The sequence below is a fragment of the Arthrobacter sp. TS-15 genome, from assembly GCF_006964045.1.
GTDB lineage: Bacteria > Actinomycetota > Actinomycetes > Actinomycetales > Micrococcaceae > Arthrobacter.
Window position 1 is genome coordinate 1 of record NZ_SDXQ01000054.1, and the last position, 53708, is coordinate 53708.

49 protein-coding genes and 2 pseudogenes are annotated in these 53708 nt (G+C 60.8%); 22 read left to right on the plus strand and 29 right to left on the minus strand.

Features of this window, described 5'->3' with window-relative positions:
- The first annotated feature begins 217 nt into the window (after positions 1-217).
- From EU811_RS20395 to EU811_RS20410, 4 genes are all read left to right on the plus strand, one after another.
- Entirely contained in the window at positions 218-667 is a 450-nt protein-coding gene (locus EU811_RS20395) for a hypothetical protein (RefSeq protein ID WP_142940114.1), read from the plus strand.
- Complete coding sequence (locus EU811_RS20400; RefSeq protein WP_142940115.1) at positions 664-2433, plus strand: TraM recognition domain-containing protein; 1770 nt, start codon at positions 664-666, stop codon at positions 2431-2433. Before EU811_RS20395 ends, EU811_RS20400 begins: the two co-directional genes overlap by 4 nt.
- A 15-nt stretch (positions 2434-2448) precedes the next feature.
- Positions 2449-2871: a DUF4913 domain-containing protein gene (locus EU811_RS20405; protein WP_142940116.1), complete on the plus strand. Its 423-nt coding sequence runs from the start codon at positions 2449-2451 to the stop codon at positions 2869-2871.
- A 204-nt stretch (positions 2872-3075) separates the two neighbouring features.
- Positions 3076-4125, plus strand: coding sequence for a PDDEXK nuclease domain-containing protein (locus EU811_RS20410; protein WP_142940117.1), 1050 nt, complete (start codon positions 3076-3078; stop codon positions 4123-4125).
- An 82-nt stretch (positions 4126-4207) separates the two neighbouring features.
- Here EU811_RS20410 and EU811_RS20415 read toward each other — a convergent pair whose 3' ends face one another.
- From EU811_RS20415 to EU811_RS20425, 3 genes are all read right to left on the minus strand, one after another.
- Positions 4208-4774: a recombinase family protein gene (locus EU811_RS20415; RefSeq protein WP_142940118.1), complete on the minus strand. Its 567-nt coding sequence runs from the start codon at positions 4772-4774 to the stop codon at positions 4208-4210.
- 745 nt (positions 4775-5519) lie between these two features.
- Positions 5520-6911 (minus strand): MFS transporter, encoded by a 1392-nt coding sequence (locus tag EU811_RS20420; RefSeq protein WP_142940119.1) that lies wholly within the window; start codon positions 6909-6911, stop codon positions 5520-5522.
- Between the two features lie 818 nt (positions 6912-7729).
- On the minus strand, positions 7730-8494 hold the full coding sequence (locus tag EU811_RS20425) for an SDR family NAD(P)-dependent oxidoreductase (RefSeq protein WP_142940120.1): 765 nt from the start codon (positions 8492-8494) through the stop codon (positions 7730-7732).
- A 471-nt stretch (positions 8495-8965) separates the two neighbouring features.
- On the opposite strand from EU811_RS20425, the gene EU811_RS20430 reads away from it, so the two are divergent.
- Positions 8966-9922, plus strand: coding sequence for an AraC family transcriptional regulator (locus tag EU811_RS20430; protein ID WP_142940121.1), 957 nt, complete (start codon positions 8966-8968; stop codon positions 9920-9922).
- Between the two features lie 78 nt (positions 9923-10000).
- Here EU811_RS20430 and EU811_RS20435 read toward each other — a convergent pair whose 3' ends face one another.
- From EU811_RS20435 to EU811_RS20450, 4 genes are all read right to left on the minus strand, one after another.
- Entirely contained in the window at positions 10001-10825 is an 825-nt protein-coding gene (locus EU811_RS20435) for an SDR family NAD(P)-dependent oxidoreductase (RefSeq protein ID WP_142940122.1), read from the minus strand.
- A 76-nt stretch (positions 10826-10901) separates the two neighbouring features.
- A complete protein-coding gene (locus tag EU811_RS20440; protein WP_142940123.1) occupies positions 10902-12404 on the minus strand; it encodes an APC family permease in 1503 nt (500 codons plus the stop codon).
- Between the two features lie 240 nt (positions 12405-12644).
- Positions 12645-13856, minus strand: coding sequence for an acyl-CoA dehydrogenase family protein (locus EU811_RS20445; protein ID WP_142940124.1), 1212 nt, complete (start codon positions 13854-13856; stop codon positions 12645-12647).
- A 94-nt stretch (positions 13857-13950) separates the two neighbouring features.
- Positions 13951-14529, minus strand: coding sequence for a flavin reductase family protein (locus tag EU811_RS20450; RefSeq protein ID WP_238703482.1), 579 nt, complete (start codon positions 14527-14529; stop codon positions 13951-13953).
- A gap of 515 nt (positions 14530-15044) precedes the next feature.
- Here EU811_RS20450 and EU811_RS20455 point away from each other — a divergent pair.
- From EU811_RS20455 to EU811_RS20475, 5 genes and pseudogenes are all read left to right on the plus strand, one after another.
- Positions 15045-15872: an alpha/beta fold hydrolase gene (locus EU811_RS20455; protein ID WP_142940125.1), complete on the plus strand. Its 828-nt coding sequence runs from the start codon at positions 15045-15047 to the stop codon at positions 15870-15872.
- Between the two features lie 138 nt (positions 15873-16010).
- Complete coding sequence (locus tag EU811_RS20460) at positions 16011-17228, plus strand: thiolase family protein (protein ID WP_142940126.1); 1218 nt, start codon at positions 16011-16013, stop codon at positions 17226-17228.
- Positions 17229-17231: 3 nt separating this feature from the next.
- Entirely contained in the window at positions 17232-17915 is a 684-nt protein-coding gene (locus EU811_RS20465) for a 3-oxoacid CoA-transferase subunit A (RefSeq protein ID WP_079598053.1), read from the plus strand.
- A gap of 1 nt (position 17916) precedes the next feature.
- Positions 17917-18597: a 3-oxoacid CoA-transferase subunit B gene (locus EU811_RS20470; RefSeq protein WP_142940127.1), complete on the plus strand. Its 681-nt coding sequence runs from the start codon at positions 17917-17919 to the stop codon at positions 18595-18597.
- A 36-nt stretch (positions 18598-18633) separates the two neighbouring features.
- Positions 18634-18858: pseudogene (locus tag EU811_RS20475) on the plus strand (helix-turn-helix domain-containing protein); the annotation flags it as partial.
- Between the two features lie 91 nt (positions 18859-18949).
- Here EU811_RS20475 and EU811_RS24360 read toward each other — a convergent pair.
- Positions 18950-19113: pseudogene (locus EU811_RS24360) on the minus strand (trehalase-like domain-containing protein); the annotation flags it as partial.
- 582 nt (positions 19114-19695) lie between these two features.
- Here EU811_RS24360 and EU811_RS20480 point away from each other — a divergent pair.
- On the plus strand, positions 19696-19911 hold the full coding sequence (locus EU811_RS20480; protein ID WP_142940128.1) for a hypothetical protein: 216 nt from the start codon (positions 19696-19698) through the stop codon (positions 19909-19911).
- 248 nt (positions 19912-20159) lie between these two features.
- Here the strand turns inward: EU811_RS20480 and EU811_RS24365 are convergent, their stop codons facing one another.
- A complete protein-coding gene (locus EU811_RS24365; RefSeq protein ID WP_142940129.1) occupies positions 20160-20414 on the minus strand; it encodes a hypothetical protein in 255 nt (84 codons plus the stop codon).
- 210 nt (positions 20415-20624) lie between these two features.
- On the opposite strand from EU811_RS24365, the gene EU811_RS20490 reads away from it, so the two are divergent.
- Together EU811_RS20490 and EU811_RS20495 are read left to right on the plus strand one after the other, a co-directional pair.
- A complete protein-coding gene (locus EU811_RS20490) occupies positions 20625-21323 on the plus strand; it encodes a maleylpyruvate isomerase family mycothiol-dependent enzyme (RefSeq protein ID WP_142940130.1) in 699 nt (232 codons plus the stop codon).
- 125 nt (positions 21324-21448) lie between these two features.
- Positions 21449-22732 (plus strand): benzoate/H(+) symporter BenE family transporter, encoded by a 1284-nt coding sequence (locus EU811_RS20495; RefSeq protein ID WP_142940131.1) that lies wholly within the window; start codon positions 21449-21451, stop codon positions 22730-22732.
- Positions 22733-23008: 276 nt separating this feature from the next.
- Here EU811_RS20495 and catA read toward each other — a convergent pair whose 3' ends face one another.
- A complete protein-coding gene (gene catA, locus EU811_RS20500; protein ID WP_238703483.1) occupies positions 23009-23893 on the minus strand; it encodes a catechol 1,2-dioxygenase in 885 nt (294 codons plus the stop codon).
- Between the two features lie 325 nt (positions 23894-24218).
- Here catA and benA point away from each other — a divergent pair, with 325 nt between their 5' ends.
- From benA to EU811_RS20525, 5 genes are all read left to right on the plus strand, one after another.
- Positions 24219-25601 (plus strand): benzoate 1,2-dioxygenase large subunit, encoded by a 1383-nt coding sequence (gene benA, locus EU811_RS20505; RefSeq protein WP_142940133.1) that lies wholly within the window; start codon positions 24219-24221, stop codon positions 25599-25601.
- 47 nt (positions 25602-25648) lie between these two features.
- The gene (gene benB, locus EU811_RS20510) at positions 25649-26185 is read left to right on the plus strand and encodes a benzoate 1,2-dioxygenase small subunit (protein ID WP_142940134.1); all 537 of its coding nucleotides are present in this window, start codon (positions 25649-25651) and stop codon (positions 26183-26185) included.
- 141 nt (positions 26186-26326) lie between these two features.
- Positions 26327-27901, plus strand: coding sequence for a benzoate 1,2-dioxygenase electron transfer component BenC (gene benC / locus EU811_RS20515; protein ID WP_142940135.1), 1575 nt, complete (start codon positions 26327-26329; stop codon positions 27899-27901).
- A gap of 29 nt (positions 27902-27930) precedes the next feature.
- Positions 27931-28731 (plus strand): 1,6-dihydroxycyclohexa-2,4-diene-1-carboxylate dehydrogenase, encoded by an 801-nt coding sequence (locus EU811_RS20520; RefSeq protein WP_274595844.1) that lies wholly within the window; start codon positions 27931-27933, stop codon positions 28729-28731.
- A 61-nt stretch (positions 28732-28792) separates the two neighbouring features.
- Positions 28793-31642 (plus strand): AAA family ATPase, encoded by a 2850-nt coding sequence (locus EU811_RS20525; RefSeq protein WP_142940137.1) that lies wholly within the window; start codon positions 28793-28795, stop codon positions 31640-31642.
- Between the two features lie 18 nt (positions 31643-31660).
- Here EU811_RS20525 and catC read toward each other — a convergent pair whose 3' ends face one another.
- The 5 genes from catC to EU811_RS20555 all read right to left on the minus strand — a co-directional run bounded on the left by catC (position 31661) and on the right by EU811_RS20555 (position 36699).
- Positions 31661-31939 (minus strand): muconolactone Delta-isomerase, encoded by a 279-nt coding sequence (gene catC / locus EU811_RS20530; protein ID WP_142940138.1) that lies wholly within the window; start codon positions 31937-31939, stop codon positions 31661-31663.
- A gap of 51 nt (positions 31940-31990) precedes the next feature.
- Positions 31991-33094, minus strand: a complete 1104-nt coding sequence (locus tag EU811_RS20535) for a mandelate racemase/muconate lactonizing enzyme family protein (RefSeq protein ID WP_142940139.1) — start codon at positions 33092-33094, stop codon at positions 31991-31993.
- Positions 33095-33124: 30 nt separating this feature from the next.
- Positions 33125-34027: a LysR substrate-binding domain-containing protein gene (locus EU811_RS20540; RefSeq protein WP_142940140.1), complete on the minus strand. Its 903-nt coding sequence runs from the start codon at positions 34025-34027 to the stop codon at positions 33125-33127.
- 1192 nt (positions 34028-35219) lie between these two features.
- On the minus strand, positions 35220-35594 hold the full coding sequence (locus tag EU811_RS20550; protein WP_142940141.1) for a DoxX family protein: 375 nt from the start codon (positions 35592-35594) through the stop codon (positions 35220-35222).
- A 49-nt stretch (positions 35595-35643) separates the two neighbouring features.
- Positions 35644-36699 carry an LLM class flavin-dependent oxidoreductase gene (locus EU811_RS20555; RefSeq protein ID WP_142940142.1) on the minus strand — a complete coding sequence of 352 codons (1056 nt, stop codon included), beginning with the start codon at positions 36697-36699 and terminating at the stop codon, positions 35644-35646.
- A 96-nt stretch (positions 36700-36795) separates the two neighbouring features.
- On the opposite strand from EU811_RS20555, the gene EU811_RS20560 reads away from it, so the two are divergent.
- Entirely contained in the window at positions 36796-37278 is a 483-nt protein-coding gene (locus tag EU811_RS20560; RefSeq protein ID WP_142940143.1) for a MarR family winged helix-turn-helix transcriptional regulator, read from the plus strand.
- A 140-nt stretch (positions 37279-37418) separates the two neighbouring features.
- On the opposite strand, the gene EU811_RS20565 is transcribed toward EU811_RS20560, so the two are convergent.
- Positions 37419-38270 carry a fumarylacetoacetate hydrolase family protein gene (locus EU811_RS20565; protein WP_142940144.1) on the minus strand — a complete coding sequence of 284 codons (852 nt, stop codon included), beginning with the start codon at positions 38268-38270 and terminating at the stop codon, positions 37419-37421.
- Positions 38271-38403: 133 nt separating this feature from the next.
- Here EU811_RS20565 and EU811_RS20570 point away from each other — a divergent pair, with 133 nt between their 5' ends.
- Positions 38404-38847 (plus strand): nitrilase-related carbon-nitrogen hydrolase, encoded by a 444-nt coding sequence (locus EU811_RS20570; RefSeq protein WP_274595845.1) that lies wholly within the window; start codon positions 38404-38406, stop codon positions 38845-38847.
- A 384-nt stretch (positions 38848-39231) separates the two neighbouring features.
- On the opposite strand, the gene EU811_RS20575 is transcribed toward EU811_RS20570, so the two are convergent.
- The 11 genes from EU811_RS20575 to EU811_RS20620 all read right to left on the minus strand — a co-directional run bounded on the left by EU811_RS20575 (position 39232) and on the right by EU811_RS20620 (position 50099).
- Positions 39232-40203, minus strand: coding sequence for a formylglycine-generating enzyme family protein (locus EU811_RS20575; RefSeq protein ID WP_142940145.1), 972 nt, complete (start codon positions 40201-40203; stop codon positions 39232-39234).
- Positions 40196-42019: an arylsulfatase gene (locus tag EU811_RS20580; protein WP_202979330.1), complete on the minus strand. Its 1824-nt coding sequence runs from the start codon at positions 42017-42019 to the stop codon at positions 40196-40198. The genes EU811_RS20575 and EU811_RS20580 overlap by 8 nt, the downstream gene beginning before the upstream one ends.
- A 53-nt stretch (positions 42020-42072) precedes the next feature.
- Positions 42073-42237, minus strand: a complete 165-nt coding sequence (locus tag EU811_RS23590) for a hypothetical protein (RefSeq protein ID WP_160147670.1) — start codon at positions 42235-42237, stop codon at positions 42073-42075.
- Between the two features lie 25 nt (positions 42238-42262).
- Positions 42263-42472: a hypothetical protein gene (locus EU811_RS20585; protein ID WP_142940146.1), complete on the minus strand. Its 210-nt coding sequence runs from the start codon at positions 42470-42472 to the stop codon at positions 42263-42265.
- A gap of 560 nt (positions 42473-43032) precedes the next feature.
- On the minus strand, positions 43033-43203 hold the full coding sequence (locus EU811_RS23885; RefSeq protein ID WP_187697275.1) for a hypothetical protein: 171 nt from the start codon (positions 43201-43203) through the stop codon (positions 43033-43035).
- A gap of 381 nt (positions 43204-43584) precedes the next feature.
- A complete protein-coding gene (locus EU811_RS20595) occupies positions 43585-45393 on the minus strand; it encodes an FAD-dependent monooxygenase (RefSeq protein WP_142940147.1) in 1809 nt (602 codons plus the stop codon).
- Between the two features lie 95 nt (positions 45394-45488).
- On the minus strand, positions 45489-46511 hold the full coding sequence (gene dmpG, locus EU811_RS20600) for a 4-hydroxy-2-oxovalerate aldolase (protein WP_142940148.1): 1023 nt from the start codon (positions 46509-46511) through the stop codon (positions 45489-45491).
- Positions 46508-47461, minus strand: a complete 954-nt coding sequence (locus EU811_RS20605; RefSeq protein WP_142940149.1) for an acetaldehyde dehydrogenase (acetylating) — start codon at positions 47459-47461, stop codon at positions 46508-46510. Before EU811_RS20605 ends, dmpG begins: the two co-directional genes overlap by 4 nt.
- Positions 47458-48267, minus strand: coding sequence for a 2-keto-4-pentenoate hydratase (locus tag EU811_RS20610; protein WP_142940150.1), 810 nt, complete (start codon positions 48265-48267; stop codon positions 47458-47460). Before EU811_RS20610 ends, EU811_RS20605 begins: the two co-directional genes overlap by 4 nt.
- Positions 48267-49115, minus strand: a complete 849-nt coding sequence (locus EU811_RS20615) for an alpha/beta fold hydrolase (protein WP_142940151.1) — start codon at positions 49113-49115, stop codon at positions 48267-48269. Before EU811_RS20615 ends, EU811_RS20610 begins: the two co-directional genes overlap by 1 nt.
- Positions 49116-49118: 3 nt before the next feature.
- Positions 49119-50099 carry a VOC family protein gene (locus EU811_RS20620; RefSeq protein ID WP_142940152.1) on the minus strand — a complete coding sequence of 327 codons (981 nt, stop codon included), beginning with the start codon at positions 50097-50099 and terminating at the stop codon, positions 49119-49121.
- Between the two features lie 344 nt (positions 50100-50443).
- On the opposite strand from EU811_RS20620, the gene EU811_RS24775 reads away from it, so the two are divergent.
- Both EU811_RS24775 and EU811_RS20630 read left to right on the plus strand, forming a co-directional pair.
- Entirely contained in the window at positions 50444-51223 is a 780-nt protein-coding gene (locus EU811_RS24775) for an IclR family transcriptional regulator (protein WP_142940153.1), read from the plus strand.
- 163 nt (positions 51224-51386) lie between these two features.
- Positions 51387-51767, plus strand: a complete 381-nt coding sequence (locus EU811_RS20630; protein WP_238703486.1) for a DUF6924 domain-containing protein — start codon at positions 51387-51389, stop codon at positions 51765-51767.
- Here EU811_RS20630 and EU811_RS20635 read toward each other — a convergent pair.
- Complete coding sequence (locus EU811_RS20635; RefSeq protein ID WP_142940155.1) at positions 51751-53220, minus strand: Fis family transcriptional regulator; 1470 nt, start codon at positions 53218-53220, stop codon at positions 51751-51753. The genes EU811_RS20630 and EU811_RS20635 overlap by 17 nt on opposite strands.
- Entirely contained in the window at positions 53213-53566 is a 354-nt protein-coding gene (locus EU811_RS20640) for a helix-turn-helix domain-containing protein (protein ID WP_069949793.1), read from the minus strand. The genes EU811_RS20635 and EU811_RS20640 overlap by 8 nt, the downstream gene beginning before the upstream one ends.
- Between the last annotated feature and the right edge of the window lie 142 nt (positions 53567-53708).

Genomic DNA, 53708 nt, shown 5'->3' on the forward strand with positions numbered 1-53708 from the left:
AACCTGAGCGAATAGAGATAACCCCCCAGACCCTGCTGGAACCAGCATCCCCGCTCCTGCCCAGTGAAGGAGGCACCCAATGAACGCGCAAACCCGTACCCTCGCCAAAATCACAGACACGGTGGCATGGACATACGCCTGCCTGTCGATGTCGATGGTGTCCTTGGGTTTCGCTTTCCAGGTTGTCTACACAACCGTCGCTAGTGACGAATAGCAGATGAGCCAAGGATTCCCCGCCGGCTACTACGTCCTGGCAATTACTTCGCTTGCCTTGGTTGGACTAGCCAAGCTGGGAAAACCAACAAACGCACCAAAGATTACTCTTGGGGCTCTGCTCGGTCTCATGGCAATTGTGATCGCGGTGCTCAGCTTCGACTTCCAGTCTCTGGTTCTCACTCCACCTTTCTGGATCACCCTTGTGGGTGGAATCGTCACCTACGTCTCCTTGTTCATCGGATGGCGCAGCGACGCGGCCGAGAAAAGGCTAAGGACAGAAGTCGCGGATCTAGAGGCCGAAGTTCAGATTAAGGCCGAAGTCATCGCGGCCCTTGAAGGGAAGTCCCCAAGCCTAAGGGGAATCGCGGTCCTCCTAGCAGGCGTGATTTCGGTAAATCTGCTCGGAGCCGCAACGAAACGGTTTTACAACCGCGACGGAGGACAGAAGTGAGCGCACCAAACCGTAAAGGGATGGGCATGGGCGAAGCCCTGCTGGTCTGGCTGGCCATTGGCTTCATCGTCATTTTCGGCGGCGGAACCTACGCCGCCCTGCACCTAGGCTCCTGGATGGCGGGCATCGCCGCTCCACCAGCGCACCCCATTGATCTGATCGCCGGCCTCGCCAAAGGCCGCGTGCCATGGCCCACCGAAGCCACCGTCGTAGCCTGCCTCATGGCGGGTGTGGTGCTGGCCTTGACCATTGTTGTACTCGTGGCTTGGCGGAAGGGGGCGTCCAAGCGCGCCCGTGTTGACAAGGCCGCCCGATACCTCGGACGAGGGAAGTCGCTGGCCGCATTCTCGGAAAAAGGAGCGAAAGCAACCGCCGAGCGGCTGGGCGTGACAGATACTCCCGGCATCGTCGTCGGCAAAGTCGTGTCCACGGGACAGAAGTTCATCCAGTCCTGGGAAGACCTCAGCCTCGATATATGGGGACCCCGTACAGGTAAATCAACCTCCCGCGTCATGCCAGCCATCCTGGACGCACCCGGAGCCGTCGTCTCGACCTCGAACAAGCGCGACGTCGTGGACGGCACCCGCGGGGTCCGTGAGAGTACGGCTCCGGTGTGGGTGTTCGATCCGCAGAAGATCGCACAGGAAGAGCCGGACTGGTGGTGGAACCCGCTCTCCTACGTCACCGACGAAGAAAAAGCCTACAAACTCACCCAGCACTTCTCAGTCGGCTCCCGCGTTCCCGGGTCCAAGCCCGATGCCTACTTCGATCCCAAAGCCGAGGACATTCTGTCCTCGTACTTCCTCGCGGCCGCCCTCGGGGGTCTGCCTATCACCCAGGTCTACATCTGGGTCACCGAACAGGTAAACCGGGAACCTATCAACATCTTGAAACAGCACGATTACGAGCTGCAGTACAAGGGTCTGGAATCCACTCTAGAACTGGCCGATAAGCAGCGTGACGGTATCTTCGGCACGGCGGAGAAGATGATCCAATGCCTCAAGAGCCGGAACACGCTGCGCTGGGTCGCTCCGACCGGTGGGGCGACGGTGGCCACGGATGCCCGCCGCCAGTTCAACCCGCATGCGTTCGCTGCATCTCAGGAGACGATCTACATCCTGTCCAAGGAAGGTGCAGGCTCGGCCGCCCCTCTCACCACAGCCCTCACGGTGGCCATTGCCGAGGCCATGGAGGAACGGGCCGAGCGCAACGGCGGCCGTCTCCCCAAGCCCGCACTGTTCGCTCTCGATGAGCTGGCCAACGTGGTCCGCTGGGCGGCCCTGCCGGACCAGTTCAGCCACTATGGCTCCAAAGGCCTGATCGTCATGGGCATCCTGCAGTCCTGGTCCCAAGGGGTCGAGCTATGGGGAGAAGCGAACATGCGGAAGATCTGGTCGGCGGCGAACGTGAAGGTCTACGGCGGCGGCGTGGCAGAAGAAGGTTTCCTCCGCGCGCTCTCGGACCTGATCGGAGACTACAGTTACATCAACGTCTCCACATCCTCAGGCAAGTCCGGCTCCAGCCGCTCACGCCAAGAGAGCAAGGAACGCATCTTCGACGTTTCCAACCTCGCCGAACTGGACCGTGGCCGCGCCGTCGTCCTCGCCTCCGGCGCACCGGCCACGCTCGTCCGGACCATGCCCTGGTACACCGGACCCCACAAGGAAACGGTGGAGGCATCCATCAAGAAGTACAGCCCCCGGCCCGAAGAACCACCCGTCCCGGTGCCGGCTGCACCGGTAACCAATCCCTGGGTCACGAAGTAGGAAAGGGCGCCGCACATGGCAACTGATTTTGACCTCTACGACACGGACGCATCGGCCCCAGCTGCAGCTGGGCAAAGCGCGGAGAAGGAACCGGAGCTTGTCTACGGGTCAGCTGAGGAGTTTCTCCATGAGCAGCTGCTTCCCACGTACGTCCGCAGCGTCACGGGTAAGTCCGCGAAGTGGTGCATCGAGTGGTATTTCCACCCAGAGGCCGTCTCACGCGTAGCGGCTCTTTGGCGCTCCTGGGAACACCTTCGTCTAGATCCGGCAACCGGAATGAGCGTCTGGTGGCGGGACCACGCAGACCACCACATGAGAGTCCTCCTCGACCCCCAAGGTCCCTTCTACAACTGCGACATGAAAGAGCATCGCGATCCCGAACACCTCGAACCTCACAAAGCACCCCACGGCTGGTTCCCCGACGTCAGAATCATCTAGCCATGATCCTCAAAGCTCTATTGCTGGCAGAAAGAGCATCCCGTCGGAACAAGAAAGTGATGCGAAGCACTGGCTCATCGCCGGCACTTCACTGCCTTTCGGCGACCCGTCCGCCTGCTGATAGCCCGTAGGCTCAATTGTCCGAACAGCGTCTGGACAATTGAGTCCAAGGTGCCTGTCGGTGGCTCGCATTAGGGTGGAATGATGACCGACTCTCGCGATCTGGACATGCCCGATGGCTACACGGACCTCCTTGAGGATCTGAAGGCGACAGTCAAGGCCGCCAGGATAAAGGCCCTTCGGACTGTTAATACCCAGCTCATCGAGCTGTATTGGACGATCGGCCAGGGCGTCCGGCTGCAGCAGGAACGGCAGGGCTGGGGGAGCGGGGTGATCAAGAGGCTGTCCGAGGACTTGCGCCGAGAGTTCCCGGAGATGAAGGGCCTTTCGCCGCGCAACATCCAGTACATGACGACGTTCGCCGGAGCCTGGCAGGAGGGTCCAATTGCGCAACAAGCTGTTGCGCAATTGCCGTGGGGCCATGTCACTGTCCTGCTGGACAAGTTGGACGCACAGGAAAAACGTACTTCGTACGCTGCGGCGGCCGTCCAATACGGGTGGTCCAGGAATGTCCTGCTGAACATGATCATGAACCGGACCCTCGAAAGGACCGGAGCAGCTCCGTCCAACTTCGCGCAACAGCTTGTTGCGCAAGACTCCGAGCTTGCCCAACAAATCGCGAATGACCCCTACAACTTCGAATTCCTGGGCTTGTCGGGGGAGGTCGCTGAACGCGAACTGGAACTGGCTTTGACCAGTCGAATCACCGAAACCCTGCGCGAACTCGGACCAGGATTCGCTTTCGTTGGGCGGCAACTCCACTTCGACGTCGACGGCGACGATTACTACGTCGACATGCTGTTCTTCCACATGGACCAGAACAGATACGTGGTCATCGAACTCAAGACAGGGAAGTTTCAGCCGGAGTTCGCCGGAAAACTTAACTTCTACGTCGCCCTCGTCGATGACATGCTCCGCCGCGAGCACCACAACGAAACAATCGGCATTCTTATCTGCGGCGCCAAGAACGACCGCAGCGTACGGTACAGCCTCGGCCGCTCAACCTCGCCCATGGCGGTCGCTGCCTACACCTACGACAAGCTCCCGGCAGACGAGAAGCGTGCCCTGCCCAATGAAGACCACGTTGTGGCAGCACTCGAATGGGCAGAACCCGGCACAGAACCAGAAGACTGAGCCTTCCAGAACACCCGCAAACGCCGATAAGCACCCATATGTCGCGTTGCCTATTGGCCTAACTGAAGGTGGAGCAGCAGAGTCAGGAAGGTACGGCATGCCGCAGGTATTGATACACCGTTTCCCGGCTGATCCCGTAGTCCTTCGCGAGGATTGATTTAGGTGTTCCGCTAGCCGCCCTTCTTGCCAATTCGTTGGCTTGGTCTTGGGTAAGTGCCTTTCTGCGGCCACGGTAGGCTCCGCGTTGTTTGGCGAGGGCAATGCCTTCCCTTTGGCGTTCCCTGATGAGTGAGCGTTCGAACTCAGCGAAGGCCCCCATGACGGAGAGCATGAGGTTGGCCATGGGGGAGTCCTCACCGGTGAAGAGCAAGTGCTCCTTGACGAACTCTACCTGCACGCCCTTGCCCGTGAGAGCTTTGACGACGAAGCGGAGGTCATCCAGATTCCGTGCCAGCCGGTCCATACTATGCACAACGACGGTGTCTCCCTCGCGGGCGAATCGCAGCAACTCGGCCAGTTCTGGGCGGTTGGTGTCCCTGCCCGAAGCCTTATCGGTGAAGGTTCTGTCGAGGGCTTGCCCATCAAGCTGGCGTTGCTCGTTTTGATCCAAGCTGCTGACTCTCACGTACCCGATCCGCTGACCAGCCATGGTACACACTCCCAAATCAGTGTCAGGTTTGAATCTAGGTGCCGCGCAACATGCTGTCAAGAAGGTTAGGAATGATCCTATTCTGACACTCTGGGCCGTCAGCCTGACGTCAGGTTGGGGTGTAGCTCATAGAGCAACGGGAACCTCCTACTCACGCCGGTGGGTGGTTAGAGAATCTATCCAGAGATCCGTCGGCATTAGGGACGGACATTTGTCCTCAAGGCTTTATGGACGGCGCGCAGACATGTTGTCAGGTCCTCTAGTTCACCTTCACACGATCTATTCGCGGGACTCCCGAGTTGTGCCGCATGGCACTTCATGGTCGACACGAACGATGTATTTGCCGTGATCGCGTTGTATGACCATGATTCCCTGTCTGCGCTCAAGAGCGGCGGGTATAAGTCTGGTGATGGCACGGTTAATCTTTTCGTCTCTTCTTTGAGGCTCCTCCAAAACGATGACTTCAATAGAAAGAGGAAGCCCCGGGCTTGGGAATAGGCCGCTGCCCATTAGCGAGAACACAAGTCCTCCTTTACCAGTCGAATGTATTTGAGGTTGAGTCCTGGTCTCTGGATCTAGAGCCGGTGGACGTTTGACAAGGGCAGTGCAGTGCCAAATCATGGAAAGCCCGGTGAAACCCGAGGAGTCATTTTGTGATTCAGCAAACCGACCGCTACCTCCCGCAGGAGCGCTGCGGGAGGTAGCTGTCACGAGAGTGCGAGCTTTAAAAGCTCGCTTGGATGATTCAACTGCGTGTGGAGGGGGCACTAGGGAGTCCATCCGCCGCGCCGTGCTCGACGATCTCGTGGATCTTGTGTTCAGCCTCCTCCAGCTTGCGCTGACGGGGCACCAGGACGGTCACAATGGCGCCGAAGAGCGCCACACCACCGTAGATATAGAACGCTGTTGACCCACCGATACCCGCTGCGGCCAACCAGCCGCCGATGATCGGGCCAAAAATGCCACCCAGGCGACCCAAGCTTGCGCACCACGCCACGCCAGCTGCACGGGCATTAGTGGTGAAGTAGTTGGATTGGAAGCCATAGATCAGCACTTGAGTGCCCAGCGTACCTACGCCAGCCAGGGCGATGAACACGAACAGAAGAGGGAGCGGGAAGCCGAAGGTCATCAGCACCAATGTGATGGCGGCCAGCACGAAGGTTCCGGCGATAACGCGCTGGGGACCGGTTTTGTCTGCTACGCGGGAGGCGAGCAGAGCGCCCACCACGGCTCCGAGGTTCAGGGCCAGCGGGAAGAACAGGGAGTAGGTGCGCCCGTAGCCATACCCTTCCATGATCTTGGGCAGCCAAGTGTTCAAGCCGTAAGTGAGCAACAAACCTGAAAATGACATCAGGCCGAGCAGGACTGAAGCGAGGGCGAACTGACGGGAAAAAACCGCGGCGAAACCGGTCTTTTGCGGGGCAGCGCCAATCTGCTGGATGATCCGCTCCTCAACCAGCGGGACACCTGTACGCTGCGCTGCAGCCAAGGCCTCCTGTTCACGGCCGCGTGCGAGCAGCCAACGCGGAGACTCGGGCAATTTGAACCACGCGATCGGCAATAGGAGCACGAGAGGCAGTGCCCCCACCATGAACAGCCCACGCCAGCCCACGTCATCCAATAGCAGGATGCCCATGACGGAAGCAAACACGCCGCCAGCGGGAATGCCCGAATAAACGACAGCGTTGTACACGTGGCGTCTACCTGCCGGTGCGAACTCTGCCATGGTCGCCCCGGCCGTGGCGATGACGACGCCGAGGCCGAGTCCGGTGATGAAACGCATCGCGCCGAAAGAAGAGACGGTCGTCGTTAACGCCGTGATGAACATGCCAATGGAGAACCACGCGATGCCCAAGAGCATGAGACGCCGCCGGCCAAAGAAGTCACCGACCGCACCGCAGACCAGTGAGCCGACGAGCACGCCTATAAGTGCCCAAGAGCCAAGCAGACCAGCCATGCCGGCATCGAATGCGCCAATCTGCCCGGCGTCTGACAGCAGTCCCGGCAGTACAGTCCCGTAAATAACGAGGTCGTAACCGTCAAAGAGTAGGGCGGCGCAAATGACGAAGGCGACCCACTTTGCTGTGCGGGCCTCCTGTTGTGGATTCTCGGCGATGATGGCGTTTTGCTGAAGCATATGCCCGGGTCCTCTCTGAACAGAGCATGAAAGAGTATGGAGCCGGAAGTTATTCAAAATCCCTGGCTGCCTTGCATAGTCTGGCAGCGATGCGATCGCGCTCATACTAGGTATGTACCGGGGTTTATGCCGGGGGGTGTTTTAGATGTTGTCGGTATAAATCGGGCGGAGTGGAAGCTTGCCGGTCGGTGGCCAGTGTCCAAGAACGGCGGCGCCTTGCTTCAGCTGATCAGCCGAGTCGGCACTGGAGCGGGAAATGGGACGATGGTTTGGTCACAAACGGTGCGCGAGAGAACATCGATGCGCAGCGGTCTGCTCTGCGAGGGTAAGGCCGTCGGCCACCTCCTGCTTGCGGTTCCCGCGAATATACGTGGCTCACCCGCCGCCCAAAGAAAGCCCCGGCCAAGCCTTTCCGGCAGCACGCCGAGGGCCCAGGCCGCGTTTCTTTGGCTTGCACCTGTCCGGCGAGGGGACCTCGTCATGCCACCAGCCCGCCCATGCGCTGGATGTCAAGGAGCCGGTGGGAAATTCGGGTATGAGATTCCTGCCCATGGGAGCTTGTTCGGAAGCTTGCTCTAGGGGATGAAGGAGGAGGAGATTTTTCCAGAGATGCACTGTTTGCCTTCCGTTGATTCTGTTAACACTGTTGTTCCGTGGGGGCAGCGAATTGTCCTGGCGTAGATTAAGTCAGCCCTGCCAAGAGATGTACGGAAATATGCCCTTTCTCGGTCGTTGCACGCGCTGGCTGGCACCGGACGGCAGCCGCACCCGGTCTACCGCGCGGGAATTCCGGCGAGACTCTGCCACGACGCCTGACCTCAGAAAGCCGAGTATCCAGCGTCTACGGGGAGGCTGACGCCGGTGATGAAGGACGCACGGTCGGAGGCAAGCCACACGACTGCCTGGGCAACCTCGTCCGGTTTACCCAATCGTTTAATTGCTTGCCATGAGAGCAAAGTTTCCTGCTCCTCCGCCGGTAGGGACAGAAGCATGGGCGTGGCGATTGAAGCCGGGCACACAGCATTGATGCGAACGCCCGTGTCTGCTGCCTCCACGGCTACGGATTTAGTGAGGCCCACAACACCATGCTTCGATGAGGCGTAGCCGGAGTATCCAGGCAACCCGAGAATTCCTGCGGCGCTGGCGGTGTTTACGATCGAGCCCCCGCCGTTGTCGATCATGGCCCGAAGTTGTGCCTTCATCCCGAGGAAGACGCCCTTCAAATTAACGTCGTGGACGCGGTCCCACTCTTCTTCGGTCGTCTCCAACGCGGTCTTCTGAAGCTCGATACCGGCGTTGTTGTGGGCGAAATCCAGAGTGCCAAAATTTTCAATGACCGTCCTGACGGCATGCTCCTGATCGGCCAGTGCGGTAACGTCCATCACCAGCACGCGCGCTTCTCCCCCGGCTTTTTTGACCTGGCGGGCCGTTTCTTCCAAGTCCTCCAGCCGCGCCTGTAGGTCTCCGATGACCACGTTGGCGCCTTCACGTGCAAATGCGACCGCCGAGGCGCGGCCGATACCACCGGCAGCACCGGTCACGATGCCGTTTTTTCCTTCAACCAGCATGATTCTTCCGTTCATGTAGTGCCTTATGATCCCTCAGGCCGGAAGCCATACGGGCAGGTTGGCCGATGGTTTCGCCGGGTCAATCCTGCTTCGAAAGAGCAGCGGCCGAGTGAGGAGGATCACGTCTTCGACTTACCGTGACATCTATTTCTCCCGCATCCAAGGCTGTAGCCAGCCTGCGTCCGTATCGGTCAAATACAGCTTTGTCCTGGTTCAATCAGTGACAACAGTGGGAGGAAAGCTGCTGATTGCCTGGTGGAAGTTCACGCACCTTTTGGTTGTGAGCGGGTACAATTTTCGTCTACATGTGATAATTGACATACCGGTTCCAGCTTTGCCGGCCATCCGATGCGGACGAAGAAGCCCGCATGGCGCTGGCCGTAACGAGACGCTGCATGGAATGTAGTCTCACTGATACCCACGCAGCCATCCCCCTCCGTAGGCCAGGAGTCCGAAGGGTCCAACTGATGAGGATTAGCCAACATTGTGACAAGCAACCCTGAATCGTCGTCGCCCCCATCTTGGTTCCGGACAAAGGAGATTCCCTACTCAGAGCGCAGGTCACTTTGGGAGGAGTACATCACCCGGCAGCAGATGCCCCTCGCTGTCACTCCGATTCACGATCGTCCTCTTGAAGCGATAGCCGCAGGCGTCAAAGGAGAAGGACTACGGTTCGCTCATATCGCTGGCTCCGCGCAGGTAGCTGCTCGGGGCGCGAAACAGCGGCAGCAGACAGAGTGCCGGCTTGTCGGATTGGAACTCGTCGAACGCGGCCAGGGCTTGTTCAAGGACGCGAACTCGGTACGCGTTGTCACGGCGGGTCAGGGGATCATCTTCGACGCAAACGGAACTTTCTCGATGGCCTTTGAGAAGGGCATGCGGGAGTCCGTTCTTATGGTGCCTTACGATCTGCTGGAGCCCTCGGCGATCCCAACTTCTCCGAGGATATTTTCCTTTGACCAGCCAGGAACCTTGGGCCATGCAATGGCAGACGTCATTCGGAATGTCCTCAGGAGCCCGGAGCTTGTGGCCGGAGCGGAACGGGATGCTCGGGACCTGTTTCCCGGGTTGCTGCCGCGGGGGTACCGCTCCTTGGCCTCATACCGCCTACAGGCATTGGACCTTCTTAGAAGCCGCTTTGCAGACGCCGACTTAAGTGGCGAAACGAGTGCCCAAGCCTTGGGAATTAGTGAGCGGCACCTCCGTCGAGCGTTCGCCAATGAAGAGGGTGGTGTCGGGCGGGCGCTCCTGAGCGTACGGCTGGAGGCGGCCGCAGGTCTTCTTGTAGATCCGGGGAGCAGGTCGCTCTCCATTGCCGAGCTTGCGGCCCGATGCGGCATTGAGTCGCAGTCATTCTTTTCACGGGAATTCAAGAAAAAGTACAACGTGACGCCACGGGAATACCGACGTGAGCGTGGGTTTGTGCACGACAGTACGGATTAGCAGCGTCTGCAAATTATAGATGCGTCGGCCCGCTGGAGTAAGGACTCCAGCGGGCCGACGCGTCTATGAATCCAGTATTTAGTTGACGAGAGCGGGGGTCTCCGCGGGCGCTTCCAGGCCGCCCGACTGGTACTCCGCGAGAGTGAAGGCCCCATCCAAGACGATGGCCTGACCTGTGAGGTAGCTTGCCAGGTCTGATGCGAGGAACAGTGCCAGGTTGCCAGCGTCGTCGATGGTGCCCAGTCGTTTGAGGGGAACGGCTGCAGCGATTTCGTCGATGACACTTTGGGGATCCGCTGGGTTCGTGTCTGCGGCGGCTGCCCGCATCATGGGAGTGTCCATGCTGCCTGGGAGGATCGCGTTTACCAGGATGTTCTGTCCCGCAAATTCGGAAGCCAGGGCTTTGGTGAAACCGAAGATAGCACCCTTGGACAGTGCGTAGACAGTCCAGCCCGGGTCGGCAACGATGGGCCCGGAGATTGACCCGAAGTTGATAATCCTGCCGTGTTTGTTGGACAGCATGTGCGGGACAGCGGCCCGGCAAGAGTTCCAGGTGCCTCGGACGTTCACGTCGATGACTTTTTTGTAGTGGGCGTCATCGACGTCCAGGAACATCCGCGAGTCACCGACTCCGGCGGCGTTTACCAGGACGTCTAGCCTGCCGGACTCCGCTGCAATCCCGTCGTACGCGGAAGTGAGGGATTCCTGGTCTGTGATGTCTACCTGAACGTGGTTGGCGTTCAGCCCTGCCTCGCGCATGTCCTGGGCAGCGGCTGCTACAAGGTTTGACCTGTCAATGAGGTAAACCTTGGCACCGGCTTCGGCCAGTTTCCGGGCACAGCCGTTACCCATGCCCATCGCACCACCAGTCACGATGGCGACCCTGTTTCGCATATTGATCATTGTTTTTCCTTTTATCTGAAGCTCGCGTCCTACTTTTTAGGGGGGTGACAGAGAAGTAGGATGCTCGCGGTTCTGCTTAGACGGAAGCCGGCTCGGACGTAGGAGCTGGCTTGGATGTTGCGGCAGCAAGTTCTTCGGCTGATCGCGGAGAGGTCAGCAATGGGAGTTTCTCTTGAACTCTGCGGCGATAGGCGTAGAGCACCAGAGACAGGGCCAGGATGCCTAGTCCAATGAATAGCTCGCGGGGGCCGCCGTATCCGCTGAGATCGAAGGAAAGAGCACCGACAACGAGGATGACGGCCGTGTAGCCCGTCAGGATGACAGCCAGTGGGATCGCGAAGCGGCGAACTCGGAAGGGTCGGGAGAACTCCGGGTGGTCGGCCCGAAGAACAAGGAAGCCCGCGAGTGCCGTGAGGATAGCGAAAAGGTAACCGAAGTTGGCCGCCACCAGTATTGAGATCGGGTTCGATATGAAAACCACCAGAAGAATATTCATGATGACCGCGGTCCATACCGCTCGCGCGGGTACCCCCCGTTTGTTCAACTTCTCAAACTGCCGTGGCGCCAGCTTGTCCACAGCCGAACCATAAAGGGCGCGGGAACCGTCGGCCATAGAGGCGTTGACCCCCATGAGCAACGTGCACAGAATCGCAATAATCATGACGTCGATGAGAGGACCTGAATCAATGACCCGGGTGAATGCCGTAACGAAAGCAGCTGCCGGGTCGGCAGCAATTTCTGCCTGGGTCATCAGACCGCCGAATCCGAAAGGTACGAGCAAGAAGACCGCGAAGGTGTATGCCCCGGAGGCACGCAGCGCCTTCTTTCCGTCTGTCATGTTCTTGTACTCGGGGAGGAACGCGGCGCACATCTCGGTGCCGTAGGCAATCCAGCCGACGAGGTACAGCCATACGAGGACGAGCCTTATGTTGTCCCAGGGGCTGCCCGTCATCTCTCCAAGGCCCCAATTGAGGTTCTCAATGTGCCAGTTGGGCGAGACGATGGGTGCGAGGATAAATGCGGCAAATGAGGCAAGGAGAACCACTCCCATGATCTTGCTAACCCATGCTGCAAGCTGTGCGCCGAAAAGATTTGGCACCATGACGGCGACAATGATAGCGATTCCGATCAGCTGTGGAAGCCCAATCTGGGCGAATCCCAGGTCGAGTGACCACTGTGCGTCCGGGAACCATCGGGCGCCGATGATTGCGCCGGCGGTAACACTGATCACGGAAATAGCGGCGGACCAGCCGAACCAGTAACCAAAGGTCGCGAGGGCTCCGGCAGGGGCGAACCTCTCTCTCCACGCTTCGAAAGCGAAAATTGATACACCACCGGGTTTTTCCGGGAATATCGAGGCCATTTCAGCGAAAAGGCTGTTCTGGATCCAGCCGATGAGTGACGCTAGCGCCCAGATGAACATGGCAGCAAGACCACCAATGGCGGCGGCGGTTACTCCGAAAGATATGTAGAGGCCCCCTGAGACGGCCATGGACAGGGCGAAAGCGTCCTGCCATTTGAGGCTCTTGTGGAGGTGCTGGTCTTCTTTCTCAGAGACCTGCGTTTGCGAATCAGACATGCGGCTTCTCCTTTGAAGCGCGGCCCCGTTCTTTCCCAAGTTGTGGCAACCGAGCGAGGATTTGGACTGAAGTTGAGTTTGCGTGTCGAGCCCGCTTCGAAGTGTCCCGCTGGAGTGCGAAGCGCGGGCCCGCTCGAACCATGAGCTGGCGCGTTATGGGATCTCGGGGCCGGTGGACGCAAGGTGCACCGGCCCCAAGGGGGTAGCTACGGATGTTCAGGATGTATCAATAGGGCTGTGCTAGACACCAACGGGATCAAGTACGGGTTCCGCAGGCTGGGGCTTGACCAGGTCGAAGAAAATCCACTGCGAGCCCTCAGGGGCCAGGCCGCTGAGCATGAGGCCGCAACTCTGAACCACCGACGGGCCCGAGCTGGCGTGCTGGGTGCCAGCGTGAAGGTCGCGCCACACGCGCTGTACCGGAGTGTTGCGCATGACATCAGCGCCGGCCCACCGGTGGACGAAGACGCTGACTTCGTGGACGCTCCAGGTCGCATTGGTGAGCGCGAGGCGGGTCAGCGATTCCTGTTCCTGGGTGAGGGGTTCGCCTGCGTAGATGAAGGGCTCCAGATCCCGATAGGTTTCCATGAGGAACGCACGAGCCGAGCGGAATTTTGCCTCTGCCCGGGCAAACTCTGCGTAGAACTCTTCGCTGTTGATGGGCGAGCCCGGGTTCTTGGACCGCTTAGCCGCCAGCTCCTTCATCTCATCGAGAAGGCGTCGCCCGACACCAAGTGCCCACGCTCCGTGCTGGACGCCTGCGGCGCCGGCGACGCCGAGCCGGTAGTAGGCGCCACCGCGTACGGGGTCGGTGGTTACGACGTTGAAGGAGTAGTTCGCCGGGACGTACACGTCTTCGCCGATGTAGTCGATGCTTCCTGTGGCCCGCAGGCCGATGACATCCCAGTTGTCGACTTCGGTGACGGTGTCCCTGGGGTGAATAAAGATGCGCATTTCCCCGGTGTCGTCAGTGAGAGCCGCGGTGAATGCGTGAGTGGCCAGGGGGAATCCCGAGGCGAACCGCCAGTGCCCCGAGATACGGTACCCGTCTCCGTCCCGTACAGCGCTGCCGGGGAAGGTGCCCTGACCGGCGCACAACGGGTACTTCCCGTCCCGGAAGAGCTCTGCGATAACGTTATTGTCCTCCAAGTAGGCTCCGGCAACGCCGGTGAGGGTAAGGAGGGCCATGGCGGACCAGCCGGTAGAGGCGTCCGCGTAGGAGATTTTCTCGACGGTTTGCAGAACCTGGGTCGGGCTTCCTTCCAGTCCGCCGAGCTCGGCCGGAGTCGCAATTAGGTAGGCGCCGGACTCGAGAAGAGCCTGGTGAACCTTGTCCGTGGGCCGGCCCAGGGCCTCGCTGGCGGGTGCTTCGCTCTTGATGAGGTCGGTGATCGCATCAAGGCGCTCCAGCAGTCCCTCGAACTGTTCGGAACCATATTTTTGGCTGGACATGTGTCTTGTTCCTTCGCTTTGTGGGTGATGTGTTGATATTCAGTGGTGGTCGTGGGCAAGGGCGCGTTCTGCACAGGTGAACTCACACCGGCACTTAGCCGGTGGTAGTCGCTAGGCTGGGGTGCGGCGCCAAGGCTCCCCAAGCGCCTCGATAGAACAGAAGCGGGTCGATGCCGTCCTGCTGACCGAAAGCGCGTACCTTCCCCAAGACGAGCAGATGATCGCCGCCGTCATACATGCGCCATGGGTCGCATGTGAAGTACGCCAGGCTGTCGTTGATCCGTGGTACTCCGTCATCGGTAACCCAGTCGATGTGGTGATCGTCCTGCGGTTTTCCGGCGAACTGCAGCGCTGTCTGCAGTTGGGTTTCGTTGAGGATGTTGACCGTAAACGCGCGGTCTTGAAGACTCTGAGCCGCCTTGGCTGTCCGCATTAAGGAAACGAGGACAAGCGGCGGCTCCAGAGACACGGAGGTAAAGGAGTTTACGGTGGCACCGCGGAAAGCGCCGCTGTCAGCGTAGGTGACCACAGTGACACCAGTGGCAAAGTTCCCAAGTGTTCGGCGCAACTGCATTGCCTCGACAGGGCGATGCGGCGCGGGCCTCGCTTCTTTCGCTGTGAGGACGGTCGCCTGAGATTCCCACTCGAGGAACTCTTCTTTCCAGAACATCATGATGATCTGCTCTCGTGTTGTGTCTATAGGGGAAGGCTGATCTCTAGCTCGAGATCGACAGGTGAACGGTCGGGCTCCACATCGGGCCGGTCTCACCTACGGTCTTGCCTGGGGGCTTTACGCGAATAATGGATAGCCAGTCCGCGATGCTGTAGCTACAGTGGCACGGGTCACAGGCCTCTCGGGAGACTTTGATCGGACTTGTCCGAACTAGTCAAAACGGCGCGTCTTTCAGGCGATGACTATGAAGCCAAGCGGCATAGCCCCGCAGATGGCCACCAGAGGTCGCGCCCGATCACTCAATGGAAGAGCCTCCCTTAGCTCCGCTGTGTTCCAGTGGTCACTAGGAAAGACGGCGTCCTACGCATGTACCGCATTCCGCTGGTGAGAACCCCCTCGAAGGTTCGCTTGACGAACATACGTGCGAAAAGAGAACTTGATGCGTATTGTGATTGGTCATCGGCAGTTCGAATTTCTGTCTCTCCCCTCACCTACCGAGCGCATTGGAGTCCGCCGTGACCAAACCTGCCTTGAAAGCGGCACTGCTTTCCCCGGGGCGCCCGCTCGGAGAACGCCCGCTCCTGGTGCTAGGTTCCTCCTTGGGCACCGACTCCATGCTCTGGGACCGTACCGGTTCACTTTTACGCAATGACTACGACCTTGTGGTCTGGGACTTGCCCGGCCATGGAGACTCACCTGCCGCGACGGAAAGCTTCGATGTGGCAGCGCTGGCCGATGCCGTGGTGGAGCTGGTCGATTCGATCGCGCCCGGCGCGGCCTTCCACTATGCGGGTGTGTCGCTGGGTGGCGCCACGGGCCTGCAGTTGGGCCGAGCGCATGGGAAACGCCTCAAAAGCCTGTCCGTGCAGTGCAGCGGTGCCAAGCTCGGTACCCGTGAGGGATGGCTGGAGCGCGCCGAAACGGTCCGCAGCGAGGGAACTCCGGTGATGGTTCAGGGCTCTGCGCAGCGCTGGTTCGCGCCGGGCTTTATGGACCGTGCTCCCGAAGTCAGCAGCCGGCTCTTACAGGCACTGCGCGACGCCGACCGGTTCAGCTATGCCTTCTGCTGCGAAGCGCTGGCCGGGTTTGACATCCGCGAAGAAGTCGGCAGCATCCGTGTTCCCACGCAGGTCATTGCGGGGGCGCTGGACGGTGTGGCGCCGCCCGCGCTTGCGGAGGAGTTAGTCACGACGATCACGGAGGGCGGTGGCACGGCTATCGCCGTCACCCTTGAAGGCGTGGCACATCTGGCCCCTGCAGAGGCACCGGACCGTGTAGCCAAGTTGATGCGCAGCCTTATGACCTGGACCGAATCGCAGCAAGTAGGCATGCGAACATCCTGACACTGCCGAACCTGCTGACAGTCTGCTAGTGCGTACCCCTCCACAAATCAGCCTTAAAACCCAAAAAGGTTTGCCCGAGTAACGAAGACAACATGCCGTTCGAGCATGACACCAGTGATTAGACACCCTAGGAGAACAATGAATCAGGCTTTTGTGTACGACGCCGTGCGCACCCCTTTCGGCAAGTTCGGCTCCGGCCTCGCCGCCGTCCGCCCTGACGACCTTGCAGCCCATGTGATCCGGGAGTCCGTGAAGCGGGCTCCGGGACTGGATCCGGAGCGGATCGATGAGATGGTGTTCGGCAACGCCAACGGCGCCGGCGAGGAAAACCGCAACATCGCCCGGATGGGAACGCTGCTGGCCGGGCTTCCGGTGTCGATTCCCGGGACCACGGTCAACCGGCTCTGCGGCTCGTCCCTGGACGCTGCGATCATCGCCTCCCGCCAGATCAATGCCGGTGACGCGGACCTGGTGCTGGTGGGCGGCGCTGAGTCGATGTCCCGTGCTCCGTGGGTGCTGCCCAAGACGGACAAGCCCTACCCGGCCGGCGACATGACCCTGGCCTCCACCACCCTGGGCTGGCGCCTGGTGAACAAGGCGATGCCCAAGGAATGGACCATTTCCCTGGGCGAGGCCACCGAAAGGCTCCGTGAAAAGTACGGGGTGACCCGGCAGGCGCAGGATGAGTTCGCCGCGGACTCGCACAACCTGTCCGCCGCCGCGTGGGACGAGGGTTTCTACGACAACCTGGTGGCCCCGGTGCCGGGCACGGACCTGGTGCGGGACGAGGGCATCCGCCCCGGTTCCACCGCCGAGAAGCTGGCGGCCCTGAAGACGGTGTTCCGTTCAGAGCCCGAGGGCGCAGAGGTGGGCGGTACGGTCACGGCCGGCAACGCCTCCCCGCTGTCCGACGGCGCCTCCGCGGCCTGGGTGGGCAGTGAAAGTGCCGCCGGGCTGCTGGGGCTGGAGCCTTTGGCCCGTATTGCCGGGCGTGGTGCGCACGGCAACGATCCACAGTACTTTGGGTTCGCCCCTGTGGAGGCGGCGAACAAAGCCCTGGCGAAGGCGGGCATCGGCTGGGACCAGGTGGGCGCCGTCGAACTTAACGAAGCGTTCGCCGCGCAGTCCCTGGCCTGCATTAACGCCTGGGGCATCGACCCCTCGATTGTGAACCGGCATGGCGGCGCCATCGCCATGGGCCACCCGCTGGGTGCTTCGGGAACCCGGATCCTGGGCACCCTTGCCCGGTCGCTGCAGGCCTCCGGGGAGCGCTGGGGCGTCGCGGCGATTTGCATCGGGGTCGGGCAGGGCCTGGCCGTGGTGCTCGAAAACGTAACTACTGGCGTGAAGGGCTAGGCAATGCTGACTTTTGTTGACTCCGTAAACGAGGCCGTGGCCGGCATCAAGGACGGCTCCACGGTGATGATCGGCGGTTTCGGCAACGCCGGGCAGCCGTTCGAACTGATCGATGCGCTGATGGACTGCGGCGCCACGGACCTGACCGTGGTGAACAACAACGCCGGCCAGGGCGACCAGGGCCTTGCCCTGCTGATCAAGGAAGGCCGGGTGCGGAAAATGATCTGTTCCTTCCCGCGGCAGTCCGACTCCTGGCACTTCGACGCCAAGTACAAGGCCGGCGAAATCGAGCTGGAACTCGTCCCGCAGGGCAACCTGGCCGAGCGCATCCGTGCCGCCGGGGCCGGCATCGGCGGGTTCTTCACCCCCACCGGGTACGGCACCATGCTGGCCGAAGGCAAGGAAACCCGCATTATCGACGGCCGCGGCCAGGTCTTCGAAACGCCCATCCACGCGGACGTCGCCCTGATCAAGGCACTGAAGGCCGACGGCAAGGGCAACCTGGTCTACCGCAAGACCGCCCGGAATTTCGGCCCCATCATGGCCGCCGCGGCGAAGCAGACCATCGTGCAGGTGTCCGAGATCGTCCCCACCGGGGCGCTGGACCCGGAGACCGTGGTCACCCCCGGCATCTACGTCAACACCATTGTCCGCATCCCGGCGGGCACCACCGAGAAGGCGGCCTGACATGAGCCTCACCGAAACCAGCATCAAGACCTCCGCCACCCCGTTGGGCCGCGACGACCTGGCCCGCCTGGTGGCCCGCGACATTGCCCCCGGTTCCTTCGTGAACCTCGGGATCGGCCAGCCCACCCTGGTGTCCAACTACCTCACCGCTGAACAGGACATCACCCTCCACACGGAGAACGGGATGCTCGGCATGGGACCCGAAGCGCAGGGCGACGAAATCGACGGCGACCTGATCAACGCCGGCAAGATCCCCGTCACCGAACTCCCCGGAGCCTCGTACTTCCACCACGCCGACTCCTTCGCGATGATGCGTGGCGGGCACCTGGACATCTGCGTCCTGGGCGCATTCCAGGTCTCCGTCACCGGTGACCTCGCCAACTGGCACACCGGCGCGCCCGGCGCGATCCCCGCCGTCGGCGGTGCCATGGACCTCGCCACCGGGGCCAAGGACGTGTTCGTCATGATGACCCTGCTGACCCGCGAGGGCGCGTCCAAGATCGTGGAGTCCTGCACCTACCCGCTCACCGGCGTGGGCTGCGTGACCCGGGTCTACACGGACAAGGCAGTGTTCCTCACCGGACCCGAGGGCGTCAGCGTCCGCGAAACCTTCGGCTGCACCCTCGAGGAACTCCAGGAACTGGTACCCGTGCCGCTCAAGGCCGCCGCAGCGGGTGGTTGAGCCCGTCGAAACCAGGCCGCCCTAGGATTGGTAACCATGACCGACGCAGCAGTAGCGGGCGCCCCGCAAGCCAGCGACCAGTACGTACAGTCGCTGGCGCGCGGGCTGGCCGTGATCCGCGCGTTCGACACCGACCATCCGGTGATGACCCTGACGGAAGTGGCCGGCAGGACCGGCCTGACCCGGGCCACGGCGCGGCGGTTCCTGCACACCCTGGTGGAGCTGGGCTACGTGCGGACAGACGGCAAGACGATCGCGCTCGGCTGTCGCTGACCTGGCCATCAGGTCCGCGAACGCCTATGTCAGACGCAACTGTTCCAAGGCCACCATTACTTCGCCCACAACGTCTGCTGGCTAACAGCCAGCGTCCGTGCTCCTCGCCGCCTACATGACTACTAAACACAGAGGGTGAGTCAAAACGCGGGAAGCAGAGCCAGTCCACGACCCGTTGCGGGAGACGAGAGGTCCCGCCTGGAGATCCGAAAGCAGCGCATAGTCGTCTATGCGTCCGGCCACGGCACAACTCGACCACAACCTGTTGAGATGCGTTAGACGTTCCGTACGTCCCTTGCAAGGTGAATTGTGCCAATGATGCAGGTTGCACTGGGTCAGGCAGGTTCGCAATGGTGAGTGGCTCTAGTTGAGCCGGCTGCAGAAACTGACCAACAACAAAACTACGTAAATAGGGTGCGAATTGCTGTTTCACGGGGCACTGGCCTCGATGCCAAACTAAGGAGACCCGAAACACATTGGCCATGTGATCAACGTCGAAAAGCGAAAGGAATGATGGGCATGACACGAGAAGAAGCCTACGCACGATGCCCTTTGGACTCATATGTGGAGTTTTACAGTGGCCAATGGCTCGTCGTCCCCTTTGAACCCGTTAAGCAACCTCCCTTTTTTACTTGTCTCCCAAGCACCGGCGGGTTGAGCTGAGATCCAAGACCAGTACCTGCTGCCGCCTCTATTGCCGGCGAGCGGTCTAGGGAAACCAACGGTTCGCCGAGCCGGGCAGGCTTCACTAGAGGCCTCCTTCAAACCAACAACTACCACTACCTCCCCAGCGAGGACGGAATAACAGAGACGAGCACGATCTCAATGTTTACCCATGCACCACAAGAACTCGTGGTCACCGCAGCCACCAAGGCGCAGCTCGAAGTTCACCTCTCCGGCGCAATTGACCGGATACGAGCCACCGCGATGACAGAGCGGCGTCGAGGCATCCTTGTGACACATCAGGCCCCCGGCCAGTTTAAGGTCACCCTTTCCGACGAAGTCCCGTTCGGACTCACACGGCAAAAAGTGGCATGGTAAGGCCCTCTTACAGCTTCTCTGCGTTGCCTTGGCTGACCGAAAGGCCCTCCGTTTCCGTCACCCTTCAAACAGGCCGTCGACCCAAATCTGCCGAACGCGATATCCGGGCGGAAGTCCCACAGGCAAACCCGCGTCTAGTGCCCTGGGAAAGGCTGTCGGCATCCAACACCCTCGTCCGACAGCCACAAGGGTAAAGGAACACAGCCAAGGCCTCAGCATGTAGCCGGAAAGACAAAACAATCATGGAATCACCGCTGGAATTCCGCCGGAATAAGCAACCCGTCGGGCACCAAAACCGAGCGCAAACCCCCGATGTTGGTCTGGAACCAGCCACCCCCGCAGTGTGGTGGGAACTGAAGCGAGGGGACAACGTCAGCCTGTTCGTCTTCAAGGAAGGGAAGCAGTCCGGCCTCGTCGACACAGTATCTGCTGACGGATCCGTTCTTTGGCTCGTACTCACCGGGGGGCGAGGCCGCCGGTTGTTCCTCCGGGAAGATGTCCACAGCATTACCGTTATGCCTCACGGCCTTGCCACAAGATAAACCTAAAGATTCGGAAGCCGTCTACGGGCGGCCCCGAATGGACTCTCGCGCCAAGGCCGGCGCTGACCGCACTGTTTGCGTTCCACCCTCGTCTCAGTCCGTCGTATCTAGGTATAGATGATGTGCATGAGATTGATGGTTCGCGACCTAACCCCTGATTAGGATGGCAACATGATTAGTCCCGCGCGTCTGCACTCAGACCTGTCCCGCCTAGGCCGCGAGACCGATATGCTCCTGGCTACTGTGGAGTCGCTGTCCGATGAGGAATTCACGGCACCTTCCTTGTGCAAAGGCTGGAGCCGGGCTGACGTCGTCGCCCACCTCGCCTCCAGTGGCCGGGCGTTAGTCAAACTCATTGACTGGGCCACTTCCGGGCGGGAGCACCAGCTCTACTCTTCCCCCGAGGCCCGCGCCCAGGAAATCGCTACCCTTGCTGCCTTGCCAAGCGAGGAACTACTCACCGAGCTGCGGGCTTCTGCTCGGTACTTTGCGGAGCAGGCCCAGCGGCTGTCCGGGGATCTGATGGTGGAGACAGTACAACTCCACGGCAAGTCAGTCCCGGCGACGGGCATCGTAGCCCTGCGTGTTGCGGAGGTCGTCGTCCACCATCACGACTTGGCCACCACATGGACCATCGAGGAAGCCGACCCCGACTCGCTGCTCGACGCGTTGGAGGCGGCAGTGCGTACTATGAGCGCCAAGGGAGCCCCGGGCATGACACTGGTGACAGAAGAACGGGATGAATGGGTTATCGGGGACGGCTCACTGCACGTCGCGTCCGACCGTGAGGGCCTCCTTGGGTGGCTGGCTCGCGGGGAGGCCGACAACATCGAAGCTGATGGCCCCCTGCCAGCGCTGCCTACCTGGTAAGGCGGGATCAGATGATCCCGCCACGGTAATCCCTGTAGAAATGCGGCGCCCAGGATAAAGGGCCCGGGTTGATGCCCTCCACAGATTTTGCGGCGCGTTGCCCGCCCACCAATAAGGAAGCAACGATGTCTGACCCTGACCAGGACGCGCCTAAGACAGCCAGAGAAATTGCCGGCATGCCCTCCCTAGGCCCACCGCTGTTCGAACGCCCCGACGTCCGGCCGGCTGGGCTGCGCGATTTTTTGCGGGACATCGGGCCGCACTACGTTTCCAACGGGATAGTAGGACTGGTGTTCTCCGCCTCCGGTCCGATCGCCGTAACTCTGACGGTCGGATCTGTCGGCGGCCTGACCCAGGCCCAGCTGGCATCGTGGGTCTTCGCTATCTTCCTCTCGGCCGGCGCGGCGACTCTGGTCACTTCATTGCTCTACCGGCAACCCTTGGGCTTTGCCTGGTCGATTCCAGGGACCGTGCTGTTGGGCCCGTCCCTACAGCATCTGTCCTTCCCTGAAGTAGTGGGGGCATTTTTCTCTGCCGGCGTTCTGATCCTTGCACTTGGCGCTACCGGGGTCGTCAGGCGGATCATGGCTGCAATTCCCCTGCCGATCGTCATGGCCATGGTCGCGGCCGTGTTCCTGCGGTTCGGGACGGACATCATCTCCTCAAGCCAGGCTGACCCCGCAATTGCCATACCAATGGTCGTCGCATTTCTTGCGTTGACGGCCCTCCCCGCCTTGGGCAAGTACCTCCCTCCAGTGCTCGGTGCCCTTGTGGTCGGCATCGCCGCCGTCGCGCTCAGTGACCGGTTCGCATTGGAAGCGGGCGGACCAATCTTCGCCGCTGCCGTATTCGCCGCCCCTCAGTTCACCGTGGCCGCTCAGCTGGAACTGGTGATTCCGCTCGCCCTGACGGTTCTGGTCGTGCAGAATGGGCAGGGGTCCGCCGTGCTCCGGGCCGCAGGTCACAAGCCGCCGATCAACGTTTTCGCGGTGACCTCGGGAGTGTTCTCCCTGCTCAATGCTCCCCTGGGAGCCGTCTCGGCCTGTGTAACTGGCCCCACCAACGCCATACTGACGGCCTCCGGAGAAAAACATCGCCAGTACACCTCTGCGGTGGTTTACGGACTGCTGTCTCTGGTCTGCGCCCTGCTGGCCCCCACGCTTACCCGCCTCATGCTCGCCACTCCTGAAGCCTTCGTCCTGACTTTGGGCGGCATTGCTATGCTGCGGGCCCTGCAGCAGGCCTTCGTCACCGCTTTTGCCGCAACCTACTCCCTGGGCGCCCTGGTCACGTTCGTCGTCACGATCTCAGGGCTGAACCTTTTCAACATTCACGCCGCCTTTTGGGGCGTTGTCTTTGGCTACGCTGTATCCCGCATGCTTGAGCGCCAGGACCACGCTACGTCCTGACCCGTCAATTGCTGAAGGGGCACCCAGGTTCCGCACTAGTGCTGGTCAAGGAAAGGACGCCGCCTCAGTTGGCCGGCATATCAGCCTTCGGGAAGTTTCCGGAGTGCTCCGGAAATCCCAGTATTGGGAGCAAGGAGAGCCGCCTACTGCGGTACACAAGGCTGCCGGTGCTTTCTCCGGGCATGTTGGGTCCGCAAACGTGGATGTGCCCCGAAGCGGAGGACTCCGGGGCACATCTCATGCAGGATCGTGCACTGCCGCGCTTGGGAAGAGCGGCTACTTGTGCTCGCCTTCCTTGGCCAGAACGTAGTTGTAAACTGCTTCCTCACCCTCTCCGCCATCGGTACGAGGCTTGGGGTCGAGCATGAGCTCGTCCTTGACCGCCGAAGCGATGTCGTCCGCGTTGTGCGGGTCCCCAGGGAAGTACAGCTGCTGGGTGACGGGCTGGTAGCCGGGGGCAGAAACCTTGATGTGGATGTGGGCCGGACGCCAGGCGTGCCAGCCCGCAGCGGCGATGAGTTGCCCGCAGGCTCCGTCGGTAGGAATTTGGTAGGGGGCGGGGCGCATGGTGTGGATCTCGAAGTAGCCGGTTTCGTCGGCCTTTACGGTGGCGCGGAACAACCATTCGGGCAGGCCAGGGGCGTACTGGGAATAGAATCCTGCTGCGTCGGCGTGCCAGAGCTCAATCTGGGCACCAGGGATGGGGTGGCCGGCCGTGTCGGTGAAGTTGCCGGTAAAGCGCAGTGGTGTGCCCTGCTCGTCCTGCCGCATTTCCACCGTGGCGGGGGTTTCCAGCACAGGGGAGTTCGGGACGTAGTAGGGACCCTCGATGGTGCCCTTGGTGCCCGGGCGGTCCTGAGAATTGATGTCCTCGATGGTGTGCTCCAGCCACACATCCAGGAAGAGCGGCCATTCGCCGTCAGTACCAACCTTGATCAGCCACGCCTTAAGTGCGTTGAACTCTTCGTAGGTGACCTGATGCTTGACCGCCAGGTCGTTAATGGCCTTAATAGCTTCCCCGGCCAGCAGGCTGACCCGCTCCTGTGACACTGCGATGGACGCAGTCTTGCCGGACGCAGCGAAGCGTTCCGTTGCCTTCGAGCCGGCCTCCACTGCAGTGCCCTCGTTCTTTTGGCGAATCTCCGCCTGGGTCTGAGTCATAGTGATCTCCACATTCTTCATTGAACTTGGGGTAGGAACCGCTCCTGCCCCTTGAGACGCGCCAGCGTAGGTATTAACCCGCTTAAAACGGCACGTGATGCCGTTCTCAGGCTAGTAGTCCTATAAGGACGATACAAATATGGATTAGACCGTTTATTTGTCATAAACCCTACATAACGACACCCTTGGTCGACCCTAGGGCTTTACCTGATGTGAGTGCAGTCACGAGCGGCCACAATTGGCTTATACCTTTTTCGGCCGGGCGGCTAAGTGCAGGCCCCGCCGCTCATCCGTTCCCAGCACTTCACCGCAGAAGGAGCACGTCATGACCGAAAATTTGACCCACGTCCGCGAGGTTCTTGCCGACGCCGTTATCGATGACCGGGAGCGCGGCGTCATCCGGGCAAAGCGGGAGATCTTCACTGACCAGGAAATTTTCGAGATGGAAATGAAGTACATCTTCGAGGGCAACTGGGTGTATTTGGCGCACGAGTCGCAGATCCCGCAGGTGGGGGACTACTTTACGACATACATCGGTCGGACCCCCGTAGTCATCACCCGGGACAAGGAGGAGAAGCTCAACTGCATCGTTAACGCATGTTCTCACCGCGGGGCAATGCTGTGCCGACGCAAGACCGATAACCGCACCACCTTCACGTGCCCGTTCCACGGCTGGACCTTCAAGAACTCCGGCGAACTACTGAAGGTCAAAGAAGCCCGAAACGGCGGCTACCCGGAGACCTTCAACAAGAACGGCTCCCACGACCTCACCAAGGTCGCCCGCTTCGAGTCCTACCGCGGTTTCCTGTTCGGGTCCCTGAACCCGGACGTACTGCCTCTCGAGGAGCACCTGGGTGACGCCACCAAGGTGATTGACTCCATCGTCGATCAGTCCCCTGAGGGGCTCGAAGTGCTGCGCGGAGCATCGACCTACACATATGACGGTAACTGGAAGGTCCAGGCAGAAAACGGGGCCGACGGTTATCACGTAACCTCCGTGCACTGGAATTACGCTGCGACCACGGCCCGCCGTGCTGCCGGGGACTCAGCCAACACGACCAAGGCCATGGACGCCGGCCAGTGGGGCAAGGTCAAGGGCGGGTTCTACTCCTACAAGCACGGCCACCTGTTGCTGTGGCAGGAGTGGTCCAACGCGCAGGACCGCCCCTTGTGGGACCGGCGGGACGAACTTGTGGGCAAGTACGGCGAGGAGATGGCGAACTTCATGATCAACATTTCGCGCAACCTGTGCGTTTACCCCAATGTCTACATCATGGACCAGTTCTCCTCCCAGATCCGCCATTTCCGGCCCATCTCTGCGGACAAGACCGAGGTCACGATCTACTGCATCGCTCCCAAGGGCGAGTCCGCGGAGAACCGTGCCAAGCGCATCCGCCAGTACGAGGACTTCTTCAACGCCACAGGCATGGCCACCCCGGACGACCTCGAGGAGTTCCGCTCCTGCAACAAAACATACTGGGCCAAGAGTGCACCATGGAACGACATGACCCGTGGCTCCGCGCACGAGATCCAGGGCCCGGACGAGCAGGCTTTGGCGCTGGGCATGACGCAGGTCATCGCCTCCGGCGTGCGCACCGAGGATGAGGGGCTCTACCCGATCCAGCACACCTTCTGGAAAGAAGTCATGGAGAAGGGCCTCGCTGAGGAGGAGCGCTCCGCTCAGGAGTCCGCCCCCGTCACCGTCTGACCGTCCCTCGTCCGGGTCCGCCCGGATCCCTAAAGGAGTTTCACACCATGTCTAACCTGCTCAATCCCGTCACGGCGTTCAAGACCGCCGAAGACATCGCGACCCTGGAAACAGTGCGAGCATTCCTCTACCGTGAGGCCCGCCTACTCGACGACCGCCAGTTCGACGATTGGCTCGAGTGCTACCACCCGGATGCTGAATTCTGGATGCCGGCCTGGGACGACAACGACACGTTGACCCAGGACCCCCAGTCCGAAATTTCGTTGATCTATTACGACAACCGCGGTGGTCTCGAGGACCGGGTTTTCCGAATCAAGACCGACCGCTCCTCCGCTACTTCCCTTCCAGACCCACGCACCGGGCATAACATCACCGACATTGAGGTCCTCGAACGCGACGGGGAAAAGGTCGAGGTCCGCTTCAACTGGTTCACCCTCTACTACCGCTACCAAACGACGGATACCTACTTCGGCAGCAGCTTTTACACCATCGATCTCTCAGGCGACCAGCCCAAGATCCTCCGCAAAAAGGTCGTGCTCAAAAACGACTACATCCACCACGTGGTCGACGTCTACATGGTGTGACCACTCCCTGCCGCGGCAGGCCAGTTGGCCTGTTTCAGGTGGGCGACCTGCCGCGGCTTCACGTTTCCCGCTCCGTATGAGCATCTTTACACAGCACTTCCCAGGTCGCACGACGTGCGTCCACTCCCAGGAGGGACAATTATGGGCCACCAGGTAGCCCTCAGCTTCGAGGACGGCGTCACAAAGGTCGTCAAGGTCGGCAACTACGAGACCGTCATGGACGCCGCGTACAAGGCACGCATCAATATCCCCGCGGACTGCCGCGACGGGGCCTGCGGCACCTGCAAGGCCTTCTGCGACTCCGGATCGTTCGATCCGGGGGACTTCATCGACGACGCGATGACAGAGGATGAGCTCGAAAAGGGCTACCTCCTCACCTGCCAGGCGGTCCCTGAGTCGGACATGACCATCCAAATCCCGGCAACTTCGGAGTCGGCCAAGACCTCAGCCGCTGCCTTCACCTCCACGCTCAAACAGCTTGACAAGCATTCAGAGTCGACCATTTCCTTCACGCTCGACGTTGAAGGCCGGGATGCTCTGGCCTTCCTCCCGGGCCAGTACGTCAATATCAAGGTCCCCGGCACTGACGCAGAACGCTCTTACTCATTCAGCAGCGGACCCGTCGTCGAGGATGCCTCCTTCATGGTGCGCATCACCCCGCAGGGAGCCATGTCTGAGTATCTGCGCGATCGCGCACAGGTCGGCGACAAGATTGAGTTCACCGGCCCCTACGGCTCCTTTTTCCTGCGCGAGCCCAAGCGGCCCTTGCTGCTCTTGGCTGGCGGCACGGGCCTGGCCCCGCTGCTGTCGATTCTGGAGAAGCTCGCCGGGAACCCTCCGGCAACCCCGGTTCACCTCATCTACGGCGTGACCCGTGAGGCGGACATTGTTGGTCTCGAGTGGTTGCGAGCCTACGAGGAGAAGCTGCCGGGCTTCACTTGGGACTATATTGCCTCTGAACCCGACACCTCGGCACCCCACACTGGATACGTCACCCAGATCATCAGCCCCGAACACCTGAACGACGGCGACGTTGACATCTATCTTTGCGGGCCGCCACCCATGGTCAACGCTGTAACCAAGTGGCTGGACACCGAAGGCGTGCAGCCAGCCAACTTCTACTTCGAACGATTCGCGCCCAAAGAGACCACCGGCGGCGATGCCGAAACCGGAGCGCCGGCCCCGGCCGAAAAGGTCGCGGCCGAGGGCGACAGGATCACCCGCGTCGAGGCCATTTCCTCTTTGGAAACTGGCCGGCTGGAGTTCCGAAAGGAAGACAGTTTCGCACATCTCGACGCCCGCATGGGTCTTGAGCTTGCAGTCACGGAGTTGATGTTAGGGCGCCTCAGCGAGGAGCAGCTGCAGCAGTTCCGTCGCCTCGCCGAAGCAACAACGCACTCCGTCGATGCTGGGACGGTCCAGAACCCCGAAGAGTACGTGCGCACGAACGAGGAGTTCCACGAATACCTCTTCATGATCTCCGACAACCCCATGCTTCTGGAGTCCTACCGGCGGCTGAATGTCCACGCGCAAATGGCGGCGACCTTCGAGAAAGGCACAGAGATCTTCACCCGTGTCGCCCAGGACCACGTCGATGTCGTGGACGCCTTCGAACGCGGTGACAAGAAGCGCGCACGGGACATCATCATGGCCCACGCCCGCGATGCGAAGCAGACCATGGCCACAGCTATTGATGCCAAAGTGGCCAGCAGCTAATGGGAGTACTACCGTATGCAGGACAGTTCGTGACCCATGGACGCTTCGCTGACAAGGTCGCGCTTGTAACCGGCTCGGCTCAGGGTATAGGGCAGAAGGTGGCCGAACGGATTGCCGCAGAGGGTGGCGCCGTCGTACTCGTGGACCGCGCCCCCCTGGTGCACGATGTCGCTGCTTCAATCAATGAAGCAGCGAAAGAATCAGGATCCGGGGGATCTGCCACATCGGTGACCGCCGATCTTGAGACTTTCGCCGGTGCCCTGAAGGCCGTTGACGCCGCCCAATCTACTCACGGCAGGGTGGATGTGCTCATCAACAATGTTGGCGGGACCATCTGGGCCCGCCCGTACGAGGAGTACGACGAGGAGAAGATTGAGAAGGAGATTCGCCGCTCGCTCTTCCCGACTCTGTGGTCGTGCCGCGCTGTGCTGCCCGTCATGCTTGAGCAGGGCGCGGGCACCATCGTCAACGTGTCCTCCGTAGCCACCCGCGGAATGAACCGCGTCCCATATGCAGCAGCCAAGGGCGGGATCAACGCCCTGACCCAGTCCCTTGCCATGGAGGTCTCGGGCCGCGGCATCCGCATAGTCGCCACCGCCCCAGGAGGCACGGAAGCCCCTGCCCGGAAGGTCAAACGGGGTCCGGAAGCGCAGTCCGCCACAGAGAAGGCCTGGTACCAGACCATTGTGGACCAGACCGTCGAGTCTTCATTCATGAAGCGCTACGGTACTTTGGACGAGCAAGCAGCACCCATTGTATTTTTCGCTTCCGACGAGGCTTCCTACGTAACCGGCAGCGTCCTGCCTGTGGCCGGCGGCGACCTCGGCTGATCCAGTTCCAGCGGGATTTCGTCGTCATGACCCTTTTCCGCGCACCGGTAGAATTGCGGCCATGACGACGGTCTCCCACCTCAGCGAGACTGATGAGGATTTTCCACTTGTCGGCCGAACCGAGATCTTCGCGAAGCTCTTGGAAACCTTGGGTATCGTACGGAAAAGCCACGTATGTAGTGTGATCCTCACTGGCCCTCATGGGTCCGGAAAGACCGCAGTGCTTGAACTTTTCCTGGAGCACTGCCGTTCTGTGGCACGCGGGGTGCGCGTGCTGTCAGCGTCCGGGGACGAATGGGAGGCACAGTTCGCCCTGGCAGGGTATTCACAGTTGATGAAGGAGCCGCAGCTTCGGACGGCCAAAGCGTCGAACGCGTACCCGGTCCCGCCCGCGGCTCCTGTCACCGCCCTTACACCAAACCAGGTTCTGAATTTCGCGTCCACCTTGAGCACGCACCTTGAAGGACTGCAATCCCACAACTGCGTGCTCGTTGCCCTGGACGATGTCCAGCACCTCGACGAGGAGAGCCTGCGCATCCTTGTCTTCGCGATGCGCAGGCTGCACGGCAAGCGCATCATGTTCGTCCTAACGGCGGACCTATCGCAGGCCAATGACGTCCCCGCCGGGGTGCTGGACTTCCTGACAGGGCACCAAATTACCCGGATCCCGCTCCCGCCCCTATTGCTGGATCAGGTCCAGGACCTGGCCAAGCGCTCTTTCGGCATTGACCTAAGCCCGACCGCGGCCCACGCCCTAGTAGAGCACACCCACGGGTCGCCCCAGCTTGTCGTTGATCTGCTCGGCGAGCTGCCCGGGGAAACCTGGCACTCGTGGCTGCCGTCCCTGCCCCCGACTCTGCGAGTCAGGGCAAGAGTGAACAGCATCCTCAGCACTGCCTCCCCGGCCCTAACCGCCGTAGCGGAGGCAGTGGCCGTGCTCGGGAAAAACGCCGGGACCGCTGAGGTCACATCTGTGAGCGGCGTGGACCGGCTCATCGACGCTTTGGACGAAGCCCACCGTGCCCGGCTCCTGCGCATGTCCGTGGACCGGTTGCGCTCAGCGGTGGAGTTCTGTGAACCTGGCGCAGCTGAAGCCGTCTACGAGCAGATCTTGCCCAGCCGTCGGATGGAATTGCACCGGCGCGCGGCAGCCGTCGTACAGGCTGAAGGTGACCAGCTCGGTCATCGGGTCTCCGCCACGCCCGGCGCCGATGAGGAGCTTGCCGCTGAACTGGAGGACTACGCACGGCGCCAAGCCACGGCGGGTGCTTGGCACGACACCGCAACAGCCCTGTTCTCGTCCTCACGCCTCGCTACGGACCGGCGCTCCCACGACGAACGTTTGCTGCGGGCTGTTGACGCGCTCGTGGGTTCAGGCAACATCCCTGAGGCCGATACCTGGACAGCTTCCGTGGACGCGATGCCCTTTTCACCTCTGCGCTCTTCGGTCCTGGGCTATCTCAACACGGTATCTGGTCAGAATCACAGCGCACAGACACAGCTGGAGACGGCCTGGCGCACGTGCAACCCGCGTCAAGACCCGACGGGGGCAGCCCGGATTGCTCAACGCTTCACTTTGCACGGACTGGCTTCTTGGGACGGCCCTCTCATCACTGGCTGGGCGGAGCAGGCGATGTCTTTGACGGAGCCTGGCACCCCTGCCCATATTGAGTCCGAAGCCATTTACGGGCTTGGCCTCTTCGCGCAGGGACGGCTGGCGGCAGCCGAGGCGTCCTACGACAGAGCGTTTGAGCACGCGGCGGAGAATCCGCAGAAACAGCGGGTGCAGATGGGGGCTGGTTGGCTCGCCCTGCGCACTGACGATGCTGAAACTGCTTTGGTGAATTTTCAGGCAGCTGCCCCCACCGGCTACGGCGGCGGTTCTTTGCGTATCTCTCTTTGGGCTGAAGCGTGGCTGGCGCGCACGCAGTTGGTGTTGGGGGACTGGGACTCAGTGGCCGCCACAGTGGCCCGCGCCTCAGTGCGGCTTGAAGCATCCCGGATGCCCCTGATCCGGCCCCTCCTGTATTGGACGGCAGCGGAATTGTGGTCCATGCGGGGCGATTGGGACCGGGCACGGCACTACGTCTCTCAAGCCGCGGTACAGGCCGGAACGTACCGGGCAATGCAGGTCCCGGCGAGCATGGCCCGTGCCCGCTTCCATGAGGCCCGGGCCGACTATGAAGGCGTCATCGCAGCGCTGCAGCCGCTCACGGACCTCGATCCGTGGACTGACGAACGGGTGTCATTCTGGCCGTGGCAAGACACCTACGTCAACGGTCTGGTTATGGCGGACCGGCTAGACGAAGCGGAAGCCTTCCTCAGTGCCCTTGAACAGGTGCGGAGAGAGCGGGACATTCCCTCGGATCTGGCCCGATTGGCCTGGGCCCGCGGGCGGCTCCTGGCTGCCCAAGGGGATGCCGACACGGCGCGGGAGCGCTTCGAGGCTGCCCTCGGGCACCTGCGCGGCCTCCATCGCCCCTACCTCCGGGCCCGAATCAGCTTCGCATTCGGTCAATCGATGCGCCGGGCCGGCAAGAGGCGCCTTGCGTCCTCGGTGCTTCGGGCAGCGCGGGATCTTTACGAGTCGCTGGGTGCTGTCACATACGTGGAACGGTGCGACCGCGAACTCAAGGCGACCGGACTCGACGTCGGTGCGCTGCCTGATCCCGCCGACCCAGTGCTCACAGCCGTTGGTCGCACACAGGTAAGTCTGACGATCCAGGAGCAGGCTGTTGCCCAGCTCGTGGCGTCCGGTGCGACCAATAAAGAGACGGCTCGTGCCCTGTTTTTGGCTGAGAAGACAGTCCAGTACCACTTGACCCGCATCTACGGGAAGCTCGGCATACGCTCCCGGAGTGAACTGGCGGCCCGCTACCATGCAGCCGACGGGCCTGCCCAGCTTCCTTAGGCAGTTATCGCGCAAAAACTACTTCACGTCCGAGGGGTGCTTGGCCAAAGGCACCACCGAGATGTCCATGTAAGGGAACAGCGGCAGGTTCTGCAGGATGTCGTGCAGCTCATCATGAGATTCGACATCAAATACGGAATAGTTCGCATACTCGCCTACTACCCGCCAGATCTCCGGCCACTTGCCCGCGCGTTGCAGTTGCTGGGAGTAGGCTTTTTCCGTTGCCTTGATTTTGGCGGCGTCCTCCGCCGCCATGTCGCCGGGCAGGTTGACGTCCATGTGGACCAAGTACTTCACAGTTATCTCCTCTAATTTGAGCGGGGGTGCCCAGCCGCCAGGCTGGGAGATCTAACGATCGTTGCGGTAGCGGGCGAGTTTGTCTTCATCAATGGTGGTACCGGCTCCAGCAGCCTGTCGGACATATATGCGGCCGTCGGCGATGGACAGGGGCTCTGCTAGTAGGTCATCGGCCATGTCGAGGTAGTTGGACAACTCTGCGGCGCGTTTGGATGTATGGGCGAAAGCGGCCCCGAACACTACCGAGGCGACGGTACCGACTTGGGTATCGATTTGGTTACCGATATAGACGTCCACCCCCATTCCCTCCGCCATGCCGACAATCTTGGCAGCCTCGGTGAAGCCGGAGCGGGCGGTCTTTACTGCCAAAAGGTTCGCCCCGCCGGTAAGGATCTCCCGGGCGGCGTCCCCAAGGGTGGGGGCTGACTCATCGGCCGCGATCGGGATCGCGGCGTTGGCGACCAACCGTCGCCGGCCTAGAACTTCACGCGCGTCGTCCGGCTCTTCTAGAAACTGCAGGCCCAGGTCACTCGTGCGGCGCAGCACCTCGGCGGCTTCGTTGGCAGACCAGCCGCGATTGGCGTCCAAATATAGTTCGGCTTCCTCGCCCAGGCCTTCGCGCAAGACCCGGGCTGCCTCCACGTCCAGGGACAGGGGTCTGCGGCCGGTCTTGAGCTTGAAAGTGTTGATTCCGTAGGTGTCACGAAACCTCAAGGCGAGCTCCAGCAGTTCCGCGGCGGGTTTGAACCCGAGCATGTGCGATACCCGCAGGGAGTCGGTATAGCCGCCCAGGAGCTTTGTTACTGGCTGGCCAAGAGCTTGTCCAATGATGTCCCAAAGCGCTATGTCAACCGCGCCCTTGGCCGCTTCGTTGTGCACGGTGCGGGCCATGATGGCCTGAGCTTTCTCTCGGTCGAATACGTCCAGCCCAATCAGCTGGGGCGCAAAAAGGTCTTCGATTACGGCTACGACCGACTTTTGCGTCTCTCCATAGGTGTAAGGCCTTGGCGGGGCGTCCGCGGTGCCAACGATTCCATCGACTGTGCGTATGCGCACGAGTACATGCTCAGCGGCATGAACTGCACCAGAGGCGAAGTGCAGGGGATGGATGTAAGGGATCGAGTACGGGATCGCCTCGATGGCTGCGATCTTCATGGGCGAATCAGGCCTTTCTTGGATGCGAATCTATGACGGACCGGAGCACGGGGTGTCCGGCCCCGTGACGGTAATGACGACGTCGAGGAAGTTATGCAGTAACGCAGAGCGGTCTTCCTTCCGCCATGCAACAGCCAGATCGACCTCCGGAGAATGCTCCAGGTTGCGGTAGACAACCCCTTCCAGTTGGAGCGCCCGCACGCTGGAGGGCACGATCGACACTCCGCCCCCGGCCGCCACGAACGACAGCATCGTCGAGGTCTCTCCGGCTATCTGGGCGATCCGTGGCTGGAACCCTGCCTGCCGGCAGAGTTCTGCAGTCGTGCGGTGAAGCACCGACTCTGGCGGATAAGCAATAAAGTCCTGATCTTGCAGCTCGGACACGGCTACTGGCCGTTCACCGGCCAGGAGACTGAAGGAAGGTAGGGCAACCACCAGGGGCTCACGGGCAACGATGCGGTATTCGATCTCCGGAGACGCCACAGGCGGCCGCAATAAAGCGGCATCGAGGGCGCCCTCGCGGAGACCCTCTTCCATGGACGGCGTAAGCATCTCTCCGTGGAGGCTTAGCGACAAACTCGGCATAATTTGCTTGGCACGGCGCACGATCGGAGGCATCACCCCATAGGTCGCTGAGCCGGCGAAGCCGACGCGCAAGACCCCTGTGGCCCCCTGCCCCACCTGGAGGACGTCCGCCTTGAGAATCTCCAACTCATTGATGATCCGGCGTCCCCTGTCCAGCAACACCTGCCCGGCGGCGGTGAGGTCGACTTGCCGTGTTGTGCGATTGAGCAGTTTGACGCCTAACAGCTCCTCAAGCTGACGGATCTGTTGCGACAGCGGAGGTTGGGCCATATGCAGCCGCTTGGCGGCTCGACCAAAGTGTCGCTCTTCTGCCACAGCGATGAAGTAGCTCAACTGGCGGATCTCCACTGCTACCTTGCACTCTCCTCTGTGTGACCTGGGGCGTTCAAGACCAGCGGACATCATTGATTCAAAGAATAGCAATAAAAGGCTCCACTGGGACATCAGAAGGACTAAATAGAGGGGAGTATTAAGGGTTAGCAGCGACAGTTCCAGCAAACCCCTACCAACAGGCCGGGACTTGAGCCGAGTCACTGTCCGCCTTCCGCCCTCAAACCCGACAAACGGGCACTGGCAAGGGCTGGCTCAGCCTCGGGCACGGAGTGTGCCAGCCTTTCGCTCATGCAGGGACAAAGCGATTCACTTGGCCCTGGTGGACTAGCTGTGTGATTCTTACAGAATGTGATTCGCCCTAACAGGTTGGAAAACCCCACCTCGTAGCAGATGTAAGAGATGGCTTTGTCCCTGCGTTCCAGCAGCGCAGGGCGTGGGCTAGGCGAAAGCTTGCGGACCAAGTCGCTGAAGTTCTGGCCCGGTGGCGCGTTGAATTATTTCGAGAAGGAAGCTTCCTTCATTCCGACAAGTGCGGTGGCTTCGGATATCTCGACGCTTCCGGCATCGTTGTTGAAAGCGTACTCGAGGTCGAGGTCGAGGTCGACGACGGCGGCGGCGGCTTGGCCGTGCAGCTGCGGCCTGAACCATTCCTCGGCTAGATAGCGCCGGCCCTCCAGCGGCGCTCTGGTACGGATGTGGCCCGCATTCCCAATAGGCGTTCAGCCAGCCTCGTCATGGCTCCGCAGCTACTTTTACTCCCGTGCTTAAAGGCAATAACTGTGATTCCGTCAACCTGTCTTTGCTGGGTAACCCCGTACGTGCTGATCACGCGGCCGGAACCGGTAGCGACTTTAGTCCGTTCATGGTTGGGGTCAATTCAGGTTATCCACGGCTAGAAATTGGCTGCCGTTGGGATAGCTCGCCGGCCAGCAGTAGCGATGGATAACCTATGAGAAATTGTCTCCGGCTGTGGGCGGGCCGACATGACCTCTCGTTGGAACGTAGATCAATTCCGTTGTTCCTACGACTAGGTCAGTGGCGGCATCTCAGCTTTGGGTGTGACCTGATTCCACTCACCGGTGGCACCTGCACCATATCCGCTGAACGCCGCCCAGGTCCGGCTGACACTGGCCCACCCTCTGAATGAGGGTGGGCAAGCAGTGCAGCGTAGGGCTGTGGGTCTTGTGCCGTGTAGGGGAGTGGTTGGTCAGAGGCTGTAGGAGCCGAATCTGGCGATGGCGAGGCCCGCGGCGAGAATGCCGAGGACGATGTTGATGATGATGTTGGAATTTTCGTGGCGGCGGCCGTGCGTGATTGCTGCACCTGCCATGAGGAGGAAGAGCCCGGTCGCGGCTATGGGCACGAGGAAAGTGGCGGTGTCCAGCACGGCGGGCAGGACAAGTCCCAGGGCCCCGGCAACTTCCAATGCGCCGATGGTCTTCACAGTGCTGCCCGGCAAGTCCTCAACCCAACCTTGTCCGGATGCGGTGAGCTTGGTCTTGGATTGTGCGAGCTTCATAGTTCCTGCTCCGAGGAAGGCCAACGCGAGAAGGCCTGTAATGATCCAGAGTGTGACGTTCATGCGGGTCTTCTTTCACTTGAATACGTGACTCCAGTGGATGAACCAGAGGTCAGAGGGTTAGGCGATGAGCGGGGGCTTTATTGGCGAGCATGTCGCGGACGAGGGGGATGACTTTGCTGCCATAGAGTTCCACGGCTTTAAGCCGGGCGCTGATGGGCTGGGCTCCGGAGCTGAAGATGAGGTCGAAGCGCCCAACGTCGAGGGAGGTGACCGTCTGGGTGATTCTTCTGGCGACGGTTTCCGGTGACCCTATGTACATCGAGCCATGCCTGGTTTCGGCTTCGAATTCCTCGCGTCGGACCGGCGGCCAGCCCCGCAGGGCTCCGATGCGGTCCCTTACTACTTTGTAGTGGGGCCAGAACACTTCCTTGGCCTCGTCGTCGGTATCGGCGATAAACCCCGGTGAGTGCATGCCCACCGGCCAGGCAGTGGTGTGAAACTTTGCGGCGGAGTCCTTGTAGAGCTCAACGAACGGGGCGAAACGCTGCGGTGCTCCACCGATGATGGCGAGCATAAGGGGGAACCCGTACCGGGCGGTTCGAATCACAGATTGAGGTGTCCCTCCCACCCCTACCCATGTCCTCAGCCCGCCCTCAGTTTTGGGGTATACATCGGCGCCAATCAGCGGGGCGCGGACGGTGCCGCTCCATGTCACTGGTTTTTCTTGCAGCAGCCGGGCGAACAGTTCGATCTTTTCTTCAAAGAGCACGTTGTAGTCCTTGAGGTCATACCCAAAGAGAGGGAAGGACTCGGTAAAAGAACCCCGGCCAAGAATGACCTCGGCGCGACCACTGGAAAGGGCGTCGACTGTAGCGAACCGTTCAAACACCCGGACCGGATCATCCGAACTCAGGACCGTCACCCCTGACCCCAGACGGATTCGGGAGGTTCTGGTGGCCATCCCGGCAAGAACCGTCTCGGGGGACGAGACCGAATACTCCGGCCGGTGGTGCTCCCCGACGGTAAAGACATCAACACCCAGCTGATCGGCAAGCACTGCTTCGTCCACCAAATGCCGGAGCGCCCGCGCGTGCGTGACCGGTACGCCAGCGTCGTCAACGGGAACATCACCGAAGGTGTCCAGCCCAAAAATCATTTCCCTCATCGAACTCTCCGCTGGTTGATACGTCAACTATATAATTGACGTGTCAATCATCGATCAGTAATATTGGCGTGTCAAGTAACGAGGAAAGCGGGCTTAGTGGAGGATGCAGCGAAGAAGGCAAGACAAAGTCCCACTCCCTACGAACTGGCCGTTTGGCGGGAGTATGTCGAAACGGCGGAAGACCTTCGCCGCGCTCTCTCAGCGGAACTTCAATCCGCATCAGGCATATCTCCGGGTGACTATGCGGTCCTCTTGGCCCTAAGCGAGGCCGAGGAGCACAGGATGCGCTCTTCAATCCTTGCAGAAGAAATCGGCTGGGAACGGAGCCGGCTGTCCCATCACTTGGGGCGGATGGAAAACCGCGGACTAGTGAGGCGCCACCGCTCCGGCCAAGACAACCGGGGCGCCGTGGTTGAGTTGACCGGAGAGGGCGCCCAGACATTTCGCAGCTCATCAGCATCACATCTGCGCCTTGTCCGGAAACTCTTCATCGACGCCCTCACACCGCAGAATCTCGAGGCCGCACGGAACGTCGCAGCCAGCTTGCGGACACACCTCAAAAGTGCCGAGAGCAGTTGAGCGATTCTTCTCGCGCTGGGTAAGGGTGGAGCTCACTGTTCCTCTTGCACCGTGGATCCGGGGAGGTACGGGGGAGCGGAAAATCCCCGAAAGTGGCCGCTCCTGAATCGGAAAATCTGGCTTTTTTAGGGCCGGTTGGATTACGAAAAGAGCTGTTTGATCTCGCCCAGTCCCTCGATCGTACTGATGAGTTCCTCGCCTGAGCGCAAATAGCGTTTGGGGTTTCTACCGAAACCGACTCCGTTTGGAGTTCCTGTGAAGATCAGATCCCCGGGAGTCAGCTCAACTACGGATGACAGGTGCTCCACAAGGGTGGGGATGTCAAAGATGAGGTTTGCCGTTGATCCGTTTTGGAGCACTTCGTCGCCTACACTGCAATGCATCTTCAGCTGTCCGGGGTCCACTACCTCGTCGGCGGTCGTCATCCAGGGACCAACGGGCGCGAAGCCGGCGTAGGACTTTCCGAGTGAGAATTGAGGTGACGAGCTTGAAGCAAATTGAAGAGCCCGGTCTGACAGGTCTTGTCCCACTGCATAACCGGCGATGTGGTTGAACGCCTCGTCCTTGGTGATGTTGCGGCCCCCGCCCCCGATGACGGCAACAAGCTCGATTTCCCAGTCCACGCTGTCCGAGGGCAGCTGAATTGATTCTCGTGCGCCTGACAGTGATGTGGCGAATTTGGTGAATACTGCCGGAACTTCGGGCGCAGCGATTGAGACTTCTTCGGCATGGGCCTGGTAGTTCATGCCGATGGCGAAAATCTGCCGGGGATCGGCGATCGGGCTTTCCAATGCATCCCAGGAGACCGGGAAGGCACCAGAGTCGAGGTCCTGGCGATTAGCCCAGGACCTCAATTCGTTGAGGTGGGACAATAGCTCTCGCGTGTTGCTGGGGAATTTGCCGTTCGACCATTCTTCAATGTCGATGCCTTGCAGGTCATGGCCACTTTCGGTAATGAGGGTGGCACGGCCGTTGATAGATGCGATGCGCATTCAGAATCCTTATATATGTAACGAGGGTTGCTTTGGATCAGGCGGTGGCGATGGAGTCTGAACCGTCCCGGGAATTATGCCGCCTGTTTGTTGGCGGCATCGTCGGGTAACGAGCCGGGTTGTAGATCATAATATGTCTGCTCATATTCCTCTGGTGTCTGGTGATCCAGGGCGGAATGCTAGCGTTCGTTGTTGTACCAGTGGACCCACTCGAAGACGATTCCATCACGACGGTTTCGTGGTGCGCATGGCCATCGAAGGCCGCGTCTTCGTCCTGTTCGCATGTCAGACCATCGCCAAAGACGCCTATCCGGCCGACTACGAATTCGAGTTCGAAATCGGGAACAACGTCATGCGCGGCGGAAGCATGATTGTGAACCCGCTCGGCAACGTCCTCGCCTGCCCTGTCTTTGACGAGGAAACCATCCTGCACGCCGACGCAGAACTCAGCAAGAGAACAGAATCACACCTCGATATGGACATCACCGGCAACTACACCCGGCCCGACGTCTTTTCACTCAGCGTCGACACCAAGGCGAAAAACTCCGTCGAATTCTACGGCCATGTGAACGCCTAACCCCAAGTAAGACCGATGAGGCCCCCAGCTCCGGCGGGACCTCATCGGTTCTGTCCAAGGCACCAGAAACGACTGTATTCGCTACAAACCAGCTGAGTTGTTGAAATGAATCTCTGAACCCGGGAATTTGCATCGAACCCTAGTGCCGAATTCTATGTGGCTGCTCTTTCCGTCCAGCGCGGGTTCATACATTGTGCGGATAGGACACTACAGGTTACCCCCGACCCTTATTGCGGGCAGTCTTCCTCGCCACATTGACTCCAGCGATGAAGTACACCCTATGAAACAGAATGCAGGCTCTTTACAGTTCAGGGGGAGGCCTGCATCTACCTGCAGGCTCTTTACGGAGCCTGCTACCTGAAGGGCTGTGTCAGCTTACTGGTCTCATCCGATGTCGGTTGCTACTCGGAATCCGATGTTGCCGGAGGTGGATTCCGGGGTGTTGGAGTTGCGGGCCGCGACCCTGTAGCGATTGCAGTAGGAGTCGTGGCATAGGTAGGATCCTCCCCGCAGCACACGCCGGGTGCCGGATGCCGGACCGTGGGGATCACTAAGCGGGGTCTGGGAATAGTAGTCCGCCTCGAACCAGTCCCGGCACCATTCCCACACGTTGCCGGCCATCTGCCACAGCCCGTACCCGTTGGGTCGGTAGGTCTTCACCGGTGCGGTGGTGAGGTAGCCGTCGTCGGCGGAGTTCTCGTGCGGGAACCGGCCCTGCCAGATGTTGCAGTTCCACGCCGGGTCCGGGGTCAGCTCATCTCCCCACGCCAGGCGTTTTCCCTGCAGGCCGCCGCGGGCGGCGTACTCCCACTCGGCCTCGGTGGGAAGACGTGTGCCGGCCCATTGGCAGTAAGCGGTTGCGTCGTCCCAGGAGACGTGAACGACCGGGTGCTCGTCCATCCCGGCCAGGTCGGATGCCGGCCCGTGGGGGTGTTGCCAGTCGGCTCCTTTCACGGCCAGCCACCAGGGGACACCGGTGGCCTGGTTGAAGATGTCGGTGCGTTGTCCTTGGAAGGCGGCGTAGAAGACGGCCGAGACCCCGAACTGTTCGGCGGTGGTCCGGTAGCCGGTCGCCTGCACGAACTTCTCGAACTGGGCGTTGGTGACCGTTGTGGTCTGCATACGGAAACCATTCAGTGTCACCTGGTGGACGGGGGTCTCCCCGTCCTTCGGGTAGCCCTCGTTGTGGTGGTCTCCCATGGCGAAGCTGCCGGCGGGGACGTCTGCGAACTCACCTGGTGTTTGCTGGCGGGTGGTAAGGCCCGAGAGAGTGGGCTGAGGATGGATGGAGCTGGTTGCTGTGACCGAGCCGAAGGAGGAGAGGTCACCACCTGACGGCAAGCAACAGCTACTCATTGGTGGCGGTCTCCGAAGCATTCTTTTCAACCGCCCAGTCCATGACGTACCCCTTGTCAGCGGCAGCTGGTGCGATTTTATTGACCGCTTCAAAGTCGACCACAGCGACACCGTTCTTTTCGGCGTACTGGTCCCACTTGTTGCTCAGGTCATCGAGGACGTCCGGGCGATCGGCTGCGAGGTTAGTAGTCTCGCCCGGATCCTCGGCCAGGTTGTACAGCGAGTACTCACCCGTGCCACCCATGGGTTCAGGGGCGAATAGCAGCTTCCAGTCACCGGAGCGGTAGGCGCGGTGTCCGAAGTGTTCCCAGCCGAATTCATCATCCCCGATGGTCTCCGAGGTGCCCTCCAGCAGTGGGCGGGCGGAATCACCCAGGAGGTTGCCGGCCGAGGCGAGATTCGCCCCGGCATACTCGGCGAAGGTGGGGTAGAGATCGGTGATATGGGCGAACGTATCGACAACCCGTCCACCAGCATCCCCGTTGGTTCCCGGGGCCTTGATAATCGCCGGCACCCGGGTGCCGCCCTCGAACAGGGTGTTCTTGGCCTGGAAATAGGGGCCGGAGGAAACTTGAGCCCAGGGGAGGCCGATGGACGCGAAGGATCCCTGCTGACCGTATGCTTCCATGTCCCCGATCAGTGGGTAAGCCCTGTCGTGCCAGCCTTCTTCAGTGCTAAATCCGAGGTAGAAAGCCTGAGTACTGGAGGCTGCGCCGTTGTCGCTGACCACCGCGATGAGCGTGTTGTCGTACTCGCCGGTATCCTTGAGGTGGTCGATGACCCGGCCAATTTGTTCATCTGCCTCGTGGATTACTGCTGCGTAGGTGGCCATTCGGTAGGCCAGATCCTGCTGCTGGAGGGGAGTCAGGGACTCCCATTCAGGTGTGCGATTCAGCCACCGGGTTTCCATGCCTTCGTCGATGAGACCGAGTTCGGCCATACGCTGGGTACGTTCGGTTCGAAGATCTACGAAGTCTTTATCCATGTACATGTCTAGGTACTGCTTAATGAGTTCTTCGTTCTCCACATGCAGGGGATCATGGGGAGCGGTGTAAGCGAGGTAGCTGAAGAATGGCTGGTCAGCTTCCACGCTCTGATCGACCATCTGAAGCATTTCATCGGTATAGGAACGCGTAGAGAAGAAATCGTCCGGCAGCTCGTCGACCCGCTCACCGTTGCGCTCATGGATGACGGTATCGACCGGCTCCACCGGCCTGTCAAAGAGGCGGTGCCCGTCGGAGAAGTAGGAGGCGCCAGCATCGTAAAGGGTGAAATTCTGGTCGAAGCCGAGGTCCTGGGGGGTCTGGCCTTCTGCCCCTCCCAGGTGCCACTTGCCTACCTGGTAGGTATTGTAGCCGGTGTCGCCCAACAGCTCCGCAATGCCGGTGAAATCTCCCTCCAAACTACCCTTGTAGCCGGGGGTCGCCTCGGGCACTCCCGGCGGGGTTAGACCCTCCATGGAGCCCAAGCCGACTAGGTGTCGGTCCTGGCCGGTCATGAGCTCTGCACGCGTGGGAGCACAGAGGGGAGAGGCATGGAAATCGGTGAACTGAGTGCTCTCCTTGGTCAGGGCATTCAGGTGCGGTGTGTCAATTTCGCTACCATATGCACCCAGGTCGGTATACCCCAGGTCATCCAAGAGGATCATCATGATATTCGGCTGTTCCTGCCCCTGTGCCGCAGGCGTGATCTCCCGTCCGGTGAATTCTGAGAAAATTCCGCAACCGGCCAGGCTGGAGGCAAGGAGAACGGAGGCGCCTACAGGCAGGCTCGCCAAAGCCAGCCGACCAGGGTTACGTGTGGCAGAAAATTTCATGTGCTTTCAACTTTCAATGTCGCGGGAAGAAGGCCAGTGAAAGGGCGACCTGGCTACCAATCCGTATTTGGGCAAACGGTAGGTTCGCCGATATCGACGGCCCGAACAACGGAGAGAGGGATCTCGTGGGGAACGAGGTGGTAGGGAGTGCGCATGACGTCGTAGCCGTTGTCGCCGGATACATCCAGGTAATCGAAGGTCCTCGCGGATCTGCTCAATGTCGGTGTGGTTGAGCACTTCGACTCAATGCTGCTCACAGATGGTGTAACCGCATGGAACATCAGCAGCGGTTTCCACGCGGTAGTCTCCGGGGCCGACCCGGGTAACCCTGATGCCTTGGTTGAGTGCAAGGGCATCCGGAATGACGTCCTCGACTGCCGAGTTGAGTAGATCGTCAAGCGTGGCCGCGTCGGTGGCCGATACTGTCCGGATAATGTGAGTAGCGTGGGTCATGCCTTTTCCTTAGATTCTTCTTGTGTGGAGCGATGTTGGAGGAGCCCCAGTGCCAGGTTGGGATTTCTTTGAGTCAAACAGGCTCAGTTGAAGGAAATTTGTCGTCGCGCTCGTGAAAGAGACCGTGGGCACCGCTGGGTGACAGCGGAGAAGCAGCGAAAGTGGTCTTAGATGACAAGGATCCCCCCGATTCCGTCTGCGCCGCTGCTCGGGCTTGGGCATCGGAAGCGGCCGCTGGACGAATCATGGTCGCGTTGCCCAGTAGCAACTTCAAAATCTGCGACGAGTTTGGTAAGGGGATGCATAAAGCTCTTCTGGGATGTTGGCTGGGCGAGGGGAGGCACCAGGGTAGAAAGTGGTCCCATGGGACCCCGTTACGTAAGAGCATGGATGTTTGCTGCGGGAAAGCGACGGGACATCAAGCTTTGCGATAGTTGATGACTCTTGTGGTTGTCGGTAACCTCGTGGCGGCTTTCCCTAGGGCCTCAGCGGCTTTAGGGTTTGATACTGGTAGAGGCTGTACGATCGCGCCCGTGCCGGGCTTTCCTTCGGCACTACACCTAGATCGACGGTTGGCTTGACGGAAAGAGGCATTCTGACGTGAAGCGGAAGCGGTTGGGTCCGGGAGCTTCGTAGGGCTGGACCCAGACTTCGTATCCGGAAGCGGCGTCGTACATGGTGCGGGGTTCGATGCCGTCAAAGGCGATCCAGAGCGCTGAGGAGTCCGGCATCGCCAGATCAACGATACCGGTTCGTATGATCTTCCCTTGTTGTCTTATCTCGACGTTCGCGCCTACTAGGAGAGGCCAATCAGAGGATCGGTTCAGTGTCAGTGGAAGTCCTTTCCTGTACTGGGTTTATTTGTTGACCCTTCACGCTCGATCCCCCATACGTATACTGCAGCCCTTGGATTCTCGGGCCATCCGTAACATGAAGCCGCAGTATGCACATTCATGCAGTAAAGGTGATGGCTTTCGCGTCCTGTGACAGGCCGGAGGACCGGCCTGTCACGACGACCGGGACGGCGGACAACGGGGACTGGAGTCATGGTTGCAGCGGCTCCCTCCCCGACTAATCGTCGAGCGGCACCGTTCGATGCTGTTTTCTCGGGGTCAGGCTGTGGCCTGGACCGCCTCGGCATTGGCGGTCACAGGATTGCCAGCCTTATGACCTAAGATGTGGCCGAATACCTCCACGAGACGCTGCTCCACGTCTCCACTCGAGTCGGTGGCGCGCCAAGCGATCATGTGGTCGGGCCGGACCAGTATGGCGCCGTCTTCGTCGACCTCGGCAACCTTTGCATAGTCGCCATAGCTGTCCTCATAGTCGAGCCCTCGCCCTATGGTGTGGACCTGTACCGGTACGCCGAACTCCGCTTCGACTCTTTTGGCAGCTGCGCGCCACCTTTCTCCGCCGATGCCGGTTAGGAGAGTGAAGGTTCCTCGGCCGCAGAGATCGAATATCGCGACCCGTTGCTGGTTCTGGGTGACCCACACGTGTGGTAGATGGCGGCCTGGACGAGTGGTGGCGACATAGTGGACTTCTTCGTCCAGTCCGAAATCGAACTCGATGGACCCATCCTCGACTACGGCCTGAGACGAATAATTCTGATTCATCTCCACCCCATGGGTGTTGAAGCCCATGATTGTCTCTCGGAGCGCCTTATCGAAGCGCTGTCGCTGGTTCCGTGCCTTCGGGCTGTCGGCCTGCAGTCCCTCAATGGCCCGCTCCATCGTCTGCACGTCGGGGGTCCTGGGCAGGTCCAGGGCCATGAACAACGGCGGCATGAGCCCGTTGCTTCGACTCGCGCGTTCGACGATCTGGCGAGCGACCGGGACCCGCTCATCACGGTAGCTATCGATGAGGGATGGGTTGGCCTTGCCCCGCAACACTAGCATTAGTTTCCAAGCCAGATTGTAGCTGTCCTGAATCGAGGTGTTCGAGCCCAGCCCATTCATTGGGGAGTGCCGGTGGACGGCGTCACCTACGCACATGACACGGTTCACGAGATTGTCCGTGGCGAACATGTGGTTGACGGCCCACGTGGACATGGATTCGATCTTCACGTCGATGGAGTCGTCGCCGATCAGCTGGTGCGCGATCTCGACGCCCAGTTCGTCCGTCAGTTCGGGCGCACCGGCGCTGACGTCGTAGCCCCAGACACCAACCCACCGCGTCCAAGGGCGGACGACTCGGAGCACGCCAATTCCGTTCCCGTCATGGCCGACTCCAGGCTGCATAAACCAGTACATGTCGCCTTGCCGGTGTTCAACGAGATGTGTGAGGTCTGCTTCGAAGACGACGTTGATCGATCCGCCGAGGCCCATCTCGCCCTCGAAGGGCAAGCCAATCTGCTCAGCAACGACGGAGCGGCCTCCGTCAGCGCCGATCACGTAGGCGCTGCGAATAATGTACTCCTGGCCCGTCACCCGGTCACGGACCAAGCTGGAGACACCCTCATCGTCCTGTGAGAGCGAGAGGAACTCGGTAGCGGAGCGAACAACCGTGCCGCGGGCCACGGCGGCGTTCATGAGTATGGGCTCAAGCTTGTCCTGCGGTAGGTCACATACAGAAGACGGGCTGGCCAGGTCATGTTCCGCCTGGAACCGCGGCTCCGTGTACCACGTACGCAGTCGCCCAAGCTCCGCGCCGGTCAGGCTCGTAGCGAAGACATGCTCACCCATCTTTTCCTGGGGTGTCGAAAGCGCAATTACCTCGTGCTCGAGACCGAGATCGCGAAACACTTCCACGGCACGCTGGTTGGTGATATGTGCGCGGGGAGCGTTCGCACCGCCTGGGTACTTGTTGACCACGACGTTCTTGATGCCGTACGTCGATAACAGCGCCGCCGCAGCCGCCCCGGCTGGACCTGCGCCGACAATGAGAACTTCAGTGGTGATTGTTGGTGCTTCGTTGCTCATGGATCCTCCTTGATGCTGAGCGAGAAGAGTTGGGGATGTGATCATGCACTTCTGGGACCATAGGCCCCGTTGAAACGCCGGCGCAGGACCGTGGGTCACTGCGACGGGTTCGACTTAAGATCGAGGGCGATGTCGACGAGCATGTCCTCCTGTCCGCCGATCAGTTTCCGTCGGCCGGCCTCAACCAGGAGAGCACGTGCGTCCAGACCGTGATCGGCCGCCGTCCGCTCAGCATGGCGAAGGAAGCTCGAGTATGTTCCGGCGAACCCGAGAGTCAAGGTCTCGCGATCAACTCGGACCGGTCGGTCGTGAAGCGGACGCACGATGTCATCGGCTGCGTCCTGGAGTGCGAAGAGATCCGCGCCGACTTCTATTCCCTCGAGCCCTGCCACGGCGACTAGCGCCTCGATCGGCGTGTTCCCCGCCCCCGCTCCATGCCCCGCAAGAGAGGCATCGACCCGGTATGCTCCCTCCTCGATGGCAACCATTGAATTGGCAACAGAGAGCGAAAGGTTCTCGTGCGCGTGAATGCCAATCTGCGTCGATTCATCGAGAATGTCCCGGTAGGCGCGGATCCGCTGCCGGATGCCGTTCGCCGTGAGCCGTCCGGCCGAGTCGGTGACGTAAACGCAATCGGCTCCGTAAGACTCCATCAGCTTCGCTTGTCTTGCCAGCTGCTCAGGTTCGGCTAAGTGCGACATCATGAGGAAGCCCGAGACGTCCATGCCCCACGACTTAGCGGCCTCGATGTGCTGACGAGAGACGTCGGCCTCGGTGCAGTGAGTCGCAACGCGCACGGAGCGGACGCCAGCGGCAAAGGCCGCACGGAGTTGCTTGATGGTGCCGATCCCGGGAAGGACGAGCGTCGTCAAGACGGCGCGCTCAACGGCCGCGGCTGCTGCCTCGATCCATTCCAGGCTGGTGTTCGAACCCGGTCCATAGGTTAGGCTGCCGCCACCTAGGCCGTCGCCGTGGGCGACCTCTATCGCGTCTACCCCTGCCCGGTCCAGTGCTCCCGCTACGAGTGAAACCGTCGCCGGATCGAGTCGGTTCCGGATGGCGTGCATACCATCGCGCAGAGTGACGTCTTGAAGGTAGATTCTGGACGACTTGGTCATGCTTGCGCTCCTCGTGATTCGGCGATCAGCCGCTCCGCGGTGCGCAAGGCGGCGGAGGTCATGATGTCCAGGTTCCCGGCGTAGGCAGGGAGGTACATCCCTGCCCCCTCGACTTCAAGGAACACACTCACTTTGGTGTATCCCCTTGGAGAGGTCCGTCCCTTGGGGACAAGATGTCCCGCGTCTGTGGTTTCCTCGGTGAACTGCACTGCCTGCTTGAGCCGGTACCCGGGCACGTACTGGGCCACTTCGGCGACCATGCCTTCGACCGCAGCGACGACGGCCGCCTTCGTCGGCGCGTCGAGCGGTTCTGTCAGCATTTGTACGCTGTCTCGCATGATGAGTGGCGGCTCTGCCGGGTTAAGAACGATGATGGCCTTCCCCCTCGCGGCGCCGCCGACCTGCTCGATAGCCGCAGCGGTTGTTTCCGTGAACTCGTCGATGTTCGCGCGGGTACCCGGACCGGCCGACTTCGATGCAATCGACGCAACGATTTCCGCATAGAGGACGGCGCTGATGGTGCTGACAGCATGGACTATTGGGATCGTCGCCTGACCGCCGCAGGTGACCATGTTGACGTTATCTGCTTTCAAATTCTCATGAAGGTTCACGGCGGGCACGACATAGGGACCGATGGCGGCGGGTGTGAGGTCAATGAGTGTCTTGCCGAACGGCGAGAGCTTCTCGGCGTTTTGACGATGCGCGTCGGCGCTGGTCGCATCGAAAACAACTTCGATCTCGTCGAACATTGGATGCCGGATAAGCCCGTCCACACCTTCGGCTGTGATTTCTACGCCCAAGCGTTTTGCCCTGGCCAGGCCATCTGACTCAGGATCGATGCCCACGAGGATGCCCATGGACAGCGAATCGCTGACCCTCATGACCTTGAGCATGAGATCCGTGCCGATGTTGCCGGAGCCAATGACCGCGACTTTCGATTTCGTTGTCATGCCTTCCGTTCTTCTCTTATAGTTCGGAATGTAGCCGACCTGAATGCCGGTGCGCTGACCGTCCACTCGTGCCCCGCAGTGAGCGGCATGGCACCGGACACGGCGCCGGCGAGGATGATCTCTCCCTCTCTCAGCGCTTCCCCGTATCGGCCCAGTGCTCGGGCCAGCCAGTGCACCGCGGTTACAGGATCGCCGAGGACCGCCGAGCCGAGTCCGGAGGCAACGACATCGCCGTCGCAGATCAGCCGCACTTCGGTGCCCGGAAGATCCTCCAAAACTCCCTGGTCGACGTGACGCCAAGGCCCACTCACCAGACGTGCGCTTGAAGCATTGTCTGCGACGGTGTCCACCAAGGCGATGTCCCAGTTGGCGATGCGTGAGTCGATGATCTCAATCGCGACTGCAACCGCGCCAATGGCCTCACGGGTTTCCTGAAGTGAGGGGTCAACCGGCAGAGCGCGGTCAATGCGGAACGCGAACTCCGGCTCAAGGCGTGGAGCGATGAGCTTGCTGGGATCCACACTCCCACCGTCGGCGACAACCATCGCGTCGGTAAGGAACCCGAAATCGGGCTGATCGACCCCGAGCTGCTTCTGCATGGCCTCGGATGTGAGGCCGATCTTGTGCCCGACGATCCGCTCACCCGCCGCCAGTCGCCGCGCCCGCGTACGTCCCTGGATGGCATAGGCATCGTCGAGCGTGAGTGCCGGACCCGCCAGCCGAACGGGGTCGGTTGGTTCTCCTGTGCGCTCCGCATCGCCCAGCGATGCTGAGATCTTGTCGAGGTCGGGCTCTGAGACGGCCATCAGTAGGACCCGTCGAGGAAGCCGCGGACCAGGTAGAGCATCTCGTCCCGCTTCTCGATCTGTACCCAGTGACCGCAGTTCTCCAAGATGTGTAGCTGCGAGTTCGGGATGTGCTGGTTCAAGTACACGGACGAGTCCGGCGTCACAAATCGGTCCTCACGGCCGTGGACAAGCAGAACCCGCTGCTGAATCCGACGCAGCGCTGACGGCGGGACAGTCATTTCTGCCGGTGACGAAGGCGGCGTGTACATAGAGGCGAAGGAACGCCGCACCTCCGGACGAGACAGCTCCTTGTGCCGGTCCTCGACGATCTGTGCGACGTCGACGCCGAGCGTCGCGTCGTCATAAACGAACCACCGTGTGAGGGCCTCGAGCCCCGCCTTGGACGGATCCTTGTAGAACGACGCCATGCGGACGACTTCGGGCGTCGGCACGGCCATCTGCCCGCCTGCCGTGCCCATGAGCACGAGCTGGCCGATCCGCTCCGGTGCCGTGCCCGCTGTCCACATTGCCAGGGCGCCCCCGGCCGAGTTCCCAACAAGGTGCGCGCGCTCCACTCCCAGCCCGTCCAGCAGTGCAAGAACCTGGTTGACTCTGGCGCGCATCCACTCGGTGAGCGAGACCGGCGGCTGCTCCGGGTGTTCCGTGTTGCCAAACCCGTAGATGTCGGGGGCGATCACGCGGTATCGATCCGCCAGACCCGGGATGAAGTTCCGCCAGTTAGTCTCGGCATTCGCCCCGGGGCCACCCCCGTGCAGCAGCACTACTACCTCGTCGCCGCTTCCCGCGTCCAGGTACTCGGTACGGTATCCGTTCGTCTCCAAATGCTTGGTCGTGTAGTCGCTCAAGGCTCAGGCCTCCGTTGTCGTGTTCATGACGTTGTCGTCAGCATGGGGGACGTAATCCGTCGGACCCCACATCGTCAGCGCAGTCTTGATCTTGTCCATGCCCCACTCGACTGGCTGCCAGTCAGGGTCGAAGATCAGGTAGCCGTTACTGAAGATCTCGACGCGGTGCCCGGAACCAGGGTCGCGGACATAAAGAAACACAGCTTGGCTGACACCGTGCTTGCCCGGACCCTGGTCGGGAACGATGCCAGCCTCCACCAGGATGTCCGCGGCACGGAGCACGTCAGATGCGTTGTCGAGCCAGAACGCGACGTGGTGCAGGCGCGCGGGGGTCGCTTCCTTCGGGCCAGCCTTCATGACGGCAACGTCGTGGACGAGTGGGGTTACGCTCATCCAACCGCCGACGCGGCCGTGCGGCGCCTGCACATACTCGCGCAGCTTGAAACCCAGATTGTCACTCAACCACTGGTGCTGCACCTCTGGCTCGTGGGTGGTCCAGAGATTCACGTGATCGATGCGGCGGACGCCTATTCCTCGGTTCCAAGAGCGATAGGACTGATTCAGCAGCACCGAGCGATCGGCTTCGGCAACACTTGGTTTTTCGACGTCGTAATAGAGGCGGAACTTGTGGCCGGTTGGCATCTGGAAGCGCAAGGATTCGCCAATCCCGTCTTCTGCGTTCGGCGCCTCCAATGAAACCTTGTTGCCGTTACCAGTGAGGATCTCATGAAAACCCTCCAAGTCGTCCGGCCGCTTCACACGCCAGGACACGTGGTCAAGCCGAGGCCGGTCGCCGGCCTCAAGAACGAGGCTGTGATGCTCCCTCTCCATCGCCGCTCGCAGGTAAACCTTATTCTCGGTGCGAGCAGTTATTTCGAGTCCGATGACGTCGTGGAAGAACCACAGCGACTTCTCGAGATCGGGCGTAAACAAGTGAGCCGCCCCCAGTTTGGCGATTTCTGGGTGGTAGCGGAAGTCGTTCATGGTCATTCCTGTCCGTCGTATGGTGGTCCGTATAAAGTGACCGTCTATATGGGCGACCACTCTTGGGAGTGCAAACAAAGCCCTGGGGCGGTTCCTTGGTCCTCCCCACGCGCCGAGCCAGCGTTCCTCATTTGGCTCTCGCCCTGAAGGAGTGCTCACCGATGAGCGCTTCCGGGGTCATAAGCAATATGTAAATACAGGCCGGGGATGGGAGCTCTGTATGTGATGCACTCTACAATGATCTACGCACTCAAGCGGAGAAGTCGTTCCACTGAACGGAACAAGCACTTGAGGTTTAGCGTAACTCTCTTGCTTGAGAAGACTAATTCAGCAATTCTTGTCCTATGAGTTCCACCGAGCGGGACAGTCCGCCCACCGCATCTATCGAACGTATATCAGCGATCCTCGAATGCTTCTCGCACGACGCCCCGGAATTAAGCGTTAGTGAGGTCGCTCGTCGTGCTGGCTTACCCAAGTCCACGACATCGCGTTGGGTATCTGCCTTGGTCGCACACAGGTTTCTGGAACAGCACGATCGAAGGCTCTCGTTAGGGCTGCGCTTCTTCGAACTCGGAGAACAGGCGGTGCGCCCGCAGTCGCTACGCCGACTCACTTACGCACAGATGGAGGGGCTCCGGCGGGCCACGGGTCATACAGTACATCTGGCTGTATTGGACGGACGGCACGTCGTTTACATCCAAATACTCCCAACGAGGGGCACGCCTGCGCTGCGCAGCCGGGTCGGAGGGCGCATCCTTGCCCATGCCACCGGCGTCGGCAAGGCTCTCTTGGCATTCTCGCCCTTAGAAGTGTCGGATAAGTACATTGCCGAAGGCCTCCCGAAAGTCGGTCCGAAAACGATCACGCAGCCCGATGAACTCCGCGCGGCCCTCTGGCGGACTCGGGCGCAGGGATTCTCCACTGAAGATGAGGAATCCGGTCCTGGTGTCGCCTGCGTAGCCGCCCCCATCGTCGTTGATGACTCGGCCCCACTCGCAGCCCTATCCGTCGCGGGGGACCGTTCCGCACTCGACATCGCTAGCTGCTCAAAGGCTATCGTCGCCGCAGTTGAGTCGCTCCGACGACAGGCCACACATTTGCCTCCAAACCGACTCACACTCTGACTCACGGGGTGCGAGGGCTTCCGCGGAACTGGCATGCACGGATATTCGTGGGACGGGAGTAGCACCCGCGGCGCAAACAACATCGAGTCGTTTCTCGGATCCGCCCTGATTCGCGTGGTTGGATATCGGCATGCCAATTCTTCCAAGCACAGAGAATTCACTCTTGGTCCGCACGAACTTCGCCGATGCCAAAGCTTGGGCCGATGCGCTGTCCGTTGTCATGACTGAAAACGAAGACGGTTTCCGTGCCTACGTTGAAGTCGTTGACGATAATGCCTGGGTAGACGCTGATTGGGAACAGGTCCGCCGTGCGGCTCTGGCAACCGACGAACAAGCAGTCGTCCTCTTCATTGTGGACAGCGCCGCTCTAGAACCCGACTATCCGGTGTTGGTAGTTGACTTGGGCGACTTGGCACATGAACCGTTCCGGTGCGTTGCCAGTGAACTTTGGGGAGTGGATAACAACTTGAACATCGCCAACATGGACTGGGAAGAGTTCGCCGACATGGCCGAGAGTGATGGGGTATTTAGGGGTTTTGCCTGACAGCTTTTGCTGCAGCGACGTACTGGGCGTAAGCGGCGGCCGAATCGGTGGCGTGGCGTTCGATGGTGGTAGGGGAGTAGCCGAGGGTTTCGGCGATGATGGCCACGGGTGCGAGTTTGGTGAGTTCGTGGAGGGTTCCGAGTCTCGCGGCCCGTGTACTGAATAGTTTGCTTAGCCGGGTTGTGAGGTGTCCGGGGTGGATGTGACGCCCGGGAGAGGCGCCGCGGAATACCCACTTGCTATTGGGGTGTGAGGCGGTCAGGTCGTGGCCAGGGTTCGCGGCGAGTTCGCGCCATGGTTCGGCCAGCGGATCCGGTAATGCGATCCGGGTGGTCCCGAGCTGGATGGTGACGAGTTCTTCGGTAGTGGTCACTTCGTCCCAGGTCAGCCGTGCGATGTTTTCAGCCTGATGTCCAAAGACGAGGATAAGGATCGCGGCGGCCCCGTCGCGTGTCTCTAGTCCGTCTTCGTGGATGACTCGTTTGAGTGCTTCATCCTGTCCGGGCTTGGTAAGTCGTGGGCTGGTGCCGCGGCGGTGCGGGACGATGGTGAGCCCGGCTGGGGCGGCTTTGGACTTGATGGCCCATTTGAGGAAGCGCTCGGCGATGCGCCGGGTTGTGGGCCCTTCGGCTTGCCATACGTCGAGGTGGGATTGTTGCAGCTCGGGCAGGTTGATGTCATGTCCGGTGAGCCAGTTGAGGAGGTCGATGGCCACTGTGACTTCCTGTTTGGCGCGGAGGAAGGTGCCGCGGGTGACTTCGTCCATGTGGTTCATCCGTCGTTGGTGGTGCCAGCGGATGTAGCGGCGGACCACGTCAAGGTTCTGAGGATCTTTCACGCGTTCGAGGGCTTGTGCGGACCAGCTGTCGTAGCGGATCCGGAGTTCGTCGCGTTGGGGGAGGACCCCGTGTTCGGTGAGGAGTCCGCGGACGTATTCGCGGGTGCGTGAGTCGGGCAGTTCGTCGAGGCTTTCGTGGGTGATCTTTGGTGCGACCGCGAGGTTGCGGAGGAATGCGGCGACGTGCTTTTGACGGATCCAGGTCATGCCGCTGTTGGCCCGTTTCATGGACTTCAGCGCGGCCGCCAGCGGGATCAACGATGTGGCGATGGATCCTGTGGCCGGGTCGGTGAGCAGGTCATCTACGACATTGCCGAGGACGCAGGTCCAGCAGCGCCCGCCGCTGTGGAGTTCGTCCTCGGCTCCGCAGGTCTCGCAGTCGATGTTGAGTCGGATGCCTGAGCAGCGGCGGCAGGCGGGTTGGTTATCGATGAGGCCGGGCAGGACTCCTTCGTGTCCGCAGGCGCAGATTCCTCGGGTGCGTTTGGCTTGCTGGTAGCAGTAGCCGCAGACTCCGCCGTCGGGCCATCGTGCGACGGTTTGGTGGTGCTGGCCGCAGCGGTTGCAGGGGACCGGCCAGCGGATGGGGTCCTCTGCTTTGCGTGGCTTACTCACCGTCCTCGGGTGTGACGAGGCGGATGCGCTTGGCGATCGGGTTACCTGGTTGGATTCCGAGGTCTTCGCTGCGCTGCGGGGCGTTGGCCGTTGCTGCGGCGCGCATCTCAACGAATGGTTCGAACAGGTCGTTCGGGGTGCAGTCCAGGATGTCGCAGAGCGCCGCGAATGTTCTGGCCGGGATGCGTTCGGGCGTGGCCGTGACGAGTCGGTAGACCTGGCTCTCGGAGAGGTTGATTCCGCGGGATCTCAGAAGGGGCATCAGTTCGGTGGTCTTCCAGAGGTTGCGCTTGGCCATGAGGGCACGCAAGTTCCAGCGGTAGCCGATCCGGCGTTGTTCAGGCATCTGGGTCCTCCAAGGTCGTGATGCGGCGTGCGATCATCTGCTGCACGGTTTTCTGCTTGAAGTCCGACGATACCGATGTGTAGAGGCCGGTGGTCGAGGCGTACGAGTGGCCGACCTGTGTCTGCATTATCTTGAGCCCGTC

Bases quoted from the DNA above. Each gene is read 5' to 3' on its own strand.
- EU811_RS20395 (WP_142940114.1), top strand. From the start codon at position 218: ATGAGCCAAGGATTCCCCGCCGGCTACTACGTCCTGGCAATTACTTCG.
- EU811_RS20405 (WP_142940116.1), top strand. From the start codon at position 2,449: ATGGCAACTGATTTTGACCTCTACGACACGGACGCATCGGCCCCAGCT.
- EU811_RS20410 (WP_142940117.1), top strand. From the start codon at position 3,076: ATGACCGACTCTCGCGATCTGGACATGCCCGATGGCTACACGGACCTC.
- EU811_RS20415 (WP_142940118.1), bottom strand. From the start codon at position 4,774: ATGGCTGGTCAGCGGATCGGGTACGTGAGAGTCAGCAGCTTGGATCAA.
- EU811_RS20420 (WP_142940119.1), bottom strand. From the start codon at position 6,911: ATGCTTCAGCAAAACGCCATCATCGCCGAGAATCCACAACAGGAGGCC.
- EU811_RS20425 (WP_142940120.1), bottom strand. From the start codon at position 8,494: ATGAACGGAAGAATCATGCTGGTTGAAGGAAAAAACGGCATCGTGACC.
- EU811_RS20435 (WP_142940122.1), bottom strand. From the start codon at position 10,825: ATGATCAATATGCGAAACAGGGTCGCCATCGTGACTGGTGGTGCGATG.
- EU811_RS20440 (WP_142940123.1), bottom strand. From the start codon at position 12,404: ATGTCTGATTCGCAAACGCAGGTCTCTGAGAAAGAAGACCAGCACCTC.
- EU811_RS20445 (WP_142940124.1), bottom strand. From the start codon at position 13,856: ATGTCCAGCCAAAAATATGGTTCCGAACAGTTCGAGGGACTGCTGGAG.
- EU811_RS20450 (WP_238703482.1), bottom strand. From the start codon at position 14,529: ATGATGTTCTGGAAAGAAGAGTTCCTCGAGTGGGAATCTCAGGCGACC.
- EU811_RS20460 (WP_142940126.1), top strand. From the start codon at position 16,011: ATGAATCAGGCTTTTGTGTACGACGCCGTGCGCACCCCTTTCGGCAAG.
- EU811_RS20465 (WP_079598053.1), top strand. From the start codon at position 17,232: ATGCTGACTTTTGTTGACTCCGTAAACGAGGCCGTGGCCGGCATCAAG.
- EU811_RS20470 (WP_142940127.1), top strand. From the start codon at position 17,917: ATGAGCCTCACCGAAACCAGCATCAAGACCTCCGCCACCCCGTTGGGC.
- EU811_RS20480 (WP_142940128.1), top strand. From the start codon at position 19,696: ATGTTTACCCATGCACCACAAGAACTCGTGGTCACCGCAGCCACCAAG.
- EU811_RS20490 (WP_142940130.1), top strand. From the start codon at position 20,625: ATGATTAGTCCCGCGCGTCTGCACTCAGACCTGTCCCGCCTAGGCCGC.
- EU811_RS20495 (WP_142940131.1), top strand. From the start codon at position 21,449: ATGTCTGACCCTGACCAGGACGCGCCTAAGACAGCCAGAGAAATTGCC.
- catA (WP_238703483.1), bottom strand. From the start codon at position 23,893: ATGACTCAGACCCAGGCGGAGATTCGCCAAAAGAACGAGGGCACTGCA.
- benA (WP_142940133.1), top strand. From the start codon at position 24,219: ATGACCGAAAATTTGACCCACGTCCGCGAGGTTCTTGCCGACGCCGTT.
- benB (WP_142940134.1), top strand. From the start codon at position 25,649: ATGTCTAACCTGCTCAATCCCGTCACGGCGTTCAAGACCGCCGAAGAC.
- benC (WP_142940135.1), top strand. From the start codon at position 26,327: ATGGGCCACCAGGTAGCCCTCAGCTTCGAGGACGGCGTCACAAAGGTC.
- EU811_RS20525 (WP_142940137.1), top strand. From the start codon at position 28,793: ATGACGACGGTCTCCCACCTCAGCGAGACTGATGAGGATTTTCCACTT.
- EU811_RS20535 (WP_142940139.1), bottom strand. From the start codon at position 33,094: ATGAAGATCGCAGCCATCGAGGCGATCCCGTACTCGATCCCTTACATC.
- EU811_RS20550 (WP_142940141.1), bottom strand. From the start codon at position 35,594: ATGAACGTCACACTCTGGATCATTACAGGCCTTCTCGCGTTGGCCTTC.
- EU811_RS20555 (WP_142940142.1), bottom strand. From the start codon at position 36,699: ATGAGGGAAATGATTTTTGGGCTGGACACCTTCGGTGATGTTCCCGTT.
- EU811_RS20565 (WP_142940144.1), bottom strand. From the start codon at position 38,270: ATGCGCATCGCATCTATCAACGGCCGTGCCACCCTCATTACCGAAAGT.
- EU811_RS20570 (WP_274595845.1), top strand. From the start codon at position 38,404: ATGTCTGCTCATATTCCTCTGGTGTCTGGTGATCCAGGGCGGAATGCT.
- EU811_RS20575 (WP_142940145.1), bottom strand. From the start codon at position 40,203: ATGAGTAGCTGTTGCTTGCCGTCAGGTGGTGACCTCTCCTCCTTCGGC.
- EU811_RS20580 (WP_202979330.1), bottom strand. From the start codon at position 42,019: ATGAAATTTTCTGCCACACGTAACCCTGGTCGGCTGGCTTTGGCGAGC.
- EU811_RS20585 (WP_142940146.1), bottom strand. From the start codon at position 42,472: ATGACCCACGCTACTCACATTATCCGGACAGTATCGGCCACCGACGCG.
- EU811_RS23885 (WP_187697275.1), bottom strand. From the start codon at position 43,203: ATGCCGGACTCCTCAGCGCTCTGGATCGCCTTTGACGGCATCGAACCC.
- EU811_RS20595 (WP_142940147.1), bottom strand. From the start codon at position 45,393: ATGAGCAACGAAGCACCAACAATCACCACTGAAGTTCTCATTGTCGGC.
- dmpG (WP_142940148.1), bottom strand. From the start codon at position 46,511: ATGACCAAGTCGTCCAGAATCTACCTTCAAGACGTCACTCTGCGCGAT.
- EU811_RS20605 (WP_142940149.1), bottom strand. From the start codon at position 47,461: ATGACAACGAAATCGAAAGTCGCGGTCATTGGCTCCGGCAACATCGGC.
- EU811_RS20610 (WP_142940150.1), bottom strand. From the start codon at position 48,267: ATGGCCGTCTCAGAGCCCGACCTCGACAAGATCTCAGCATCGCTGGGC.
- EU811_RS20620 (WP_142940152.1), bottom strand. From the start codon at position 50,099: ATGAACGACTTCCGCTACCACCCAGAAATCGCCAAACTGGGGGCGGCT.
- EU811_RS24775 (WP_142940153.1), top strand. From the start codon at position 50,444: ATGAGTTCCACCGAGCGGGACAGTCCGCCCACCGCATCTATCGAACGT.
- EU811_RS20640 (WP_069949793.1), bottom strand. From the start codon at position 53,566: ATGCCTGAACAACGCCGGATCGGCTACCGCTGGAACTTGCGTGCCCTC.